This is a genomic window from Marivita hallyeonensis (genome assembly GCF_900129875.1).
GTDB classification, from domain to species: Bacteria; Pseudomonadota; Alphaproteobacteria; order Rhodobacterales; family Rhodobacteraceae; genus Marivita; species Marivita hallyeonensis.
In genome coordinates, this window is record NZ_FQXC01000006.1 from 55,087 (window position 1) to 108,472 (window position 53,386).

A 53,386-nucleotide genomic window follows, 5' to 3' on the forward strand; every position below is an offset into this window, starting at 1 on the left:
ACCTGTAAGAGATTGACCAAGAATGCCCGGAAAGGCGTCTGGCAAAAGCGTGATCACCTGCGCTTTCCAGATCTTGGCCAGCTCTGGCGTGTGCGTCATCAATTCGCGTGGTTTCAGCGTTGGCCGAATGGTTTTTCGACCGTGCGATTTGAGCGGTTTGGGTTTCGGATCGTCCATCGGCTGGCCTGTCATCTGTGACGGTGGCTCTACAGAAGCTGAATGGAAATGACCAGCTAGGCGACTTCTGTCTGAGCAACGCGGTCGCGCATGGCGAGCATGGCGTTCGGGCTGACGAAATGCTCGGCCATTTTACCGGCTTCCGCAGGTGTCGCCCGCACCAACCGTTCCACCAGCCAAAGCTCGCGGGCCTGATCGTCACTCAACTGCAGGATTTCAGACACGTTCCAGCGCGCCGTGATCTGGCCGAGGATCATATCGATCCGGTCTTCCCGGGTGACAAATCCCGGTCCCGGTTTCTTGATGCTGAGCCGCCCTTCGAGGTCAGCGCGGATCAGGCGGGGGTCCAAGGGTTGAGTCCGCAGGAAGTCCAACGCGCCTTGTGTCAGCAAGGAAGGGTAGCCCGTTTTCGGAACATCATATGTTGCAAGGGTTTCAGACACTTTGGGGTAAACGGCCATAGCGACCGCGGTCATGCTTAATGCCCCGGTGATGCCCAGCAACATGATGGCCAGAGAGACCGCGAATTCCTGCATGGTCAAAGAGACCACGCCCGGCGACAGCGCAGCCAAACTCAACAGTATGCGACGACCCAACTGTTTCAACGGATTTGCTCCCCCGAGCTGACAGGTCGGCGTATCGTGAATCAATGGCGATTCATTGCCGAAATTGTGGCAAAACATGGAACACTTCATGTCCTAAATGTGGCCATCAAGGCATTAGGCGTCGTGCCATTTTGCGAATGTTGCGCTTCGCCTCTCGGATATCGGCTTCTGGCAGACCGCTTCGGTTGAGCGCAAGGAACACGGCATCCACGCCAATATCCGGTTGTACATTCTCTGGCGGCAAAGCGCGCAGGTTCAGCCGCTCGGGCTCTGTGATATCCAGCAGGTCGAGGATCGGATCGAGTGGTCCAAAAGGTCCCTGTCCGATGTCTTCAAGCCGCTGTGAAGTTACTCTTGCAGGCGCAACATCTGTCGCGATCTCCGTGAGTATGTCGTCAAGGCCCACGGCGTCATCGAACTGCGATTGGTAGGCCTCAAAATCGAGTGTCAGACGCGTGCTGCGAAGATTTTGCCACCATGTGCTGCGCAACCAAGGTTTCCGTTCCCGCGTGGAAAAGTAAAACGTGACATCGGCCTCGTCGCCGAAAGAGGCGAACGCCGAAACAGAGATACAGCGCATGATCAGGCCAGCGCCATCGTAACAGGACAAACCGTGCCGCCCGGGCATGTGCCCCGACAGGTCTTCGGAGGCCATCAGGATGGGGCGTGGGTCCGACTCATCCAATCCCGCAAAGAAAGCTGCGGCCGCCTTTGCAACGCGCGCGAGCGTCTTTTCTCGCGGTTCGATTGAGAATGTTCGCGCGGCGGTCGTGAGTTCTTCGAAGTGCTCTTTAAGAAAGATCCGAACGTGAGGCTCCAGAGCCTTTGCGTTTTCTCGCAGCATCGACTGCACGCTTGTCGTGCCTGTCTTATGAAATCCCGCGTGAATGACGACTTTTGTCGTCACGAAAACAGACCTTCGGGCGGATCGGCGACGATCCGGCCCTGAGCGAGGTCAACCGTCGGGACGATCGCTTTGGTGAAGGGTAAGAGCACGGTCTGCTTCTGACCCGGCGCGCTCAGCTCCAAAAGGTCATCGGCCCCGTTATTGTGGACCGCCAGCACTTTACCCAATGGCGCGCCGCCGGTGTCGGTGACGGTCAGACCGATGAGGTCGGCGTGGTAAAATTCGTCATCCGGCAATGAGGGCAAGCGGTCGCGCGGAACGAAGAGCTGCGTTCCGCGCAGCGCGTCGGCGTCTTCCTTTGTTGCGATGCCTGACAACCGCGCCGCCAGACCATTCTTGATCTGGCGCGTGATTTTCACGGTGAAACTGCGTGCGCCGTCTTCGGTCTCTAGCGGCGCGTAATTCGCGATATCCTCGGGCACGGCCGTGAAGCTTTTCAGCCGCACCTCGCCGCGTACCCCGAAGGCACCGGCAATCGCTCCGACGCAGACTTTTTCACTCACCTTGGGTCGCTCCAGATCGCTTCACACGATGGGATAGACCAGAGTTGGGCCAAAGGGCAATTGCCGGAAGCTGGGATCAGCCGCCGATGCTGAAGACGCGCGTCACTCCAAACCGAACGCCCCACTGTTCGTCGTCGCCCTGCTCTACGATCGGGCTGTCGGCGGCGTCGTTCTGAAATTTCTCCCAGGTGACCGCGCCTTCGAGGCCCCAGACATCGTTGATCTGGTAGCGCGCGCCGAATTCGACGCCTGCTGAAACCAGTCCGCCGTCCAGCTCATACGTGGGCAGGGCGGCGCTTGCCTCATCAGCCGTGATGCCGAAATAGGTGTTGGAGTATTCCTCGTCCCCGAAGAACACGCGCGGGCCAAGCGACAGGCGCAGGCGATCCGTGGGCCTCATGACTGCATCAGCGCCAATTTCGCCGACCCAGCCTTCGTGACCGCCAAAGCCACGGCGGACCGCCGCGAAGGTGTTGAAATTCTCGGTGCCGTAGTTCAGCGACACGCCAAGCTCCACCGCCGGGTCGATGTCATCAAGTCCGGCCAACTCGTCGAAATCCCCCGAGTCGCGTTCGCCGACAAAGCGGAACGACCCGCCGACACCGAAGCCAAGATTTTCGGCCCAGGGATCCGGGTTGCCGAATTCGCGACCATTGCGGAGCGACAGATAGTTGAAGCGGAAGCCCACATCGGGGCCGACCTCGTAGTCTTCGGAACCAAAATATTCCGGGTCCATAGACACGCCGCCGCGCAGGGTGAACACAAACCGCGGTGCGGCCGGGGCGGGGGCCGGCGCGATCATGACTGCATCGTCTGCCATGTCCGTCGGTCCTGCAGCGAGGAGCGGGGCAGTAGCCGTGGCGATGAGAAGACTGGTGGTGGAAGCGATGCGCGCGATCATGACAAATGGGTCCCGAGGGTTGAGTTATCCTGATCCGCGACATGGTGCGGTGCAGGGCACGCGTCAAGTTCGCGGGCCGGGCGCAGGGTGTAGAGCGCTATCGAATTTTTCGGGAAGGCGCAGCTTGTGACAATAATCAGACAGTTTGCGCAAATGGACTGCAAGACCGGGAAGAGTGCGAACGGCCAAGTGGGCTGGCCGTTCGCAAGAGTGGGCGGTGATTATTCCGCTGTCGCTTCTTCTGCCGGAGCTTCTTCGGCAGGGGCTTCGGTGGCTTCTGCCGCCTTCGCAGCTTTTGCTTCAGCCCGCTCCTGAGCAGCTTTGCCCGGCACAGCTTTCTTCGGATTGTTGCGCTCTTTCTTCTCAACGACGCCGGCCGCTTCAAGGAAGCGCGACACGCGGTCGGTGACCTGAGCACCCTCACCCATCCAGTACTGGATGCGCTCGACGTCCATCTTCACGCGATCTTCGCTGTCTTTCGGAAGCAGTGGGTTGTAGGTACCCAGCTTTTCGATGAAGCGACCATCACGTGGCATGCGGCTGTCGGCAGCGACGATGCGATAGAACGGGCGCTTTTTGGAACCGCCACGGGCGAGACGAATTTTGATAGCCATTTTGTATTCTCCTAAGGGTCTGTTTGGACGGGCAGGGCCGTCACGATTGCTTTTGTTTGTGGTGTTGGATGACTTCCTGAATGATGAAATTCAGGAATTTCTTGGCGAACTCAGGGTCAAGGTCGGCCTGAGCCGCAAGCTCTTCGAGCCGCGCAATCTGGTTGGCTTCGCGCGCGGGGTCTGAGGGCGGGAGGTCGTGCTGGGCTTTGAGAACCCCCACGGCCTGTGTGTGTTTGAACCGTTCAGCCAGTGTGAACACGAGGATCGCATCCAGCCGGTCGATGCTTTCGCGGTGGCCTTTAAGAACCTCTGCGGCGCGGGTCGTTGCGTCGGTCATGCGCGGTATCCTTCGAGGTTGTGTAGGTAGACGGCTGAGCCGTCACTGTGGCTGGCTACATCCACTTCGCGATGCGCGCCAAGAGCGTTGGCAAGGGCGATGGACGCTGTGTTTTCGCGGTTGATATAGCTGACGATCCGATCAGCCAGCGCATGCTCGGCCGCCCATGACAGAGCGGCCTGCGCGGCCTCTTTACCGATACCCTGCCGCGGCACGTAGACATTCCATCCAATCTCAATGTCGTCATGCTGCGGTAAGTCGTGGAAACCGACACTGCCGACGACGTCGCCATCTTTTGTCACGGTCCACCAACCGAAGCCCTTCAGCGCCCAATGCCCCGCGTCAGAGGCAAACAATCGCCATGCGTCACTCTTGGGAATTGGGCCGCCAATCGTGGCCGAGGCGCCGGACGCGTAGAAGGCCGCGTAAGCATCGAAGTCAGACAGGATCGGTGCGCGCATGACCAAGCGTTCGGTTTCAAGGACGGGATAATCAGTCAATGGCCCATCCTTTCGGTTTGAAAAGAGGGTCCTGGTAATGCGCGATTTCCATGTCGATGCCGTGCGCCAACTGTGTGCCGCGCAGCGCGTCGGGCGATGGATGACGGTAGACCACGTCGCTGCCATCCACTGTAGGCGCATCGTGGTCTTTCTTCGCGCCAAGCCGCTCCGCCAGCCGAATGCTGTCTAGGTTTTTCGGGTCGAGATAGCTCACCGCACCCTCCCAGCCCTTGTCGTCGTAAAAATGCTTGCGCACCCGGTTGGTCGCTTCGAGCGCATAACCTTTGCCCGCCTGATCCGGCCAGATGATCCATGCGATCTCGCGCTCGGGCCATTTCGCCGGGAACCAGCCGCCCGCCATTCCGACGGTCTGGTTGCTGTCTTTCAGGTGAACCATCCACATGCCGAAGCCCCGGATTTCCCAATGGCCAATCTCGGCGGCGTAAAGCATCCACGTCTCGTAGGCGTTGAGCGGCCCACCCATGAACCGCGAACGATAAGAGGCGAATGTCGCCTTGAAATCGGGGTAGTCCTCTGGCTCGGGGCTGCGCAACCGCAGGCGTTTGGTTTCGAGAACAGGAATGTCGCGATGTCCCATTACGCGACCTCCTGCTTTGGGTGGCGATAGACAAGACACGGCGCATCAAACAGCGTGTCTTCGCGCTCAAATATGGCACCGATCCGTTCGGCAAGCTTGATCGACGGCGTGTTGTCAGGATGAATTTGCGAAATCAGACCGCTTTGACCATGTGTCTCAAACATCCAATCCCGCGCCGCAACGGCCGCTTCGGTCGCGTAACCATGGCCTTCGAAGCCGGGATTTAGGTTCCAGCCCAGTTCAGCCTCGGGCCACATGATGTGATTGACGATCCCGACGCGCCCCAAAAAGGCGCCGTCAGCGATACGCTCTACAGCGAAAAAGCCGTAGCCGCGCAGCAGCCAATGCCCAAGATTTCCCAAGAGTGCTTGCCACTGACGCCATGGATCCGGCTCAATGTCGCCGACAAATCGTGTTTGTTTGGACGTCATAAAGGCGGCAATGTCTGCAAAATCCCGCTCTTCAGGCAAGCGTAGGGTCAGACGATCCGTGGTGATGCGCGGTGTTTCAATCATGCCAACGCCTCCGGCCCCGGGTGGCGGTAGAGCATGTCTTCACCCATGGTCGGGTTCTCATAGGTCCGCTCGTACGTCGCGCCCATACGTTCGGCGAGGCGGATGGACCGGGTGTTGCCCGGCACGATGTTCGAGGTCAGCGTGGTGAAGCCGAGCTCTTCGTATGACCACTGCCGGACGCGGGTTGCGGCCTCATAGGCGATGCCTTTGCCTTCGAAGCCGTCGAAGACGACCCAGCCGACTTCCGGTTCCGGCCAGCCCTCGGGGTTCCAGATGCCGCTGATCCCGGCAGGTTTGCCTGTCGCTTTGTCCTGAATCGTGAAGTAGCCGTAGCCGTGCCAGTGCCAATGTCCGACGTTCAGCGTAAACCAGCGCCACGCGTCCGCGCGCTTGGTTTCGCCGCCAAAGCCTTTGGAACGCACAGGGTCCAAAAGGAACGCAATCATTGCCTCCGCGTCGGGCTTTTGCGGGCCGCGCAGGATCAAGCGCTCGGTTTCGAGTATGGGAGCATTGGTGAGGGTCATGCCGTCACCCTTTGCGGAAACACATAGATGTCGCGCTCGACACCATCGGGAAAACGAAGGCGGCGATCGAACGTGCCGCCAAGGCGTTCAGCGACGCGTCGGGAGGCGGTATTTTCGTCCCGGAAGAACGTTTGAACCTTTGGCCAATGTTTTTGTTCGTATGCCCAATCAATCGCGGCTTGCGCGGCTTCGGTTGCATAACCGTGTCCGCGCGTGTCCGGCATTAGCCACCAAGTCACTTCGTGGCCGGGCCACCCGTCCGTGTGATCGAGACCGACACCGCCAAGCACGGCATCCGCGCCATGTGTGCGAAGAAGCCAGATACCGAAGCCATTCCTGACCCAGTGATCCATGTCCCGCCGCAGGATCGCATCGACTTCCGCTTCGCTACGGCCGCCGCGATAATGGCCGACCGCCAAATCCGTTACCGCATAGAACGCATGATAGGCTGCGCGATCGCCGTCAGTCGGCGCGCGCATCACAAGACGTTTCGTGGTCAAGGTCGGAGGTGTCATGCGTATGCGTCCGGACTACTTCTTCTTGCCGAACCCGCTGAGACCCGGTGGCAGACCCATGCCGCCACCCATTCCGGGCAAGCCACCCTTACCGCCCATCGCCTTGGCGGCCTGTTCAAGCGCCTTCGGGTCCATCTGGCCCATCATCTCTTCAGGGCTGCCGCCCTTGCCGAACATGCCTTTCATGGCCTGTTTCAGCATGCCGCCTTTACCCATCTTGCCCATCTTCTTCATCATGTCGGACATCTGGCGCTGCATCTTCAGGAGCTTGTTGAGCTCGCTGACCTCCATGCCCGCGCCGGCAGCGATGCGTTTCTTGCGGCTGGCTTGCAGGATTTGCGGGTTGGCGCGTTCGCGTTTGGTCATCGACTGGATCAGCGCGATCTGCTGGCGCAGCATCTTGTCGTCGATCCCTGCGCCATCCATCTGTTTCTGCATTTTGGCGGCGCCCGGCATCATGGCGAGCATGCCCTCCATGCCGCCCATCTTCATCATCTGTTCAAGCTGCATCTTCAGGTCGTTCATGTTGAACTGACCCTTCTGGAAGCGCTTCATCATACGCTCGGCCTGTTCGACCTCGAGCGTTTGCTGCGCTTTTTCAACAAGGCTGACGATGTCACCCATGCCGAGGATACGGCCCGCAATCCGGTCAGGCTCGAACGTTTCAAGCGCGTCCATCTTTTCGCCAAGACCCACAAACCGGATCGGCTTGCCAGTCACCGCGCGCATGGACAGTGCCGCACCACCGCGCCCGTCGCCATCCATCCGGGTGAGGACCACGCCTGAGATGCCGATACGTTCGTCAAAATTCTCGGCGGTATGCACGGCATCCTGCCCGGTCAGGCCGTCGACCACGAGAAGCGTTTCGCGCGGATTGGACACGTCGCGCACGGCTTCGACCTGCGCCATCAGTTCTTCGTCGATCGAAAGTCGCCCGGCGGTGTCGAGCATGTAGACATCATATCCGCCAAGGCTCGCCTGCGTCTTCGCCCGCTTGGCGATTGCCACCGGGTCTTCGCCCTTGACGATAGGCAAGGTGTCGACACCGATCTGTACGCCAAGGATCTGCAATTGCTCCATCGCGGCGGGGCGGTTCACGTCAAGCGACGCCATCAACACCTTCTTGCCGTCCCGCTCTTTCAGACGCTTCGCGATCTTGGCGGTCGTGGTCGTCTTGCCGCCACCCTGCAAACCGACCATCAGGATTGGCGCAGGCGGGTTGTCGATCTTCAGTTTGCCGGGGTCTTCGTCACCGGTGAGGACATGCTTCAATTCGTCGTGGACGATCTTGACGACCTGCTGACCGGGGGTCACGGACTTGGTGACGGCTTGGCCGGTTGCCTTTTCTTGTACTGCTTTCACGAAATCACGCGCTACCGGCAGGGACACGTCGGCTTCCAGAAGGGCAACCCGCACTTCGCGCAGCGCGGTCTTGACGTCATCCTCGGACAGCGCACCCTGCTTGGTCAGCCGATCAAAGACGCCGCCAAGGCGTTCGGACAGATTTTCAAACATGGGCTTTCGCCTCCTTTACCGCTGGATGTGATCCCGATGTAGGGGCCAACGGCGCATAAACCAAACGTCAAACGCCCCCACGGGCGTAACACGCTGGTGGAGGGCGATCCCGGACTGCGTCCAAGGGACCGGAAAGTCAGACTTCCCGGAATTGATGGGCGTCTAGCCCGGCGACCACGTCGGAGTCAAGCGTCGCGCGCCGCCGATCCCTCTAGCCAATCGTTGATGGCAGTCTCGGCACGACGGGGTCCCTTCCCGTTCGTGTAGACAAGTGTGACGGGGTGCGTGCCTTCGTCCGGCCCTTCCGTGAAAACTAGCGCCACCCGTTCGGTGTGCGCACCGTTCTTGCTGCTGCGTGATACTTGCACCCGCGCACGTGACAGGTCGCTTAACGTAAAACGCGTTTCGGAGTATCCGAAGAATCCCCGCCGACGCAGACGGACGCTATCGGTCTGGCGGTCCAGAATGAGCTGTGTGCGTCGCACAAAAATTGCGAGAAAGAGGGTACCGCCGACCGCGCTAATCCCCATCATCGCAAGGCCCTCGAACAGGTCTTCCGACATGCGGGCCAGACCTGCTCCGACGAATACAAGGATGAACAGCGACAGGCCAATCGCGAGAAGCCACGGAGTGTTTTCCAGGACCAGCTGTTCGTCTGTTTTTCGTACGACCTTCATCGGCCGCGACCCTAGCCGCGCCCGATGAACCTGGTCCAGTGTTTTGACTGTTTACGCGGCAAGCGCTTCCAAGGCCGCGTCCGCTTTGGCATGCGACGCGTCGGCATCGACCATCAGCTGGTCTGCGGCGACGAATTGGACATCGGTGATGCCGATGAAGCTCATGATGTGTTTGAGGTAGCCACTGGCGAAGTCGATGTCAGATCCGACCTGCGTGCCGCCAGATGCGATTGCGATGATCGCGCGCTTGCCTTCAAGCAAACCTTTTGGGCCGTTCTCAGTGTATTGAAATGTGATCCCGGCGCGGGCGATTTGGTCGATCCATGCCTTTAGTGCGGCAGGAACAGAGAAATTGTAGATCGGTGTGGCAATGACCAGTGTGTCTGCTGCCTTGATCTCGTCGATCAGTGTGCTGGAGAGCGCCAGCTTTTCGCGCTGCTCGTCCGAACGATCCGCCTCCGGTGTCCAGTTTGCAGTCAGCCAATCCGCGTCGATGGCGGGCACGGCGACGGCAAGATCGCGGTGAATGACGGTGTCGGCGTCAAGCCGCTCGATGATGCGATCGGCAAGTTTACGGCTTTCTGAACCGACGTGGCGGGCGGATGCGTCAATGCGCAGAACGGTATGTGTCATGGTTTCTCCTAACGGGTTGCAAAAGCTTGCTGCGTCACAGAGATATGACTTGCGCCAGCGCACGAAATACTAAGTTATGCGCATACAGTGTGGTTTTTTGCACAGGAGTTTTTCCATGGAGCACTGGGATGAGGTCCGCACGGCCTATCAGGTGGCGCGGCAAGGCACAGTCAGTGGCGCGGCGGATGCGCTGGGCGTCCACCACGCAACGGTCATTCGCCACATCGATGCGCTTGAATCCCGTTTGGGTGTGAAACTGTTTCAGCGCCACGCACGCGGATACACACCGACGGAATCCGGGCAGGACCTCGCGCGCGTGGCACAAGCCACCGAAGACCAGCTGTCGCAGCTCGCAGGGCGGATCAAAGGACGCGGTGCGGATGTCAGTGGCGACTTGATGGTCACCTCGATCATCGAGATCTCGGATTTCATAGTGCCGATCCTTGCCCGTTTTCAGGAAGCACATTCCGACCTGACCGTCCGCTATCTGACCGATGCACGTGTGTTCCGGCTGGAATACGGCGAGGCGCATGTCGCGATCCGTGCCGGAGCAGCGCCCGAAGAACCGGATAATGTCGTCCAGCCGTTGATGAAGCTCGATATCGGGCTGTTTGCCTCGCAAGCGTATATCAAGCGGCACGGGTTGCCGAAGGACGAGAGTGACCTCGCCAACCACTGGTTTGTCGGCAGCGACAATGTGGACTCCCGCGCGCCGTTTCAGATGTGGTTGCGCCGCCATGTCCCGTATGACCGCGTCGTGTTCCGAACCACCGAAACCCAGAGCATGCTGCACGCGATCCGAGAAGGTGCCGGCATCGGGTTTGTCGCGCGGCACCGAGGCAAGGCTGACCCGAGCCTGACAGAGGTGATGCCACCGGTCGAGGAATGGTCGCCGCAGCTTTGGATTGTCACACATGTCGATCTGCATCGCACTGCGAAGGTGCAGGCCTTCGTGTCTCATTTGAAAGAGGCGGTGCGGGTCAGCGAGTTGGCCAAATCCTGACATGACCGAGGCGCATCGCGGTCACCTTGCCATGCTAACATTCTCGGCGCTCGTGGCCGGTTCGTTCTCGCTTGGTTCGATGGCCGCGCCTCATATCGCGCCGGAAGCGCTCAACGCGGTGCGCTTCGTGGTGGCGGCCTGTTTGATCTTCGCTCTGGCTATGGCCACAGGCGGACTGGACCGCGGCGCCTTCCAAGCTCCGTGGCGATACTTCGCGCTGGCGTTCTTCTTCTGCACTTATTTCGTGCTGATGTTTGAAGGCCTGAAAACCGGCGCACCGGTGTCGATGGCGGCGGTCTTCACGCTGACGCCTCTGATCGCAGCAGGGGTCGGATGGGTCCTCTTGCGACAAGTGCTCACGCCGCGTATGGCCCTCGCCTTGACCATCGGCGCAACGGGCGCGCTTTGGGTGATCTTCCGTGCCGACCTGTCCGCGTTTCTGGCGTTCAGTATCGGACGCGGTGAAATCATCTTTTTCTTCGGCTGCATCGCACATGCGATCTACACGCCACTTGTGCCGAAACTGAACAGGGGCGAGCGCCCTGCCGTGTTTACGTTCGGAACACTTCTAGCGGGCGCCGTGCTTCTTTTGATTGTCGGCACCCCCGCCCTAATCGACACGGATTGGCGCGGTTTGCCGTCGATTGTCTGGATCACCATTGCCTACACGTCGGTCTTCGCCAGCGCCGCGACGTTCCTTCTTCTTCAATTCGCAAGCCTGCGCATCCCGTCGGCCAAGGTTATGGCTTACACCTACCTGACGCCCAGTTGGGTGATCCTTTGGGAAATGGCACTTGGCAGACCCTTGCCGCCGTTCCTGATCCTGGTGGGCGTTCTCATGACGGTTTGCGCGTTGGCCCTTCTCCTGAAGGATGACAGCCAAGTGCGCGGACCGGCGATGTCAAAAGGGTAGGCGTTCCAAGGTGAACCCTTCGGCCTCCAGCAGTGCCAGCACGCCATCCGCTCCAGGCAGATGCGCTGCGCCAAAGGCGGCGACCACCGTTTCATGGGTTTGACTTGCGTCGACCAACACGGGGATCCATGCGCGATTACGGTCGACCAGAAGCTGCTCTTCCATAACACCGAAAATCGCTGCCGCCTCGTCCGGATCGATGGGGCTGTAGCGCTCGGCAAGAATGGTTGACACCGCCCATCCCTCTGCAGGCGCTTCGTCGAAATAACTGGCGAGCAGGGTTTCGAACAAATCCTCGCTCACCCCTGGCTCGACAAGCGCTGACAGCATCATGTCGATCTGCATCTCCTGTGGCTGCTCTGTGAACGCCGCGAATATCGTGGCCGCATCTTCGAGCGCAGCGCGTGGGATGCCGGCCGCGCGCGCGATGGCCTGCAACCGCGCATCCATGCCGCTGCCAGACATGGTTTCCAGGTCGACGCAGGGCGGAATGGCAAGCAGCATCGACACGTACCAGGGCTGGAACCGCGACGCGACGAAAGGCGGAATGCCGCGTGCCGAAAGGGCTTCCGACATCTGTTGCCATTGCTCTTCCGCCAGAAGCTCAGGCAGTGTCGTATCCATCAGCATCAGCATCAGGAAAGACGGATCAGACGCCAGTCGCGTCTGAAGAGCTTCTTCGTCCTCCTGCGTCATTTCCAGAAGAAGTAAGTCCGCACGTTCAACAACGCCGCGCAACCGTTCGACGGGGGCGTCGAGGCGCGGATCGGAAAGGTGCATCGTCCCGATCAGGTGAATGTCGCGCCCGTCTCGCGTGGCGCGCCAGTGGTTGCCGGCAGGAAAGGGAACGCCGTCAAGTTCCGCGGCCAGTTGGGCTCTTTCCTCATCCGTCAGCGTTGTCCGTAGATCCGTTCCATCGCATTCCGCCAAAGCGGGTTGGGCGAAACACAGGAGGCACAGCAAGGCAAGCAATCGGATCATCGTGGCGGCGCTCCTGTCGCAGATTGGGTCCGGTGGAAAGCTAGGCGCTGCGCTTGTCAGCGGCAAGGCTGTGGGACATTCATTGGGTATGCAACGTGAGGTCGAACTTTATCCGTACGTGAAAGCCTTTTTGGAGGGGCAAGGCTACATCGTGAAAGGTGAGGTGGGAGCCGCCGATCTGGTCGCCGTGCGCGGCGAAGACGACCCGGTGATTGTCGAGCTCAAGCTTCGCGCGAACCTTACACTTTACCATCAAGCCATTGCGCGATTGGCCGTGACCGATCTTGTCTATATCGCCATTGCCAAGCCGAAGGGGCGACAGGCGCGGCGCACCTTGCGCGAGAACACGTCGCTCTGCCGCCGCCTTGGTCTGGGTTTTATTACAGTCCGGCAGGACGGCGCAGTTGAGGTGCAGTGCGATCCGGGGCCGTACGCCCCGCGGAAAATGAAGGCATCCAAGAATAAACTGCTGCGCGAATTTCACCGTCTTCAGGGTGACCCGAACGACGGAGGTGCCACGCGGCACGGCATTGTCACCGCCTACAGGCAGGATGCGCTGCGCTGTGCCATGTACCTGGCCGAAAGCGGGGCTGAGAAAGGAGCGATTGTCGCCAAAGCGACCGGTGTGAAGACCGCCACAACCCTGATGCGCGACAATCACTATGGTTGGTTCGAGAAAGTGGAAACAGGCGTCTACACCCTGTCACCCAAAGGGCGACAGGGATTGGCCGATTGGGGAGACAGCCTCGGGTGACACCTATTCCACAATGAGCGTTTCCTCAGCGATGGCGTAGCGGTCCTGCTGTAGGAAATACCGAACGGTATAGGTGCCCGGCTCTGTCGGCGCGGTCAGGCGCGCCGGGTTGCCGTCGCGAGTGTAGGCATATCGCCGCCACTGCCCTCCGCCCCATGCCGCATCGGCAGGTCCGATCCCGATATAGTCATCGCGGTTGTCCGGGCCGGACCAACCGATTTCGATTTGCTGACCCGGAGCCACTGTCTGCGGCGCGATCAGGCGCGCGTCAGACTGTTTGACGGTCAGCGGGATTTCCAGCACCGCCGTCCGGTCTTGGCTGAGGAAATATGTGACAAGATAGTCGCCCGGTTCCGCCGGCACTGTGATGCGCGCCGGCGATCCATCCCGCGTGTAGGCAAAAGACTTCCACCGGTTTCCGCCACTTGCGTCAGCCTTGCCAATCCCCACGTAATCATCCGGATTGTCCGGCCCACTCCACGGGATTTCGATCAGTGAGCCGCCAAACGCCTCTGCCGGGGGCTGCATTGTGACTTCTGGCGCGACCAACGCAATTGGTATTTGCTTTAGTGGCGTGCGGCCTTCGCTCAGGAAATAGGTAATTAGATAGTCGCCGGTTTCGCCGGGCGCATTGATGCGCGCCGGATTGCCGTCCCGGGTGTAGGCGTAGGATTTCCAGGCATTTGCGCCACTCGCGCCAACATGGCCGATGCCGATGTAATCGTCCGGTGAGTCCGGTCCGGTCCAGGTGACCTCAATACGCGATCCAACCTCTGCTTGCGACGGCGCGCTCAACGTGACCTCGGCCGGTTTCAGAGTGATCGGCACCTGTGCCAAAGGCGTCCTGTCCTGCCGCATGAAGTAGGTGATGACGTAGTCTCCGGCCTCTCCTGGCATCTTGACTTCCGCCGGATTGCCATCACGCGTGTAGGCCCAGTTTTCCCACTGGTTCGCCCCGGTCGCATCAGGTTTGCCGATCCCGATGTAATCCTCAGGGTAGTCCGGCCCGACCCATCCGACCTCGATTGTGCTGCCAACCTGCGCCTCGGATGGGGCGACGAGGCGGGCCTCAGGTTCGGTAAGTGTGATCGGTACTTGCGCAAGCGGAGTGCGATCCTGCCGCTGGAAATACGTGATGACGTAGTCGCCAGCGGTGGCGGGCATAACGAGCTTGGTCGGAGAACCTTCACTTGTCCGCACCCAGTTCTCCCACTGGTTCGCACCGGTGGCGTCAACACGGCCAACCCCAATGTAATCCTCTTCGTAATTCGGCCCGGTCCAGCCGATTTCGATTTCGGACCCCGCCACCGCCTGCTGCGGCGCGATGATACTGGCGGTGACATCTGTCGCGGTAAAGGCAACGGTGGTGACCGGCGTGCGATCTTGACGCATGAAATAGGTGATTTCGTACGCGCCGGGCTCTGCCGGAACCAATAGTTTCGTGGGCTGATCGGCGCTCGCGGGGACCCAGTTCTCCCAGCGGTTCGCACCGTCCGCATCGACGCGTCCGATTCCGATGTAGTCGTCCGCGTAGAGCGGCCCGGTCCACCCGATCTCGATCTCTGATCCAGCAACGCCTTCGGGCGGTGCAGTGATGGTGGCTTCGGCAGGAGTGACCATGATCTCGACCGCGCCGAGACTCTCGCGTCCTTCACGTTTGAAATACTGGATCAGGTGCGGTCCGGCGACCGGAGGCACAAGAAGAGACACCGGGTTGCCAGACGCCGTGGACGCCCAGTTTTTCCATTGTGTCGCCCCGGTGGCATCGACGGGACCGATCCCGATATAGTCCTCCTCGAAATTCGGACCGTCCCAACCAACCTCAATCGTGCTGCCTGCAACCGCAGTGGAGGGCGCGATCAAGCGTGCGGTTTCCTTTGGTTCGGGGAAGGCCACCTCGACTGTCGCGCTGTCGCCGATGGCAATGAACTGCCGGTTCAGTTCGACCTCGAGAACAGGGCTGTAGACGATCAATGTGTACGATCCCTCTTCAAGCTCGATCGACAATGGATTTCCGTCCGTATCGGAAAGGACCGTCTCGGTGGCGGACGACACCTCCCAGATGACCGGATCGGGTACCAGTGTCTCCGTCCCCTCGAACACGGCGGTCAGGGTTGTCGGCACCAGTGCCGGCTCAGATTCGGGCTCTGGCTCGACCACGGCCACCTGCGTCAGCGCCTCGGTCAATTGGTCGGCCGTGTCTGCTGTCAGAAATTGGCCGCCGGTTTCGTCGGCAATGCATTGCATCTGCGCAAGCGCTTCCGGGTCCGATCCCACGTCGAAGCCGATGACATGCGCGGTGAAATCAATGCCCGCCTCTTCGAGCAGCCGCGCGGCGGCGCACGGATCCGGGTTGCACGTCTCGACGCCATCGCTGACGAGGATCACAGTCGCCTTGTCCTCTGTGTAGCGCAGCGCTTCGGCCGCAGCGATCACCGCATCCGTCATGGGGGTTTTGCCCAAGGGTTTGATCGCCTTCACCGCGTCAGTGATTTGACCAGCCGTGCCGGGCGCCGGGGCGACAACGGTTTCGATGTCGGTGCACACGCCGCGCTCGCGGTGGCCATAGACTGTCAGTCCAAGCCCTTGTTCGGCGGGGAAATCGGACAAGAGATTTCCGACCACCTCCTGAGCGATCGTGATCTTGGCGACCCCATCGACCTGTCCCCACATGGAGCCCGATCCATCCATCACCAGAACGGTGTTTGGCTGGTCTTGCGCCGCGGCGAGTGTAGCGAAGAGCGTAAATGAAGCAGCCAGTGTAAATCGCATCGGGTCGTCCTCAATCAAACGTGCAAATTTCCGATCAGAAAAACACGCCAGAGATGATCTGCACAGCCCTCTGTCGGTCGCACCCCTGGATTCTCTCAATGCGTTGATGACAGGGCTTGCACAATCCTTGGGCAAACGGCACAAATTTGATCAATAACGCTGCGCGATCTGGATTGGCTCGGGCCAATACGCTGCTTTGCGTTCCGTTCAAAAGACGGATGCAACAGGTTGACGCCGATAACACTGGGGAGACTCCGATGCTGAAACAAACCCTTGCGGCCGTTGCCGCGACCCTGAGCATGGCAAGCGCTGCGCTCGCTCAGGCCGAGGTGCCGTTCGCACTCGACTGGAAATTCGAAGGCCCTGCCGCACCGTATTTCGTGGCCATCGACAACGGCCATTTCGAAGCGGCGGGCCTCGATGTCGAAATCTCTGCTGGTCAGGGGTCGCTCGATGCGATTCCGAAAGTTGCGACCGGCGCGTTTCCAGTGGGCTTTGCCGACATCAATTCGCTGATCAAATTCCTTGACCAGAACCCGGGCGCACCAGTGACAGCGGTCATGATGGTCTATGACAAGCCGCCCTTTGCCATTGTGGGACGCAAATCGCTTGGTGTCGAAGCCCCGAAAGACCTTGAAGGCAAGGTGCTTGGCGCGCCGCCCCCTGATGGAGCCTGGGCGCAATTCCCGGCTTTTGCGATTGCCAATGATCTGGACGTCGATGCGATCACGGTCGAACCCGTAGGCTTCCCGACCCGCGAGCCAATGCTCGCCGAAGGCAATGTCGCGGCTGTGACCGGCTTTTCGTTCTCGTCCTTTCTCAACCTCGTTCGGCTAGGGGTGCCGGAAGAGGACATCTCGACCATCCTGATGGCCGATCACGGGCTCGCGCTTTATGGCAACGCTATAATCGCCAACACCAATTTTGCGCAGGACAACCCCGAGCTCATTACAGGCTTCCTGACCGCAGTAGCCGCGGGTTGGAAAGATGCTATTGCCGAACCAGCCGCGGCCATTGAAAGCCTGATCGAGCGCAACCCCGCAGCGGATGCCGCTTTGGAAGAGCGGCGCTTGCAACTGGCCATCGACGCGAACGTGGCCACGGACTACGTGATGGCGAATGGCATTGGCGGCATCGACGCCGACCGAATGGCAATGGCGCTTGAGCAGCTCGCGCAAACCTACGAGTTCCAGACCACGCCGGATGCAAGCCTCTACTTCACAGATGCATATCTGCCTGACGCAAGCGCACGGATGCTGAAGTAAACCCATTGGCCGATCGGACGCTCCGGTCGGCCTCTTTGAACTCGGGCAGAACACGTGTCGGACAATCTCATAGACATCAAGAACGTGCGCCACGCGTACCAGACCAAGAACGGACGCTTGCCGGTTCTCGACGGTCTGGAATTGTCTGTCCCAGAAGGAGGCTTCGCTGCCGTAGTGGGGCCGTCCGGCTGCGGAAAGTCCACACTGACCCGATTGATCGCAGGATTGATGAAGCCGGACGAAGGCGAGGTCTGGCTGCATGGAGAGCTGGTCAAAGGTCCGAAGTCGACTGTCGGGATGGCGTTTCAAAACCCCGTCTTGCTTGAATGGCGTACGATCCTTCAAAACGTCATGCTTCCCTTGGAAATTGTGCCAACGAAGCTGACCAAACGCCAGCAGGAAGAACGGGCACGCAGCCTTCTCGCTCTGGTTGGTCTGGAAGGGTTCGAAGAAAAACGCCCCTCGGAGCTGTCAGGCGGGATGCGCCAGCGCGCCTCGCTCTGCCGGTCCATCGTGCACAAGCCCGAGGTTCTGATCCTCGACGAACCGTTTGGTGCGCTGGATGCGTTCACGCGCGAAGATTTGTGGCAGACCATGCACAAGGTGAAATCAGAGGAGCCGTTTACCGGCGTTCTCATCACTCATGATCTGCGAGAGTCGATCTTTCTTGCCGATCAGGTGGTCGTGCTTTCGGGCCGCCCGGCAAAGACGCAATATGTCATGGACGTGCACCTCACCGGTGCGCGCGACATCGAACATCTCTATACGCCCGAATCCGCCGAAGCGCTGAACATTCTGCGGCACCAGATTCAGGTGGCCCAGGGCCGCGCGACCGAGGAGGCGGTAGAATGAGTTTTCGCCAGGTCCTCGTCCCCATTGCAGCCATCGTGATTTTCGGCCTGTTCTGGGAATTCCTTGTCTGGGTCAACGACTGGCCGAACTTTGTCATGGCCTCGCCGTCTGACCTCCCGCCCGCCTATGCGCGCTACTGGGAGTTGTTCATCGTCATGGGCTGGCAGACGTTGTGGCGCACGGTTGTCGGTTTGATCCTTGCGATCATCTTCGGTGTGCTGCTTGGCATGGTGATGGGGTTTTCCAAACTCATGCGCGACGCGCTTTATCCCCTTCTCGTGGGCTTCAACGCGATCCCGAAGGCCACCTTGGTGCCGATCATCGCATTGCTCTTCGTAGGCCAGCACAACTTCAACACGGTGATGATCGCCTTCCTGATCTCGTTCTTTCCGATTGCAGTGTCGGTGTCGATCGGCCTGAGCACGCTTGAGCCGGAATACCGAGACATCTTGCGGTCGCTGGGCGCATCTAAGACAACGATCTTCTGGAAGATCGCGCTGCCGAAAACTCTTCCAGAATTCTTTGGCGCGCTGAAAGTCGCGGTAACGCTGGCCTTTATTGGCACCAATCTGATGGAGATTGTCTCTCCGCACGGGCGTGGGCTTGGGGCGCTATTTGACTCCGGCAAGACGAACTCGGACTACCCGCTGATGTTTGCGGTTCTGATTGCGTTGGCGCTGATGGGCATTCTGCTCTACTACGTGGTGGTCGCACTCGAAAAGACTTTCGCGGGCTGGGCCGAACGGTCTCCGAGCTATTAAGCCAGCCAGGTATCTTCCTTCAAAAAATCTTGCGCTTACGTGTTGACTCACGGTTTTCAGATCCTTAGCTAAGCGCCGTTAGCACTCTAGCATAGTGAGTGACAACAGTCCTTCGGGGAGCGAGGGACTTAAGTGAAACCTTTGAGCAAGGAGACTCGAAGATGGCATTCAAACCGCTTCATGACCGCGTGCTGGTCCGTCGGATCGAAAGTGAAGACAAAACTGCTGGTGGCCTGATCATTCCAGATAGCGCCAAAGAAAAGCCCGCAGAAGGCGTGGTTGTCGCGTGTGGCGAAGGCGCACGCAAGGACAGCGGCGAGCTGATCGAGATGGCTGTCTCGGAAGGCGACAAGATCCTGTTCGGCAAGTGGTCGGGCACAGAAGTGACGATCGATGGCGAAGAACTCCTGATCATGAAGGAGTCGGACATCCTCGGCATCATCACAGACGCGGCAGCAGCAAAAGCTGCCTGAACGCCCGTTGTGATCGCCAACACCAACTCTGACTAATTTAGTGGAGAAACACTGATGTCTGCAAAAGACGTAAAATTCGATACAGAAGCGCGTTCGCGCATGCTGAAAGGTGTCAATATTCTTGCTGACGCCGTGAAAGTGACCCTCGGCCCGAAAGGCCGGAACGTGGTCCTCGACAAATCCTTCGGCGCACCGCGCATCACAAAGGACGGTGTGTCCGTTGCGAAGGAAATCGAACTGGAAGACAAGTTCGAAAACATGGGCGCGCAGATGGTGAAGGAAGTTGCTTCCCGCACCAATGACGAAGCCGGTGATGGTACAACAACTGCGACAGTTCTTGCTCAAGCCATCGTCAAAGAAGGCATGAAGTCGGTTGCCGCTGGCATGAACCCGATGGACCTCAAGCGCGGTATTGATCTGGCGACAACCAAAGTTGTCGAGGCCATCAAAGCCGCCGCGCGTGACGTGTCCGACAGTGCAGAAGTCGCACAGGTTGGCACAATCTCGGCCAACGGCGAAGCGGAAATCGGTCAGCAGATCGCAGACGCTATGCAGAAGGTCGGTAACGAGGGTGTGATCACCGTCGAAGAGAACAAAGGCCTCGAGACCGAGACCGACGTCGTCGAAGGTATGCAGTTCGACCGCGGCTACCTGAGCCCCTACTTCGTGACTAACGCCGACAAGATGACTGCAGAGCTCGACGACTGCATGATCCTCCTGCACGAGAAGAAGCTCTCCTCGCTGCAGCCGATGGTTCCGCTGCTCGAGTCTGTGATCCAGTCGCAGAAGCCGCTGCTGATCATCGCGGAAGACGTGGAAGGCGAAGCGCTGGCAACTCTCGTGGTCAACAAGCTGCGTGGCGGCCTCAAGATCGCAGCCGTGAAGGCACCGGGCTTCGGTGACCGTCGTAAGGCCATGCTGCAGGACATCGCGATCCTGACAGGCGGTCAGGTCATCTCCGAAGACCTCGGCATGAAGCTCGAGAATGTCACCATGGACATGCTCGGCTCGGCCAAGAAGATCCAGATCACCAAGGACGAGACAACCATCGTTGACGGTGCCGGCGAGAAGGCTGAGATCGAAGCGCGTGTCGCTCAGATCCGCACTCAGATCGAAGAAACCACCTCTGACTACGACCGCGAAAAGCTGCAGGAACGTGTTGCGAAACTTGCAGGCGGCGTCGCTGTCATCCGCGTTGGCGGCATGACCGAAGTCGAAGTGAAAGAGCGTAAGGACCGTGTCGATGACGCGCTGAACGCCACACGCGCTGCCGTACAAGAAGGCATCGTTGTGGGTGGCGGTGTTGCTCTGGTTCAGGCTGGCAAGACACTAGAAGGTCTGACCGGTGCGAACAACGACCAGAACGTCGGTATCACCATCGTGCGCAAGGCACTCGAAGCGCCTCTGCGTCAGATCGCAGAGAACTCTGGCGTTGACGGTTCTGTTGTCGCGGGCAAAATCCGCGAGAGCGACGATGCGACATTCGGCTTTAACGCTCAGACCGAAGAATATGGCGACATGTTCAAGTTCGGCGTGATTGATCCGGCCAAGGTTGTCCGCACGGCTCTGCAGGACGCGGCCTCGATTGCTGGTCTGTTGATCACAACCGAAGCCATGGTTGCCGACAAGCCGCAGAAAGAAGGCGCAGGCGCCGGCGGCGGTATGCCCGACATGGGCGGCATGGGCGGCATGATGTAATCAACGCCTTTGTGAGACTTAGCAAAAGCGCCTTCGGGCGCTTTTGTTTTTTCTGGATCTGACGCGCAAATTCAGAATTTTCTAACCGGTTGAAAGAATCTTCGTACGAAGATTCTTCGGTGCGCCCAGTAAATTTTGTTGTCGACCGAAACATCCCAATTGTGGCGTCACGCAGCTTTGGGTACCGAGGTGTATGCGCCTCGTCCTTCTCGCCAGTCTCACGATGATCGCTTTCGCATCGAATTCGATCCTGAATCGCGTGGGCATTACCAGCGGCGAAATGGACGCGGTGAGTTTTGGCATTCTCCGCCTCATCTCGGGCGCCGTCATGTTGGCTGCCTTGGTCATGCTGCGTTCGGGTCGGTTGAGTTTTGGTGGCGACCGGCGCTGGGCCGGTGTCAGTTCGCTCTTGGCCTACACCTTTTGTTTCTCCCTTGCCTACGAAAGCCTCGATGCTGGACTTGGCGCGCTGATCCTTTTTGGCATGGTTCAGATCACGATGTTCGGCGGGGCATTGGTCAGCGGTGAACGACCCGCGGCACAACGATGGTTCGGGGCCACATTGGCATTCGCGGGTCTCGTTTGGCTCCTCTGGCCGGGTCATGCCGCAGCTCCGAGCCTTGCCCACGCACTTTCCATGGCGGTCGCGGGGGCCGCATGGGGCGTGTATTCCCTGAACGGTCGCGGCGGGCGCGATCCCCTCGGTGCAACCGCAGCGAATTTTGTGATTGCAGCGGCGATTGTCAGCCTTTTCGGGCTCGGTCAGCTTGCGATGCCGGGGTCCGCAGGCATTCCGACTGTCACGGGGTTCGGTGTGGCAATAGCCGTCCTCTGCGGTGCGGTGACGTCCGGTTTGGGGTACGCGCTTTGGTATACAGTGCTGCCCAGCTTGCGCAGCACCACGGCAGCTGTGGCGCAGCTTACCGTGCCTGTGATCGCCATGGCGGCGGGTGCTGTGTTTCTGTCGGAAGCCGTTGGCTTTAGGCTCATCATTGCAGCGTGCATCGTCCTTGGCGGCGTGCTGTTGGCCGTAACGTCGCGACGCTAGCCCCTTCCAAGACGCACCTGCAAAGCGTATCTGCCATGCATGGTTCGCGATTTTCTCCTGGTTATGCTTGCCGCACTTGGTGTGGTCTCCGCCGCCCCGGCGCGGGCCGATTGCGTTGTGTTGCTGCACGGGTTGGCCCGGACTGACACCTCTTTCCTCGTGATGGAGCACGTCCTCGAAGCCAAAGGCTACCACGTTGAATCTCCCAGCTACCCTTCGACCACCGCGCGCATTCAAGCGTTGGTCGAAGACACTCTGCCGGCCGCCGTTGACCGCTGTGGCGACACACAGGTGCACTTTGTGACCCATTCAATGGGCGGCATCCTGCTGCGGGTCTGGTTGCAGGAGAACCGCCCGCACCAGCTTGGGCGCGTTGTCATGCTCGCACCGCCGAACCAGGGCAGCGAACTGGTTGACGAACTGGGCGGGCTCGAGTTCTTCGACTGGCTCAACGGGCCGGCGGGCCAGCAGCTTGGAACAGACCCCGATGATGTGCCCCGATCCCTGCCACCGGTTGATTTTGAACTGGGGATCATCGCGGGCACTCGGTCACTCAATCCGTTCTTCTCGGCGATCATTCCGGGCGATGACGACGGCAAAGTCTCGGTCGCTTCCACACGGGTAGAGGGCATGGCCGCCCATTTGACGTTGCCTGTGACACACACTTTCATCATGCAGGCGCCATCGGTGATCGCTCAGGTCGATCTGTTTCTGCGGACGGGTCGGTTCGACGCAGAACTTGACTGGACGCAAAGTATCAACTCTGAAGAGCTTGCCTGCATGTTCGGCATCTGTCCGGAACTGATTGATGACAATTGATTGCACCTTCTTCGGTGCACGCGTGCTTGGGCCCGAAGGATGGAGCGACCCGCCTCTGTCCATTTCCGATGGCCTCGTGCAGGCTTCAAGTGGTGGGCGCATTGTCGATTTGACCGGCTACCTCGTGCTTCCGGGTGTTGTAGATGCCCATGGCGATGGTTTTGAACGGCATATGGCCCCGCGTCGCGGTGCGCTGCGAGAGGCGGATCACGGTATGACCGCCTGCGCGGCAGAACTGGCCGCCAACGGGATCACGACAGCGGTTCTGGCCCAGTTCTTCAGTTGGGAAGGTGGCATGCGGGGGCCGGAGTTTGCCGAGCATGTGTTTGGCGTGGTCTCGAAGGTGCGCCCGACTGTGGCCGTTGACCTGCAACTGCAGCTGCGGCTTGAAACCCATCTGCTGGACGAATTCCCCCGCGCAGAGGCAGCGGTTGACCGTTTTGGCATCCGCTACGTGGTGTTCAACGATCACTTGCCGCACCAACGGCTGTCGGAGGGGCGCAAGCCACCCCGGCTGACCGGTCAGGCGCTCAAGAGTGGGCGCAGTCCCGAGGCACATCTGGCTTTGATGCAGGACTTGCACGCCCGAAGCGCCGAAGTCCCGGCGGCATTGGATGACCTCGCAGGCAGGCTTGCGGCAAAAGGCGTTGTCATGGGGAGCCATGACGACAGCACGCCAGACGACCGCGCCATTTGGGCGAAGCGCGGCGCGCAGGTCAGTGAGTTTCCTGAAACCTTGGAAGCCGCGACCGCAGCAAGAGCCGACGGCGCACATATCGTCCTCGGCGCGCCAAATGTCGTGCGCGGAGCCAGCCATGCCGGCAACATTGCGGCCGCCGAACTGGTTCGCGCAGGGCTGTGCGATGCCTTGGCCTCGGATTATCATTACCCATCCCCGATCCGCGCCGCGTTCCGGCTGGAAGAGCTGGGTCTGTGTGATCTCGCGACTGCATGGCGCATGGTGTCCCGCGGGCCTGCGCGACTTCTTGGGCTGACCGATCGGGGCGATCTTACCCCGGGTCAACGAGCAGACCTGATCGTCCTCGACCCTGAAACACGCCGGGTGATGGCGACACTTGCCGCAGGAAAGGTTGCCTATCTTGCAAGCCCGGCGGCAGAGCGGTTCTTCGCGAACTGAGGGGCGAGACCAAAAGACGTCCCGGGAAATCGGAAAAGGGAAGTACCCTAGACGCGCTTGATGTGGTTGACGTGTCCCATCTTGCGCCCGGGCTTGGTTTCCGCCTTGCCATAAAGATGAAGCGCCGTATCCGCGTCAGTGGCAAGCGCGGACACCCGATCCATGTCACTGCCGATCAGGTTCTCCATTACGACATCCGCATAGCGCTGTCCGTCCCCCAAAGGCCATCCTGTGACTGCGCGAATGTGCTGTTCGAACTGGTCTACCGTGCATCCGTTCTGCGTCCAGTGTCCGGAATTGTGCACACGCGGCGCGATCTCGTTCACGATGAGGCCTTGTGCGGTTACGAAAAGCTCGACTCCCAGAACCCCGACATAGTTAAGGGCGTTCAGCACCTGCGCCGCAATCAGAACGGCGTCTGATCTCTGGCTGGCCGTCAGCCGGGCAGGAACGGTCGTCGTACGGAGAATACCTTCGGAATGTACGTTCTCGCCGGGATCAAAGGCCGCCACCGCACCATCCAGACTGCGCGCGGCAATCACGGAGACCTCGTGCGAAAACTCGACAAACCCCTCAAGGATCGAGGGTGCGCCCTGCATATCGGCGAGGGCCGCAGCTGCGTCCTCGGGTGCCATAATCCGCGCCTGACCCTTGCCGTCATATCCGAACCGTCTGGTCTTCAATATTGACGGGGTGCCGATGTCGTGCAACGCGGCCTCGAGGCTTTCGGCGTCCGTGATATCGGCGAAGGGCGCGGTTTTCAGACCAAGGTTTTGCAGAAACGTCTTCTCGGTCAGGCGATCCTGCGACACGCGAAGGGCTTCGCGGCCCGGGTGGATCGGCGCCAGGTCCTGCAGAATATCAAGCGCTGTCGTCGGGATATTCTCGAATTCATAGGTGATGACGTCGACGGACTGCCCGAAGGTGCGCAATGCGGCCTCGTCGTCATAGGCTGCGGTTGTCACCCGATGCGCGACTTGCCCGGCAGGAGGTTCTGCGCCGGGCTCATAGATGTGACACCGAAATCCCAGCCTGCTGGCCGCGACGGACAGCATCCGACCAAGTTGTCCGCCACCGATGATGCCGATCGTCGATCCAAGGGGAAGAGGTGTTGGCATTGTGCTATCCGTCGTCTGAAGGCACGTCTGGGATCGAGGCTGAGAGGTCTGATCTCCACTGATCCAAACGCCCCGCGAGGTCTGCATCCTGAAGCGCAAGAATTCCGGCAGCCATCAAGCCCGCATTTGCGGCGCCTGCCGCGCCGATCGCCATCGTCGCCACGGGGAAGCCGCGCGGCATCTGCAGGATCGAATAAAGGCTGTCCACGCCAGAGAGTGCCTTGGTCTGGACGGGAACACCGATCACGGGAACACGCGTCTTTGATGCCATCATCCCCGGCAGATGCGCCGCACCTCCGGCCCCCGCGATGATCACTTGAAGGCCGCGCTCTACCGCAGATTTTCCGTAGTCCCACAACCGGTCCGGTGTGCGATGCGCCGACACGATCCGGGTTTCGAAAGGAACGCCCAGGGCGTCAAGGACATCCGCCGCTTCCTTCATGGTCGGCCAGTCGGACTGACTGCCCATGATGATCCCAATTTTTATTGTGTCTGCCACAGCATGCGCACTCGTTCAGGTCTAGGAGCGCGCACTATAGCCAGATCGGATCCGGGGGCAACTCAGGCAATGATGTCGGGCAGCAAACGATCTTCGATCAGGGCGATTTTGTCCTTCAGAAGAAGCTTTTTCTTCTTCAGACGCTGCAAGGTCAGTTGATCTGCCGTCCCGGTTTGCTGCATGGCGCGAATGGCCTCGTCAAGATCGCGATGCTCGCGACGAAACACTTCGAGTTCGACCCGCAGCACGTCGTCCGTCTTCATCGAAAGATCCGTTGGCGCATTCATCGGTGTTTTGTCCCCGTGATCCGGCTAAGCAGCTGAGAGGTAGAGAATAACCGCAAACGTCGATTCCGCAAAGCCCTTGCGTCGGGCGGGCAGGCTCCCCATATTTCACTCAAGGCGGTTGCCATAATGGGGCCGCACAACACACAGTCGCTTTCCGCAAAGGGCGTGTCGATGACGAAACTGACCTTGGGTTCCTACCCTCATCTCTTGGGCTTTGAGCAGCTTGAACGTTTGCTAGAGCGCACCGCGAAGTCGGGGAATGACGGGTATCCTCCGTTCAATATCGAACAGACTTCGGACGGATCATACCGCATTACCCTCGCTGTCGCAGGGTTCCGTGAACAGGACCTGAGTATCACGGTCGAGGATCGCCAACTCGTGATCCGGGGTCGGCAAAAAGACGACAGCGCTGATCGGATATTCCTGCACCGCGGCATCGCGGCGCGGCAGTTCCAGCGCAGTTTCGTTCTCGCAGACGGCGTCGAAGTTGGAGAAGCGATCATGGAAAACGGATTGTTGCATGTCGACCTGACGCTGATGCGTCCGGAGACCGTGGTTCAGACAATCCAGATCAAAAAGGGGTAGGACATGAATACACCGTTTGATTTCAAAGACGCTGACCAGTCGAACCTGGTTTACGTGCGGCCTGTCGCAGTGGCGGATCTTCCTGCCGACGTACAAGACGAGGTCGGCAATCAAGAGACGATCTACGCCGTCCACCGCGCAGACGGCGAACGACTGGCTTTGGTGAAGAACCGTAAGCTCGCGTTTATGCTCGCGCGCCAGAATGATCTGTCGCCGGTCACCGTCCACTAAACCTTGTCAGGGAACAGCTTTAAGCGCTGATCCCTGGCGTGGACACTGCACAGGTCCCGCGGAGGTCGCAAAGCGCACGGGCACCGTTTCGCTTTCGACACCGCGGGCTCCTTTAATCACTTCGAAATGCAAATGCGGGCCTGTCGAACGGCCCGTATTTCCAGAATACCCCAGCAGCTGGCCGCGCCGCACAGTGTCGCCCAGCTGCACGGCGATACCGTTTTGGCGCAGGTGGAAGTATTGCGCCAAGGTTCGATCGCCATGCGCCACGATCACGTAGTTTCCATCGTTCTCATAGGATCGTGACGGGCCGCCCCGGTTCGAATCCTCTTTGACGGCCACAACCCGCCCCTCCCGTGTCGCGAGGATAGGAGTGCCAACAGGCATATCGAAGTCCATGGCGTATTTTTGCGGGCCGATATGAGAGAAGCGTCCGTTGCAGCTTTGACCAACCGGGAAGGATTGATCCGATCCATAGGGCAGGCGGTAGCGATAGCTGTCATCGTGCCGGGCGGTGATGTCTCCTCTGCTCCAAGAAAAGGTGTACCGATAGCTCCAGCCACCTTGTGAGGCCGTGGTCAGAGTGAACAATTGCACCTTTTCGCGCCCCTGCAGCACAAACGGCCCGGAACCGCCGCCCGCCAGACGCAAGTTCTGAAGGTTCATTTCGACGTCTACCGTCACCGGCAACAGGGCGTGGCGGTTCTCGGCGATAAACGTGATCTGCGCGTCATTGGTCACGGTTTCGATACAAACCATTCCAAAGTCTTCGTCACAGGTGACATCGGCCGTGGCTTGGTTTGCGGGAAGCGCCCACGCAACCAGAGTAGCAAACACGATCAGCCAAATCGTTTTCATGTCAGGTTCCCGCCCAACCCATCGCGCCCGCATCTTCCTCGCGCGATGGCACCTTGGGGATTCCCGGCCAGATACCAAACCTGTCGGACACGGCATCAAGACATGCCGTATTCGCCTCGGCCCGGGTCAATCCGTTGATGGTGCTGCTCTGCAGTTCGGGGCCGTTCGTTTGCAACGGATGAAACATAGACCGCGCCGCAGCGGCCTCTTTGACTTCGATACCATGCGCGGCCATCCAGCCGGACAGCCAGATATCATCGACGGAATAGGCCTCATCGGGCATGTCAAGAATACTGGCCTGCAGCAGATCGCGGTCCAGCAACACTCCGCCAAAGCCCTGTGCGATCTTGTCAAACGGCGCTTGTGCTGCGCGCTTCAGTCGGGTCACTGGAAAGGTCGAACCGGCAAAGACCGTTTTTGTCGTGCTCCACTCCGACAAGAGCGTTTCGGCCCATTGGGGTTCATAAACCCAATCATCGTCGCAATACAGGATCGTGGTCGCTTCGGGATCGTCCAGGCAGCCAAAGAGCTTGGTGGCAGGTCCAAAGTCCCGACTGCACCGGCGCAGAACAATACCAACCGGAAGGTCGGGAACGAACACCGGCCCGGGGAAGCGCATGTACGCCTCCGGGATCGAGACAACGACCCGCGCAGGAGTGCTCTGTTTCATCAGATGCTCCACCACAACGCACAGTGTGTCGAACCGAGGCGGGATGGAAGTCAAAGAGATCGTCAGCATGGTGCCGGAAGCATCGCACAAGCCTTCGCCAAGAAGAAGCACTCGCGTGGCGTGGCGCCCTTCTTGGCAGATTTCTGCATTCGGACGGATCCGGCTGCGACCGGTCGCTAATCTGCGGCGATGAGGCCCAAGGACTCGAGTTTCAGAATGACCTGATGCGCGCAGTTATCGACATCGACATTCTCGGTCTCAACTCGCAGTTCAGGGTCCTCAGGCACATCATATGGATCCGAGATCCCAGTGAATTCCTTGATCTTGCCCTCCCGCGCGAGTTTGTAGAGCCCCTTGCGGTCACGCCGTTCGCACTCTTCGATGCTCGTCGCAACATGCACTTCAATAAAGGCTCCGAATTGCTCGATGTCTTCCCGTACGGCGCGTCGCGTTGTGGCGTAGGGCGCAATCGGTGCGCAGATGGCAATGCCGCCGTTCTTCGTGATCTCGGAAGCGACATAGCCGATGCGACGGATGTTCAGGTCGCGGTGTTCTTTCGAAAAACCCAGTTCCGATGACAGGTTTTTCCGCACGATATCACCATCAAGCAGAGTCACTGGACGGCCGCCCATTTCCATAAGCTTGACCATAAGGGCATTGGCGATCGTCGACTTTCCAGAGCCCGAGAACCCGGTGAAGAACACAGTGAAGCCCTGCTGCGAGCGTGGCGGGCGGGTCTTGCGCAACTCGGCCACCACTTCCGGGAAGCTGAACCACTCGGGAATATCCAGGCCTTCGGACAAACGACGACGCAGTTCCGTGCCGGAGATATTCAGGATCGTGACGTCATCCTTATCCGCGATCTCGTCCATCGGTTCGTATTGCGCGCGCTCCTGCACAAAGACCATGTGCTTGAAATCGACCATCTCGATGCCGATTTCTTCCTGATGTTCACGGAAAAGATCCTGCGCGTCATATGGACCGTAGAAGTCTTCGCCCTTGGAGTTCTTGCCCGGTCCTGCATGGTCCCGGCCGACGATGAAATGGGTACAGCCGTGATTCTTGCGAATGAGGCCGTGCCACACGGCCTCGCGCGGGCCGGCCATCCGCATGGCAAGGTTTAGAAGGCTCATCGTCGTTGTTGATTGCGGGTACTTGTCGAGTACCGCCTCATAGCAGCGCACGCGGGTGAAGTGGTCGACGTCGCCGGGTTTCGTCATGCCGACGACGGGGTGGATTAGCAGGTTGGCCTGGCTTTCCTTTGCTGCGCGGAATGTCAGTTCCTGATGCGCGCGGTGAAGCGGATTGCGTGTCTGGAAGGCGACCACCTTCCGCCACCCCAGCTTCCTGAAATAGGCGCGCAATTCATTGGGAGTATCGCGGCGCCCCCGGAAATCGTAATGCACCGGTTGCTGGATGCCTGTCACTGGCCCACCAAGGTACGCCTTACCCGCGACATTGTGCAGATAGTTCACGGCGGGGTGTGCTTGGTCATTCGCGCCGAAGACCTTCTCGGCTTCATGCGCCTTGTCGGGTGTCCAACGGTCCGTGACGGTCATGGTGCCCAGAATGACACCCTCTTGATCGCGCAGGGCGATATCCTGTCCAATCTCGATGCCTTCAGCAAAGGTTTCAGACACATCCAGAGTGATGGGCATCGGCCAGAGCGTCCCGTCAGCAAGTCGCATGTTGTCGACCACGCTGATGTAATCCGCTTCGCTCAGGAAGCCTTTGAGCGGGTTGAAACCGCCATTCATCAAGAGCTCAAGATCGCAAATCTGGCGCGGTGTCAGGTCGTGACTGATTAGGTCTGCAGCTTCCTGTTTGAGCTTTGTCGCGCTCTCATACGAGACGTAGAGTTCCGGGATCGGGGCAAGGTTCTGGGGATACATCTAACTGCTCACTGTCCAATTTTCCGCGCTGGTTACGCCCGTAAAAGGACAGAAGTCCAGCGATACGGGTGCGCAGCAGGTCAATTCAGGAAAATGTGCGGAGTTTTTGCCAAATCCCGCGACGCTGTACCAAATCCGGTTGGACGGCGGGGCAAATTTCGCCTGCTCTAGCGGATCACGCGCACGTTTACTCGGCCGCCGGTGCCTCCGCGCCGTAGCCGAGCGGTTCGGACACGTCTTTGCCCGCGTCGTCACCTTGTTCTGCAAGGAAACGCTCTGCCTCCAGCGCCGCCATGCAACCCATGCCCGCGGACGTAACCGCTTGGCGATAGATGTGATCCGTCAGATCGCCAGCAGCAAAAACACCGGGGATGGAGGTTGCGGTGCTGTCAGGTTTGGTCACGACGTAGCCACCCATATGCGTCTCCAGTTTGTCCTTCACCAATTCGTTCGCTGGTGCGTGACCGATGGCAATGAACACACCCTTGCACGGTATGTCGGTGATCTCTCCGGTTTTGACGTGTTTTACCCGGACGCCTTCGACCCCTTTGGGCATGTCTGAGCCATACACTTCGTCCAGTTGGTGGAACCAAAGCGTTTCAATCTTCGGGTTCTTGAACAAGCGATCTTGCAGGATCTTCTCGGCACGCAACTCGTCGCGGCGGTGGATCAACGTAACCTTGGACGCGAAATTGGTCAGGAAGAGCGCTTCTTCCACGGCCGTATTCCCACCGCCCACCACAACAATTTCCTGTCCGCGATAGAAAAAGCCATCACAGGTCGCGCAGGCGGAAACACCAAATCCCTTGAACGCATCCTCAGTAGGCAACCCGAGCCACTTGGCACGGGCGCCGGTGGCAAGGATGATGGCATCCGCGGTGTAAATCGTGCCGCTGTCGGAGTGTGCTTTGAACGGACGATTGTCGAGGTCGAGCGACGTGATCACGTCTCCGATGATCTCACACCCCATGGCGCGGGCATGCGCCTCCATCCGCACCATGAGGTCCGGCCCCTGCACCTCAGTGTCACCGGGCCAGTTTTCGACCTCGGTCGTCGTGGTCAGCTGGCCCCCCGGCTCCATGCCTTGGATCAGAATGGGTTCCAGCATCGCGCGGCTTGCATAGACACCAGCGGTGTATCCGGCCGGGCCAGACCCGATGATCAGGACCTTCGTGTGGCGTGTGTCGGACATGGGGGCAGCCTCGCGTCGCAGATGTTTGGTATGTTAGGGAAACCATATATGCCCGCGCAGTCGTGTTCGCAAACCATTGCCGCCGCAGACCGCGTCATCCTGCCGCAGAGAACCGACTGTTAATATTCTTGCGCATTATTGAAATAATATTGCGTATGCGCACCGCTAGGTTATAATAACACGAAATAGCAGGGGTGCTAAGGATGCCGTCTCATCGTCTGGATCCAATTGATCGTAAAATCCTGTCCGAGCTTCAGGCCGACGGGCGGATGACCAATGTGGAACTCGCCCGCCGGGTGGGTATTTCGGCACCACCCTGCCTGCGACGGGTGCGGACATTGGAAGAGCAGGGTTTCATCCGAGGATACCATGCGGAAGTGGACCCGCGCGAACTGGGCTTCGAGGTTCAGGTCTTTGCCATGGTTGGACTGCAAAGCCAGGCCGAGGCGGACCTCCGCGCGTTCGAGGACCGATGCCGCAGCTGGCCGCTGGTTCGGGAATGCCACATGCTCAACGGCGAGGTCGACTTCATCCTGAAATGCGTCGCGCCGGATCTCAGCACGTTTCAAACCTTTCTGACGGGCGAATTGCTTACTTCGCCGAATGTCGGAAGTGTCAAAACCTCTCTGGTCATCCGGGGCGCGAAAGACGAACCCGGTGTTCCGTTCGATATTCTTGAAGAACGTCTGACTGAAGCAGGCTGATCAGGCGACGCGCAGCGTTTCGATCACGTCTCGTGTGGTGCGCGGGAAGGCAAGGTCGCCGAAGCCTTCAAGCTCTCTTAGGTGGCGGAACATGGATTGCATCATGTCGCGGACCGATGTGCCGAGTTCGGCCTCGGTCACACGTCCGGGGTGGTAACTTTCCAGTTCGTGACCGTTCGCTTTGACGATGCCATGTCGGCGCAATGCAAAGTGGTATAGCTGCACCGATCCTGGCGGCGTGATTTTCAGAATGCGGTCGCCGTCCACGTAATCCGAAGCGGGCGCAAGGACCGCATCGCAATTCAGCAAATCGTTGAACCGATCCTGCCGAATGACCAACCGGGCAGCGGGCCCCAGAAGAAGGTCACTCTGGTCGAACCCGTGTCCGGGCAAACGGAGCAAATGTGTGAGAGACGTGTCGTGACCGGGGAAATCCGGCGTGTATGGCGTACTTCCGATCCACATCACCGGTTCCGGACCGCGATGTGTTTCGACAAGATCACCCGGTATGAGGTCTTCTACCGCAATGGGACCCATGACCGTCGTGATGAGAGTGCCCCGCGCAAAGGCCGCAGCACAGGCCTCGAACGTCGGGATTGCGGGGACGGAATACGTGGCTTCGGAAATGGACTGGTTTGAGAGAAGTGCAGCAGACTCGATGGTGCGCGTGAGAGACGTATCGCGCAAAGCCTGCCCGTCGAACGTGGCAATGTTGTCGCCGGAGACCGCATAGGCGTTGAAATCGTCCTCAGAGGATCGAATGGTCGGGGTCGGAGCCATGTGATCACCTTTCGGTTAGGTCACATCCGAGTTGGCCCCCACCAACAACACCAGAAGGACGGTGCGATTTCGTTAGGCAATATCTGGCCGATCCGTTCTTGATTCGTCAAAAAACAATGAAAATTGGCCGCGAAATCGCGGCCAATCGGGGAAATGATGAAAAACTGTCGCGGGATGCCAAACAGTGACGTCACATTCTGTTTGGATTGTGACGAACCGTGTGAGGCAGATTCGCTTTATGCGCGCTTGCGGTCGGGAACGTTTGCCGCCTCGGCTTTGATGCGGGCAAACATGGCCCGACGAGCCGCGCCACGCTGAAACGGTAGGATGGGAAGCTCTTCTTTCGAGGCTGCGACGACGGATGCGACGAATTTTGCGCTGCGCGACATGGGACTGCTCCGATGTGTTGGTTTTGTTGTTTCGTTAATGACAATTGACCCCGGCATTGGGGCGCGTTTGTGACCAAACGTGGACAATCCCGGTGTATTGTCGTGATTGATTTTGGGCAGTCAGGTTTATGCGGCACGGGCGTCGAGACGTCCGGGCGTGCGCGAAACGTCCATCAGCCGCTCAGGATTGTCGCGCTGCGACTTTCGTCCAAATCATCCGACCAAGCAAAACCGCGGCACAGAAATCCGCTGCTAGAATGCCCCACAGAATCCAACCCGACACGCTCGACGCTTTCGTAAGTTCGAGGACCGTTCCGGCCATTCCGCCCAGCATGCACACAAGGGCAAGCCATGCGACCCAATCAAGCCCGCGCCGCAATCCGAAGAAGAACGCGGTGTAGAGCGCCGCTGGAAACAGGAGAAACAGACCGACGGTTGTGAAGCCGGACAGAAAGCTCCCGATCACGTGCAGCACAGCGCTCAAAAGAAGGAAGTATCCAGCCGTCATCTTGTTCTCATCCCGTCCAGACCCTTTGGCGTGTGCGACGAGTTTCAATTTGGGCCAGCGGGCGGAAAAGGACAGGGTCTGCGTTCTAACAGAGCGCTTTACAACCGAATGACAGATATCAGGCGTCCGTAATCTGCCTCTTTGGCATGCGTAGACCGTCGATATGAAAAGAATCTGTCCGCATCTTCGTAAGTGCAATGCCGTGTCCATTCGGCAGTGACGCCAGTTGCACGCAGCTTGTGCAGGCCAAACGCCGGCAGATCGAAATGAAACCGATCTTCCGACCCGTTGGCGAAGAAACGCGCGTTCTGCGGATCATCGGCCAGAAACTCGTCAAGGAACTCTGGCCCGACCTCGTAGGACCTCTGACTGATGCTGGGACCGATCACCGCCGCGATGCGCTCGCGATTTGACCCCAGCGCTTCCATCGCCTCGACGGTTGCTTCCAGGACTCCGTCCAACGTCCCGCGCCACCCGGCATGCGCCGCACCGACCACACCAGCCTCTGCATCGGCAAGCAGAACTGGCTGGCAATCCGCTGTCAGAATGGCCAGCGCAACGCCCGGCGTGTTCGACACCATCGCGTCGGCTTTGGGGCGCGGATCGCTCACCGGCCCATCGACGATCTGCACGTCCGCGGAATGAGTCTGGTGCACCGTAATCAGGTGTTCGACTGGCACATCCATGGCATCTGCCACACGCGCACGGTTGATGGCGACGATCTCCGATTGGTCGGACGACCCCGTTCCACAGTTCAAACCCGCGAACACACCCGAAGATGCACCTCCGCGACGGGTGAAAAACCCGTGCCGGAAGGGGCTCAAGCTGTCGGATGTGATGATCTCAAGCGTCATGGCTCTCCAGTCCGGGGAGGGGTGAATCGTCACGTGCGTGAATACCGAGTACTTTGAATAGAGTTCCCATTTCGTCGGGATGGGTCAACCGCCGATGTGCGGCAACATGGTCAGTCAGCGCCGCGTCCCGCAACCCGGCGGCAAGGCTCTGCGCCCGCTGCGTGATGCCGAGGCGTTCAAGAAAGACACCTTGAGGCGTCATCTCGGTCACGCCACAGCCATTGGCCTTCGCAGCCTCTGCCAGCGGTTCGAAATCGACATGCGCAGTCAGGTCCGCCTGTCCCGGCTCAGCGAGCGGATCGACGGGTTTATGCGCGCGCACCGCCTGAAACGTGTCACCGACGGATCGCCACCCGCCATAGTCGACGATCAGGGCTGCTCCGCCGTTTTTTGCGATGCGCGCGGCGACAGCGTCAACCACCGCGGTGCCGTGTGCACAGGCTTCGACGATGCCACCTTCCTCGGTGTCGTCGAGGCGATGGTCGAGCATCTCTATCGGGGCCGGGGCGCTCAGGCCGAGGGTCAGGCCACCTGTGTCGGACAGTCCCACCATCACCTCGCGCCATCCCTTTGGATCACGTTGAAACTGCCGTATCGGCAAGGCGTCGAAGAATTCGTTCGCCACAAGGAACATGGGCAGATCGGTCGGCACGTCTTCGATGGTATTGTGCCAGACTGGTTTGAAAGGGCCTAGCACATCGCTTTGCAGCGCTCTTAACCTTGGTGATGCTTCGACCAGATGCAGCCGGGCCGCTGCGTGAAATCCGGGCACGCGGGCCGTCGCGCGCAGCAGGTCCACCATCAGGGTCCCGCGCCCTGGGCCCAGTTCAGCGAGGACGAATTCGTCTGGCGACCCGCGCTCCAGCCACGCTTGGGCGAGGCTCAAACCGATCAGCTCTCCGAACATCTGACTGATCTCCGGCGCGGTCGTGAAATCACCGTCGGCCCCAAACGCGTCCTGCGTTGTGTAGTAGCCATGCTCCGGATGCAGAAGGCACGCGGTCATGTATTGTGCCAAAGTTAGCGGCCCCGTCATACTGATCTGCCGCCGAAGGATATCCGCCAGCGCCGTCATGCGCGGCGCGCGGTCGCCCAGAGATAGGCTCCGATAAGGATCATCGGGATCGACAGGAGCTGACCCATGGTCAACCCATACCCACCGATCTGCCAGGCTAGGCCAAGAGGGTTACCGTCCGAGACGAACTGCGCATCAGGTTGGCGCACGAACTCGACCAGAAACCGGGCGAATCCATACCCACCGATGAACAGGCCGACGATGCGACCCGGCGCTTTGAGAGCGCCGCGCCGAAAGGCCAACCAAAGCAACGCCGCGCCCAGTAGCAGCCCCTCCAGCAGCGCTTCGTAAAGCTGCGATGGATGCCGCGCGCAGATTTCCACCAACGCCTGTCCGCAATCCTGCGCCGCCACTCCGGGGAACCGCACTCCCCACGGTAGATCGGTCGGGCGGCCCCATAGTTCTGCATTGATGAAATTTGCGACGCGTCCAAGGAACAGGCCGACCGGCGTCGCCAGAGCCATCATGTCGGCTGCCGGTCGCAAGGGAATGCCTGAGCGCAGGCAATAGATCAGTGCTGCGATCACGACGCCAAGGAATCCGCCGTGAAACGACATGCCACCCTGCCAGATCGCAAGGATTTCGCCGGGGTTCTGCAGGTAGTAACCTGGTTGATAAAACAGCACGAACCCAAGTCGTCCGCCCAGGATGATCCCGAGGATCACCCAGGTCAGCAGTTCTTCGACCTGTTCTGGTCGCATCGGCGGCGTATCGTTTGCCCAAAGTGCAGGCTTCTTCACCGCCACGACCGCAATGCGCCACCCGATCAGGATGCCCGCGATGTAGGCCAACGCGTACCAGCGCAGCGCAAATTCAATGCCGAAGAGCGAAATCGAAAAGATCTCGGGCGAGATGTTGGGGAAGGGTAGACCGGTCGACATGCGCGCAAATGCTCATCGCTCCTGGGGGAAGTCAACCTTGTGCCGACGCCCCCGGCAGCCCATATAAATGGCAAGGATCATTCGGAGAAGACCATGCAAACGCGAAACAAAGTGTTCGAGGACATCTCGCAACTGATGACCAACGCCATGGGCGTGGCGCAGGGTGCCAAGGAAGAGGCAGAGACGGCGATGAAGTCCATGATGGATCGCTGGCTTGCCGACCGCGACTTTGTCACCCGCGAAGAATTTGATGCCGTTCGTGCGATGGCTCAGAAGGCACGCGAAGAGAACGAAGCGCTGAAGGCGCGCCTCGATGCGATGGAAGCATCGAAGAAGTAAGCGTCAGCTTCGGGGCCGAATGATCGCTTCGGCCTCGATCTCGACCTTGTAGTCGCCGATCAGCCGGCCGATCTGAAACAAGGTATTGGCCGGTTTGATGTCGCTGAACACACGGCCATGCGCTTTAGAGACCGCCAGTACATCGTCGGCGTCTGCCAGAAAGACTCTGGTGCGCACTACGTCCTCTATTGACGCACCTAGGGCTGTCAAAGCCGCGCCGATCTTGTCCAGAATATACGTCGTCTGAGCGCCAGCGTCATTCGGTGCCACGGGCCGGTCCAAACCGTGTGTCGCGGTGGTTCCCGACACGAGCACGCGGTCCCCAACGCGATGCGCACGGCAATAGCCCGCGATGTCTTCCCACTCGCTTCCCGATAACACGCGTGTCTCGCCAGAACGTCCCGGCACGTGTTCGACCGTCACCGCGCTGGGCATCGTATCGAGGTGATGGCTCAGGTCGCCGCTTGCCGTCAGAAACGGAGGCTTGCGGTACTCGTCGCCACAATCGCCGGGCAGGGGTGTCGTCACCTCGAAAGCCGCTTTCAGACGCGCGTGATCCTCGGCATCCAGTTCAAATTGGAACAGCTTGAGATTGTCGTCGCTGTGTTGCGCCTCTCCAAGCCGCGCGCCGATGATGACGCCAGCGACCGCCTCGTTTTCCAGCACCCAGCGTGTCGCGACATTGGCAATGGACACGCCATGTTTGGCCGACACATCCGCCGCCGCCTGCAGTACCGTCTGGTAAGCGTCCCAACCCCCCGCCGTATCGATGAAGCGTTTGTACTTCATCTTGCTCCAGTCGGTGATTTCGGTTGGCTCGGGTTTCCCCAGCCAACGCTCTGATAGGAATCCACCCTGCAAAGTGCCGTAGCAGAGAAGCTTGACACCCCACTGTGCGCAAACTTCCGAAAGCGGCCCCGTGGCGCGACGGTCGAGGAGGGAACACGGCACCTGATTGCTCACAATTGGCACACCGTCTGCCAAAGCCACATGTAAATGCGCCGCGTCGAAATTGGTGAGCCCGATCTCTCCGATCATGCCTTCTTCGCGCAGCTTCGCCATCTCGTGCAGCGCATCCAACCAAGCAGGATGCTCGAAGCTCCACCAGTGGAATTGTAACAGATCGACCCGCTCGACACCCAACCGATCCAGCCGCTCCTGCACGCCCGCACGCACCACATCGGTGGTCATGGGTCCTGGCACAGGGCACCATTTCGTGCACACCGTAGCCTGTGTGCCGCGTGCCAGAAGCGCCCCGGCGATGCGTTCAGCCGACCCGTAATGATCCGCCATGTCGAACGTATTGAAACCGGCCTCGGTATAGGCCGCCAGATGATCCGCCCCGGTCTCCGGGTCGATCACATCCCCGTCTTTTTCGATATCGGCCACTTGCCATAGCCCCACCAAGGCACGGCGAATGGTCAGTTGCTTGCTCAGGGCGATGGTGTCGGGTTCGGTCACATGCGGTCCTTTCGCTTGTCGGACAATGAGTTGCCGCCCCGAACGGGTTTGACAACCCTGAAAGAACCGCCCAACGATAGGCGCAACAGGGAACAACTGCGCGGAACTGCGCAACGGGGAATGATGAGCGCGGCGCAGGACGCGGATGATTTCTGGCTTTACGATCTGCGTGTCGAAACCGTGGTCGGCGACCGGCAATCGGTATGCCGCCATGTCGAGGGCGAAAGTTTCCGCGTCGAAGGGGAGCTTCTGATCTTCGATCCGCAGCAAAAGGTTTCGATGTATGCGCTCGCAGCCTTGCTGCCTCTGCTGCCCGCCAAGCAACGTCCCACGTCCGACAATGACTGGATGTCCACCGATGCAGAAATCGCCTGTCCCGATCCGCATTGTGGTGGGCGGTTCCGCGTGACCCGCGTGGGAAAGCGCACGTTCCGTCATGCCGAGACCACAGGTCTGCCCGATCAGCGCGACACGCCCTATTGGAAGGACGCGGAATGACGGTAGAGACGATTGACCTCCGCCCCGGCCACACGATCAGTCGCGTCATCCGCGGCGGGTGGCAGCTGGCGGGCGATCATGGTCCTGTAGACCGCGCGCAGGCGATCCGGGACATGGAAGCGTTTGTCGATGCGGGGCTTTTCACCTTCGATTGTGCGGACATCTATACCGGTGTCGAAGAGATGATTGGCGAGTTCATCGCCGACCTGCGCGCGCGGCGCGGGGCATCGGTGGCGGATCGGGTGTGCGTGCATACGAAACTGGTGCCGGACCTGACCCGGCTGGCCGAACTGCGCCCGGATGAGGTCAAAGCCATCGTGGATCGGTCCTTGCAGCGGTTGCAAATCGACCAGTTGGACCTCGTGCAGTTCTTCTGGTGGGACCTGTCGCTCGGGAATGCTGTCGAAAGCCTCGCGGTGCTCAAGGATTTGCAGCAACAGGGCAAGATCAGGACGCTCGGCACGACGAATTGGGACCGGCAGAAGATGCAGCCGTTTGTCGACGCCGGATTCGATCTCGCTTCGGCGCAGGTGCAGTACTCCGTGCTGGATCGCCGGCCTCAGAATGGCCTGACTGAGTGGGCGGCGCAGAACGACATGCAATTGATCTGCTACGGCACGCTGGCGGGCGGGTTCCTCACCGAGAAATGGCTGGGCGAGCCGGACCCGGGCTTCGAGTTCGAGAACCGCAGCCTGATCAAGTACCGCCTGATCATCGACGAATTTGGGGATTGGGATCACTTTCAGACCCTCCTGCGCGCGTTGAAAGCCATCGGCGACAAACACCGCGTGTCGCCGTCGGCCGTCGCAACGCGCTGGGTGCTCGACCAATCGCATGTCGCTGCCGCAATCGTCGGCGCGCGCTACGCCCGGCATTTGCCTCAGACGCTTCAAACCTTTGGCTTCAAACTCATGCCCGACGACTACGCGATCATTCAGGCGGTATTGGATAAGGCCAACGGGCCGAACGGTGATGTCTATTCGCTCGAAGGGGACCGGACGAGCCGCCACGGGCGGATCATGAAGTACAATCTCAACACCAATCCGAACGACTCGGTGCACGGGTCGCATGGCTGAGCCGATCCTGAGCATTCGCAACGTGACGCGCGATTTTGGAGAGTTCCGCGCGGTGGATGACGTGTCCATCGACATTCAAACAGGCACCATCACCGGGCTGATCGGCCCCAACGGCGCGGGAAAGACGACGCTGTTCAATGTGCTGACCGGGATGCTGCCGCCGACCAGCGGGACGGTACATCTGGACGGTCAGGATGTGACGCGTTTCCGGCCCGACGCGCTTTTCGCGATGGGCCTCGGCCGCACGTTTCAAATCCCCCGTCCCTTCGCCAAGATGAGTGTTCTGGAAAATGTCATGCTGGCCCCCTTGGCGCAGTCGGGGGAACGGCTTTGGGGGCCGTTTTTCCAGTCGGGGAAAATGCGCGATCAGGAGGCTGCGATCCGCAGGCGCGCGATGGAGGTTCTGGATTTCGTGACCCTGGCACCGCTCGCCGACAACGCGGCGGGTCAGATTTCAGGCGGGCAGATGAAACTTCTGGAACTGGCGCGTATTCTGATGGGCGACCCGAAGCTGATCCTGCTCGACGAACCGGCGGCAGGGGTAAATCCGACGCTGACCAAAACGCTGATCGAGAAGATCGAAGAGCTGAACCGTGACGGCAAGACTTTTGTCATTATCGAGCACGACATGGATTTCGTCATGCAGCACTGCGACCCGGTGATCGCGCTGGCCGAGGGTCGTAAGGTGTTCGAAGGCAGGGCGGAAGAGGCGCAGAGCAACACCGTCTTGCTCGACGCGTATCTCGGGGCGCAGGTCGAATGACCGCGTTGGTCGCGCGGAACGTCGTTGCTGGCTACGTGCCGGACCTGCCGATTCTGAAGGGCGTGTCGGTCACGGCGGAGACCGCCAAGGTCACGGTCATCATCGGACCGAACGGCGCGGGCAAGTCGACTCTGATCAAGGCGATGGCCGGGCTGGTCCCGGTGTCCGGCGGGTCTGTCCACCTGAACGGGACCGAGATCACCAATCCGCGCCCGGACCGGATGGGCGCTCTGGGCGTGGCCTATGTTCCGCAGTCGGACAACATTTTCCGCTCGCTCACGATCCGTCAGAACCTTGATCTCGTCCTGCGCAACGCAGGGGCCGAAGCGGCAGACCGGCGAGAATCATTGTTCACCCAGTTCCCGGCTTTGGCCGACAAGCAATCTGAGCGCGCAGGGGCCTTGTCCGGCGGACAGCGCCAGTTCCTTGCCGTGGCGATGGCGCTGGCGATCAACCCGTCGGTGATCCTCATGGACGAACCGTCTGCAGGTCTGTCGCCCAAGGCGGCGCAGGAGGTGCTGGAATACGCGAAGTCCCTGACCGAAGAGGGCGTAACGATCCTGCTGGTCGAGCAGAACGTCAAACAGGCGCTCCGGCTGGCCGATCACTGCTACATCCTCGCCGACGGGCGCAATCAGGTCGAGGGACCGGCGCACGAGTTGCTCAACGATCCGGTGGTTGGGCAAATCTACCTCGGTGGCAAGCGGGTGGCACCCGCATGATCCAGAATATCGTCGATGGGTTTCTGGTGGGGTCGATCCTGTCGCTTGGCGCGATTGGGCTCACGATGGCGATGCACATGCTGCGCTTTGCGAATTTCTCGCATGCCGAACTCTTGTCGGTTGGAGCCTATGCCGCGCTGGTCTTCGACGCGTTGTTCTCGGCTTTGCTTCCCGTGATCGACGCCGCCATTGGGCCATTGAGCCTCACGTGGGCACTGACCCTTGCAACCTTGGTTTCGATGGTGATCACCGGTCTGTCGGCCATACTGATCGACAAACTGGTGTTCAAACGGGTGCGCGCCAAAGGCGGGGAGCTGTCGATGGTGTTCGCCTCTTTTGGCGTCGCGATGATCATCCGCAACATCCTCGGGCTCATTTTCGGACTGGACCCTGTGCTTTACAGTCAGGAGATCGTCTTCGCCATTGTCGTCAGCCGCGAACCGTTCTTGCTGGTCAAGCCGGATCAGGTGTTCACGCTGATTGCGGCGTTGGTCATTATGTTCATCTTGCACCTTGTCCTGTCGCGCACGACCTTCGGGTATTCCCTGCGCGCGGTGGCTGAGAATCCGACGCTTGCGCAGGTCTCTGGCATCAACCTCAATCGCATGATCGTGTTGATCTGGCTCATCGGCGGGGGGCTCGCTGCGGCGGCAGGGGTGTTCTACGGCCTGACAAACCAGATCAATCCAGTGCTGGGGCGCGACCTTGTGCTGCCAATCTTTGCCGCAACCATCGTCGGTGGCATTGGCAGCATCTACGGCGCGGTTCTGGGAGGGTTTCTGGTCGGGCTCGCGTCCAACCTCGCTCTGGTGATCCTGCCCTCCGGCTATAGCCCGGCGGTACCGTTCCTCATCATCCTGGCCGTCCTCGTCATCCGACCACACGGCCTTTTCGGGGAGGAGCGCGCATGATCGGGGTGCTGTCGTACCTGATCTTCTTCGCCACGGTCGCGTCGATCCTGTCGATTGCGGTACTCGGGCTGAACCTGCAATGGGGCAACACTGGCCTTTTCAACGGCGGCGTCGTGGCCTTTTTCGGGGCGGGGGCTTACGGCACGCTGATCCTGGGAGGCATCCCGCAAGACGGTCTCATTGGTGGGTTCCAACTGCCCTATCTGATCGCGCTGTTCGGCGGCATGGTGATAGCAGGCATTGTCGCTTGGGTGGTCGGTCTGCTGACGCTGAGGCTTAGGCACGATTACCTCGCGATTGCCACTTTCGGTGTCGCCGTGGCCTTCGAGAACCTGGTCCGCAACGCCGCGATCCTCGGCGGCGCGCAGGGAATACGCGGGTTCGAAAGGCCCTTGCGTGACCTGTTCGAAAGCGCACTTGCCTACAACGCGGCGTTCTTCGTGTTCGTGCTGACCCTGCTGATCCTGACCTATCTCTTTCTGGAGCGACTGATTGCATCGCCCTTCGGCCGGCTGCTCCGGGCGATCCGTGAAGACGAGACCGCAGCGCAGTCCTTGGGCAAATCGCCCTCGCGCGTCCGGTTGACCGCGTTTATCGCCGGCTCGGTTATCATGGGCCTTGCAGGTGGACTCTATGCCACCTTCTATGCCTTCATCAGTCCGCAAGACGTGCTGCCGATCCTGACATTCCAGATCTGGGCGATGCTGATCGTGGGCGGCGCGGGCAACAACAAGGGCGCGGTGATGGGCACGTTCCTGATCTGGGCCGCCTGGACCGCGAGCGGTTGGGCGCTGTCGCGCTTTGCGCCGCTCGAGGTGCAGCTTTACACCGGGTCGATTCAGTTCGTGCTGATCGGCTTTGTGATTGTGGGAATGCTCATGTGGAGACCACAGGGGCTGTTCCCGGAAAAACTGGTCGTGTCGCAATCGGCAGCGGCCAAACGATAAGAACAGGGAGACTGTGAAGATGAACGGATTGAAGACATCGGCGCTGGCCATCGGGGTCGCGCTCGGCTGCGCCAGCTTCGGGACAGAGGCCGCGGCGCAGGACTGCACCACGAAAATTGGGGCGGTGCTGCCAACTTCGGTTGATTGGGGTAAGCCCATCGCGGCCACAGCGCAATACGCGGTGGATATCGCCAACGAGACTGGGGGTGTTGCGGGTTGCCAGATCGAGATGGTGCTGCGTGATACGCAGGTCGACCCGAAGGTGGGCGTCGACGCCGCGAAAGCTCTGGTTGATTTGGACGGAGTGCAATTGCTGTTGGGCGCGGTCTCCTCGGGCGTCTCCATGCCCATCCTCACCTCGGTCACCGTGCCTGCGGGCGTGATGCAGATGTCGTGCTGCTCGTCCTCGACCGCCTTCACGCGACTGGCCGAAGAGGGCAAAACAAATGGCCTGTTCTTCCGCACCTTCGCCACATCCGGTGTTCAGGCCGCAGTGGGCGCGATGGTGGCGCGTGACGCGGGCTACGAGTCGATCGCGGTCTTCTACAAGAACGATGACTGGGGTCAGGACATCGGCGGCTTGATCGCCAAGGACTTCGAAGCGCTGGGCATAGAGGTCACGGCACAGATCGCCATCAATGATGCACAGGCCTCTTACCGTGCGGAAGTCACCGAAGCGCTCAAGGGCAATCCCCAGGCGATCTATATGGCGCTTTACCCGGACGAGGGCACTCAGGTCGTGCGTGAGTGGATCTCGCTCGGCGGGACGCAGAACATGATCGCGGCCAACGCTTTGAAATCGGATGAGTTCAAGGAAAATGTCGGGATGGAATTCCTCGGGTCGTTCATTGGCACGGACACCGCATCGCCACGCACAGACTCCGCATCGGCCTTCGTTGACGCCTACACCGCGCGATTTGACGGCCCGCCAAGCGGCCCGGGTCTGCCCAATAGCTTTGACGCGACGATGATTGCGCTCTTGGCCATGCATGCGGCGGGCGAAGGCGCCACCGGCACCGATATTGCGGCCAAGGTGGGGGCCATCACCGATCCGAACGGTACACCGGTGACAGCGGATGCGACGGGCTTCGCGCAGGCGAAAGAGGTGCTCGATGGTGGTGGCACCGTGTCGTACCAAGGAGCGACGGGCAACGTGCAGTTCGACGCCAATGGCGACGTGTCCGCCCCTGCCGTGACCTGGGTCTTTGGTGCAGATGGCATCGAAGAGCAGAAATACATCTCGCTGACAGAAGTGAACGACTTCATGAATTCGCTTCAGTAACCCGATTTCGAATTGGCTTCGCCAATCCGATCAGCGGCGCGTCCTGTAAGGACGCGCCGTTTTTCATGGGGGCGCTGCCCCCAAACCCCCGAGGTATTTTTGAAACAGAGAAGACGAAAGCTGCACGTTTCTTGAGCGGCTTGTCCGGGACGGAAACAGCGGGATTTTGGCGCGTCTTGGCACCACTCTGCCGCATTCCATGACAGATCGACGAAATCCCGTGACAAATCCAGAATTTGTGGCACTATTCGCCCTCACCACATCTGGTGGACTTCTCCACAACTAATTGCGGTTATCCCCGAATTATCGCTTTACCCAAAGCGCGCGGTCCTGCAGCATATGTTGTAGGGGATGAGACAATGTCCGCAGCCCCTTGAGCAGGCACCGAGGGATTGAGGTCACAAGACCCCCCTTCGACAGGCAGAAGGAGACGGCGGTATGGCCCTGTCCGAGCAGTATCTTGAAGAAGACATTCACCCCATCGACATAGTTGAGCACATTGCCGAGCATCACGATTGGGATTTTGACCGCATCGCGGAAGATCAGATTGCAATGGCCGTCGAAGGCCAGTGGCGAACCTATTCCATCACGCTCGCATGGTCGCCCTACGACGAAACGCTTCGGTTGATCTGCACCTTCGATATGGAGCCGCCCGCAGAGCGGATGCCCGCGCTCTACGAAAGTCTGAACAGCGTAAATGACCAGTGTTGGGCCGGGGCCTTTACCTACTGGCAGGAGGCCAAGCTGATGGTCTATCGCTACGGTCTCGTGCTGGCCGGTGGCAATGTCGCCAGCGCGGACCAGATCGACACGATGATCAACTGCGCTGTCATGAGTGCGGAGCGGTACTATCCCGCTTTCCAACTGGTGGTGTGGGGCAATCGTGCGCCGAAAGACGCGCTTCAGGTCGCCATTGCAGAGGCTTACGGGCGCGCGTAACACTGACCCCCAACGCAAAAAGTTGGGGGGCGTATGCAGAATTCCGAAGTGGCTGAGCGCGGTCTGGTCCTGCTGGGCTGCGGAAAGATGGGATCGGCGATGCTTGAAGGCTGGTTGGCCGCAGGGCTGCCAGCGTCTTCGGTTTGGGTCATTGACCCGAACCCGTCAGATTGGGTGCAGGCACAGGGGGTTCATCTCAACGCCGATTTGCCAGAGAATCCGTCGATGGTGCTGGTCGCCGTAAAGCCGCAGATCATGCGGGACGCACTTCCGTCACTTGCGCCACTGGGGAACGGGACCACGACCTTCCTGTCTGTTGCCGCCGGCATCACCATCGCCACCTTCGAGGACATGCTGGGAGCCGACACCCCGGTGATCCGGTCGATCCCGAACACGCCTGCCGCCGTGAAGCAGGGCATCACTGCGCTCATTGGGAACAGCAAGGTCAGTGAAGACCAAATGCAGATGGCCGAGACGCTTCTTGCGGCTATCGGTCAGACCGTGCGGCTCGAGACCGAGGACCAGATGGACGCGGTCACGGGCCTGTCCGGATCAGGTCCGGCCTATGTGTTCCACATGATCGAATGCCTCGCGACCGCCGGGCAGGCCCAAGGCTTGGCACCGGTTCTGGCGATGACACTCGCCAAGGCCACGGTCGCCGGCTCAGGCGCTCTGGCGATGCAGGCCGAGGAGACCCCCGCGCAATTGCGGGTGAATGTCACCAGTCCCAACGGGACGACGCAAGCGGGTCTGGAAGTGCTGATGGATGAAGAGACCGGACTTCCACCATTGATGGCAAAAACCGTGGATGCGGCCACGAGGCGGTCAAGGGAACTGGCCAATGGCTGACATCAGTTTCGACGATTTCATGAAAGTCGACATCCGTGTCGGCACGGTGGTCAGATCGGAACCGTTCCCGGAAGCCCACAAACCGGCGTTGAAGCTTTGGGTCGACTACGGTGGAGAGATCGGGGTGAAGAAGTCGTCTGCCCAGATCACGGTGCACTATGACCCCGAGACATTGGTGGGCAAAAAGGTGATGGGTGTGGTCAATTTTCCGCCGCGCCAGATCGGCCCGTTCATGTCCGAGGCGCTGGTGCTTGGATTTCATGACGCCACGGACGCGATTGTGCTGGCTGTGCCGGACGGGGACGTCCCGAATGGAGCGCGCTTGTGCTGAAGCTTCTGATCACGAGAAACCTGCCGGATCGCGTCATTGCGAAGGCACGGGAGTACTTCGACGTCACCTATCGTGACAGGCCTCAGGTGATGACACCCGATGAGATGAGACACAGCTTGCAGGACCACGACGTCGTTCTGCCGACGCTCGGTGATCTCTATAGGGCGGAGATTTTTGATGCCGTACCCAACCCGCGCTGCAAGCTGCTGGCGAATTTCGGTGTTGGATACAACCACATTGATGTGAATGCGGCCCGCGCGGCCGGGATCGCGGTGACAAACACGCCCGGCGCGGTGACCGATGCGACGGCCGATATAGCGATTATGCTGATGCTGATGACGTGCCGCCGCGCCGGAGAAGGCGAACGGCTGGTCCGGGCCGGGGCGTGGGAGGGATGGCACCCGACCCAGCTTCTTGGTCTTCACCTGTCGGGAAAGACGCTCGGTGTCGTGGGCATGGGCCGTATAGGCCAGGCGATTGCCCACAGGGCACATTACGGTTTCGGCATGACAATCAAATATTATAACCGGTCGCAAAAGAAGATCGACGTTCCGTCGGAGCAGGTCGGTTTGCTCACCGATCTTGCGTCGCAAGTTGATGTGATGGTCACGGCTGTGCCGGGTGGCGCCGAGACGAAGCATTTGATCAATGCCGAAATCTTCGACGCGATGCAGTCTCACGCGCATTTCGTGAACATCGCGCGCGGAGACGTGGTGAAAGAAACTGATCTGATCGACGCTCTACAAACCGGGAAGATCGCTGGTGCGGGATTGGACGTCTACGAGTTTGAACCCAAGGTGCCTGATGCCCTGATCCGGATGGAAAACGTGACACTGCTGCCCCATCTGGGAACAGCAGCATTAGAAGTTCGAGAGAGCATGGGCATGATGGCCGTGGACAACGCGATTGCCTTTGCAAGAGGTAACGCGCTTCCGAACCCGGTTTAGACCTCTTTCGCGCCAAGCTTTGGCATCGGAGCATAGTCTGACGGCTTGCGGTCCGGCGACCAATCACGGTCGCGCGCCTTGATGCGTCGGGAGATCAGATACGCAACGGGCCAAGCCGCGACCCATCCGGTGATGGCGGCGCCGCCGATGACCCACCAGTTATAAAATCCAAGCGTGAACGCGGTGACAACAAGCGTCCCGGTGATAAATGCGCCGCTCAAAAGCGACAGGATCAAAGACAAGCGGTCCATCTGTGGCCTCCTTTTGGACGAAACGCGGGGTCGGACCGGAGAGTTCCGAAAACGTGCGCAGCGTTCCACTTGACCCTCGGCGGCGCTTGCAGTCTGGTCTCGGCGTCAGAAGGAAGCCCGCCATGATCCAGCCCGCCATCACCGGAAGCGGTGTGTTCACACCGGACAACATCATCACCAATGACGAATTGGTGGCGGCGTTCAATGCGTATGCGGATCGCGTGAATGCCGAAAACGCCAACGCTATTGCCGTGGGCGAGATGGAGGCGGTGCCGCATTCCAGTTCAGAGTTTATCGTGTCCGCTTCGGGGATCGAGCAGCGCTACGTGATGGACAAGGAGGGCGTGCTTGACCCGGCGCGCATGTTCCCTCGTCTAGACCCGCGACCCGATGATGCGCCGTCAATCATGGCCGAGATGGCCGTCGATGCGATCACGAAGGCTTTGGCGCAGGCCGGGCGAGACGCATCCGAAGTCGATCTGGTGATCTGCGCGGCGTCTAATCACGAAAGGGCTTATCCCGCGATTGCCGTCGAGATCCAGTCACTCATCGGGGCCGGAGGATTTGCCTTCGACATGAATGTGGCCTGTTCTTCGGCCACATTCGGCATTCAGGCGGCGGCGGACATGGTGCGGTCAGGTTCCGTGCGGTGCGCCGTGGTGGTCAACCCGGAGATCTGTTCTGCGCATCTCGAATGGCGTGACCGGGATTGCCACTTCATTTTCGGAGACGTCGCAACGGCGGTGGTGATCGAACCTGACGCAAACGCCAAGGGTGCGCATTTCACCATCCACGGCACGCGCTGCGCCACCGAGTTTTCAAACAACATCCGTAACAACAACGGTTTCTTGCGCCGCACGCGCGATCAAATGGAAGATCGCCGTGACATGCAATTCATGCAGAACGGGCGGAAGGTATTCAAAGAAGTGCTTCCGATGGTGTCGGCGCATATTCTTGGGCATTTGTCGGACGAGGGGTGGGACGCAGATAGCCTGAAGCGCCTCTGGTTGCATCAGGCGAACAACACGATGAACGATTTCATCGGCAAAAAGGTATTGGGCCGGACGCCCGAACCGGGCGAGCAACCGAATATCCTTCAGGATTATGCCAACACGTCTTCCGCCGGATCGATCATCGCATTCTCCAAATACTCGGACGACATGAAACCGGGTGATCGGGGCGTGATCTGTTCCTTTGGCGCGGGGTACTCGGTCGGATCTGTCTTGATTGAACGCACCGGATAACGCCCGCAGTGTTCACCTGACGCGGTCGAATTCCGCGAGCAGGCGCGACAGGAACACATCCTCCGACAGACTTTCGGGCAGTCCGGTGTGTGCAGACAGATCAATCTGCCGTGGCTCTCCAAGATCGCTCAGGAAAGCGTTCAATGCGCCAATGGCCCCGTCTGTCGGCGGCTCCATCAGCATAAGCGCATGGGCCAGAACGGCATACCGCGTCTTGTCCGTCTTGCAAGGACGGAACCGCATGGCAGTCCCTGCGAATTTCAGCCCGTTCCATTGCACATTATGCGCCCCGTCGCAAAAGGCTCCGGGTTGCCAGCCACGCGTTGCACCGTCCCCCAAGGCATTCTCGATAGGGCGGCACAGACGGTCATATTCCCTGTCAAGATCGAACTTCTCTTTTGAAGGGCGGGCATAGACATGGGTGACATTGACGATACCCGGACCTTGCGGTGTCACATCGCCGCCTGTGCTGCGCAACGCGACGGGCCAGCCGTTTTCAGTCAACGATTGTGCCACAGCACCATAGGCCGGAAGTCGCGATAGCTTGCGCGGTGCGATCAGGCATTGCGGCGACCGCCACAGCCAAACGACCCGTTTGTCCGGGTTTTCCGACACGTCCGCCAACAGTGTTGCTTCCCGCGCCATTGCCGCATCGGCGTCCAAAAATTCGACTTCAGGCGACGTCATGCGCCCACGGCAGCGCGCCAGTGCTTGCGACAAAGGCTGACATAGGTCTCGTTCCCTCCGATTTGCACCTGCGCACCTTCGGTCAGCACGTTGCCCTCACCGTCCTGCCGCACGACCATCGTTGCCTTGCGTCCGCAATGGCAAATCGTGCGCACCTCGCGCAGCGAATCCGCGAGCGCAAGCAGGGTTGCAGAACCGGGAAAAAGCTCGCCCCGGAAGTCCACTCGCAATCCATAAGCCATGACGGGCACACCCAGATCATCCGCAACCCGCGCAAGTTGCCAGACCTGATCGGGTGTCAGGAACTGTGCCTCGTCTACAAAGATGCAGGCAAGATCCCTCTCGGTGAGAACGCCCGCGATCCGCGCAAACAGATCATCGTTTGGTGAAAACGTGTCTGCTTCGCGCGCAAATCCGATGCGCGAACCGATCTTCCCCGCACCGGCGCGGTCATCGAACGAGGCGATCATCCGGTACACCTGCATCCCGCGCTCTTCATAGTTATGCGCGGCCTGCAAGAGCAGCGTCGACTTCCCTGCGTTCATCGTCGAGTAGTTGAAGTAGAGCTTTGCCATGCCAGCGGTTTGCCGCAAGCCAACTGCGCGCGCAAGGGCAGGCAAAAGGGGGATGCGCAGTCGCCGTAATCCGTGAGTGGTGACTTGCATGGCTCACCGTAAATGCCATGCGGTTGCGACAGGTGCGCATCCCAGGTTCGGGCCAAGCCCGTGTGCCTTCACGCCCGACAATTTCGGGTCTGGTGCCGGTGTGCCATTGCGCTACGATGAAGGGCAGGGGAAAGAAGCCGCGACGTTCCCACTTGCGGGAACACATGAAGGGTAAAGGTGATGCCAACGTTTGGTCCGTATCTAAAGAAACACACGGAATTGCTGGTCAAGGACGTCGGCATCGAAAAGGCCTGCAAGTTGACGGGCAAGTCGAAAGCGACCCTGGGCCGGTACTATGCCGATCATGAAGAACACGCGGAACGCTTCATGCCCGTCGATGCGGTGGCGGCTCTGGAACAGGAATCCAGCTATCCGCATGTCACGTCGGCCCTGGCCGAACTTGGTGGCATCACGCTCAGCTTCGATGAACGCCGCGGCAATGTCGACAAGAAGGGCGGCGTCAATTCCGATGTCGTCGCACTGAGCCAGCGGTTTGCGATGCTGATGGCGGAATACCACCAATCCATCGAAGACGGCGTCATCAGCGCCAACGAAGCCCGGCGCCTGCTGCGCGAAACATTGGCACTCCAGCAGGTGCTGGTCGATATGAAGCTGCATCTGGAAGATGAAACAGTTTGAAGGTGTCATCTCGGATCGCGGTTCGAAATACGCGGTCAGCGGCGGCCCCGCAGCGGATCGCGACGCCGTGGCGGCATTTCTGAAAGAGCTGAAGCGCGGCAAGAAATATGCCAAGGCCACTCACAACACCTGGGCGGTGGTGTTCTCGGACGGCACGCCTCTCAAGAATGACGACGGCGAGGGCGGCGCAGGCCAGATCATCTTGCAAATGCTCGAACGCGAAGGTCTGACCGACCACGTGATCGTCGTCACACGCTGGTACGGCGGCAAGCACTTGGGTGGCGACCGGTTTCGCCACGTGCAGGACTGCGTGCGGCATTATCTGGATCACACCTGAGGAGACCACGCGTGGAGTTTTTCAGACGGCTCAAGCTGCGCATCATCTGGTCCTGGGAGGGCTGCGTGTCCACCTGGCGGACCGAACCCAGCTTTCGCAGCTGGGTCTGGGCCAACCTTGTGTCCGCCATCCTCGCATTCGCTCTGCCTCTGTCGCCCGTGGAACGGGCCCTGATCCTTGCCTTGGGGATTCTGGTTCTGGCGGCTGAGCTGCTCAACACCGCCCTTGAGGACGCCATCGACTACATTTCGACCGATCAACACCCGCTCGCCAAACGCGCCAAGGATGCCGGCAGCGCAGGCGTCGCCGTGACCTCGATCGCCGCCGGCGTGGCCTGGGTGATTATCCTGATTGGCTGACGCGCCGTGCCTTGCGGCGCAGATGCCAGCGATAGATGACGGGCGCAAGGACATGGTCATACACCACTGACGCCACCTGCGTGATCCCCGGCAACCCCACCACCCGCGCCAACCAGCGATAGCGCGGCATTTCGCGCCAAAGAACCAGAAACGCGGGAATGCCGCTGCTCAGATCACCATCGCGCAGCACGTAGAGTCGCCGCGCCGCCGTGTCCTCGTCAATCCCCCAGGCGGCACGTGCCGGTCCGTTCAGATCGTCGAACTGAATCGGAAGATCGTGCTTTTGCGCGTAAGCCGCGTAGTGGTTGATCTCGAACGAACAGACGGGACAGTCGTCGTTGAAAAGGACTCTGGTGTGAGATGTTTGGGCCATGTCGCTGAAGTATTATCGAGATGCCGATTGGCAAGGTTCAGCCTGTCGCAGGTCCGAACTTGGACGACGGGCGACGTACCTTTATCTTTGAACCGTGCATCAAGATTCGCGAGTGCATATGCTTTCCAGAATTTTGGTTGTCACTGCTCTTTACGCTACGCCGGTTGCGGCCGAACCGCTGTTCCCAAACTCCGTAGTGTCAAACAGCATCGACTTTATCCGCGGCGACGATCCTTCTGCCTTTCACTGCCTTGCCTACACCGGCGTGATCCGCGCCGAGATGCCGGACAAACGCAGCGATGTGCTTTTTGTAGATGACGTCTTCGCTTATCTCGCGCGCTTCCGAGACGGAACAGACGTCCCGATCTGGATACACCCAGATATCGGGTCCGAGGCAGCCGCGCGCGACATTGCCCGGCCTGCCGTCGAGGCGCTGGGCAAACTACCGACGGCGATGCGCGGTCGCTTGAATCATGTGGTCATTCATTCAGGCAACGAGACGGCCTTTGCAGAAGACGAGGGGCGGTTTTTCGTGCTATATTCCGAAAACATCAAAACGCGCTTGCGCGACAATGACCTTGAAGAAACCGTGTTCCACGAAAGCGTGCACGCCACCTTGGATGTGCCGTTTCTGCGCGACGCTGCGTGGTTGGCAGCGCAGGCGGCAGACGGGGCGTTTATCACGGAATATGCCGCGCGTCATCCCGCCAAGGAGGACTTCGCCGAATCCGCACTGTTTGCGTGGGCACTCTTGCAGCATCCGGGCCGCTTGCCGCTGAGTTTCGAAACACGTGTCCGTACGATCATGCCCAACCGGTTGGCGTTCTTCGAGACGCTGCTTAACGATGGTCCGGTGTTCACGAGGACCGATCTGCGCCCCGACTGCTGATCGCGCGGCACGTTTCCGTCGACGGAAAGGACCTGAAGCGTCGATGCATCAGGCGCGCACCCCCCAGAGGTCGTATTCGCCCGCCTCGTCGACCTCGACCGACACGATGTCGCCAACGGACAAACCATCCGTGCCTTCGTCGATGAACAGATTCCCGTCGATCTCGGGCGCGTCCGCCTTTGTGCGGCAGGTAGCTACCCCGTCTTCGTCGATCTCATCGATGATGACATGCATCCGTTGCCCGACCTTTCCCGCCAACTTTGCTTCGGAGATCTCTTGCGCCTTTGCCATGAAGCGGTCCCAGCGGTCCTGCTTCACGTCCTCCGGCACGTGATCCGGCAACGCATTCGACCGCG

General features: G+C 59.8%; 68 protein-coding genes (2 of these 68 running past the window's edge). 32 read left to right on the plus strand and 36 right to left on the minus strand.

Annotated features, from left to right (window positions below):
- The 15 genes from trmD to BUA42_RS18105 form a co-directional block, all read right to left on the minus strand.
- Positions 1-177, minus strand: partial view of a tRNA (guanosine(37)-N1)-methyltransferase TrmD gene (trmD, locus tag BUA42_RS18035; RefSeq protein ID WP_072779739.1) — the 5' portion only. The gene continues 648 nt to the left of window position 1, outside the view; 177 of the gene's 825 nt are visible here — the first part of the coding sequence; its start codon is at positions 175-177; its stop codon lies beyond the left edge, outside the window.
- Positions 178-233: 56 nt separating this feature from the next.
- Positions 234-782: a hypothetical protein gene (locus BUA42_RS18040; RefSeq protein WP_178346928.1), complete on the minus strand. Its 549-nt coding sequence runs from the start codon at positions 780-782 to the stop codon at positions 234-236.
- A 106-nt stretch (positions 783-888) separates the two neighbouring features.
- Positions 889-1,689: a hypothetical protein gene (locus BUA42_RS18045; protein ID WP_245819062.1), complete on the minus strand. Its 801-nt coding sequence runs from the start codon at positions 1,687-1,689 to the stop codon at positions 889-891.
- Positions 1,686-2,192, minus strand: a complete 507-nt coding sequence (gene rimM, locus BUA42_RS18050; RefSeq protein ID WP_072779741.1) for a ribosome maturation factor RimM — start codon at positions 2,190-2,192, stop codon at positions 1,686-1,688. The genes BUA42_RS18045 and rimM overlap by 4 nt, the downstream gene beginning before the upstream one ends.
- A 76-nt stretch (positions 2,193-2,268) precedes the next feature.
- The gene (locus BUA42_RS18055) at positions 2,269-3,012 is read right to left on the minus strand and encodes a MipA/OmpV family protein (RefSeq protein ID WP_245819063.1); all 744 of its coding nucleotides are present in this window, start codon (positions 3,010-3,012) and stop codon (positions 2,269-2,271) included.
- A 302-nt stretch (positions 3,013-3,314) separates the two neighbouring features.
- The gene (gene rpsP / locus BUA42_RS18060; protein WP_072779743.1) at positions 3,315-3,707 is read right to left on the minus strand and encodes a 30S ribosomal protein S16; all 393 of its coding nucleotides are present in this window, start codon (positions 3,705-3,707) and stop codon (positions 3,315-3,317) included.
- 40 nt (positions 3,708-3,747) lie between these two features.
- Positions 3,748-4,044 carry a chorismate mutase gene (locus BUA42_RS18065; RefSeq protein WP_072779744.1) on the minus strand — a complete coding sequence of 99 codons (297 nt, stop codon included), beginning with the start codon at positions 4,042-4,044 and terminating at the stop codon, positions 3,748-3,750.
- Positions 4,041-4,544 (minus strand): GNAT family N-acetyltransferase, encoded by a 504-nt coding sequence (locus BUA42_RS18070; RefSeq protein WP_084066291.1) that lies wholly within the window; start codon positions 4,542-4,544, stop codon positions 4,041-4,043. The genes BUA42_RS18065 and BUA42_RS18070 overlap by 4 nt, the downstream gene beginning before the upstream one ends.
- Positions 4,537-5,142, minus strand: coding sequence for a GNAT family N-acetyltransferase (locus BUA42_RS18075; RefSeq protein WP_072779745.1), 606 nt, complete (start codon positions 5,140-5,142; stop codon positions 4,537-4,539). Before BUA42_RS18075 ends, BUA42_RS18070 begins: the two co-directional genes overlap by 8 nt.
- The gene (locus BUA42_RS18080) at positions 5,142-5,657 is read right to left on the minus strand and encodes a GNAT family N-acetyltransferase (protein WP_072779746.1); all 516 of its coding nucleotides are present in this window, start codon (positions 5,655-5,657) and stop codon (positions 5,142-5,144) included. The genes BUA42_RS18075 and BUA42_RS18080 overlap by 1 nt, the downstream gene beginning before the upstream one ends.
- A complete protein-coding gene (locus tag BUA42_RS18085; protein ID WP_072779747.1) occupies positions 5,654-6,181 on the minus strand; it encodes a GNAT family N-acetyltransferase in 528 nt (175 codons plus the stop codon). Before BUA42_RS18085 ends, BUA42_RS18080 begins: the two co-directional genes overlap by 4 nt.
- On the minus strand, positions 6,178-6,696 hold the full coding sequence (locus BUA42_RS18090; protein ID WP_072779748.1) for a GNAT family N-acetyltransferase: 519 nt from the start codon (positions 6,694-6,696) through the stop codon (positions 6,178-6,180). The genes BUA42_RS18085 and BUA42_RS18090 overlap by 4 nt, the downstream gene beginning before the upstream one ends.
- Before the next feature lie 15 nt (positions 6,697-6,711).
- On the minus strand, positions 6,712-8,211 hold the full coding sequence (gene ffh / locus BUA42_RS18095) for a signal recognition particle protein (protein ID WP_072779749.1): 1,500 nt from the start codon (positions 8,209-8,211) through the stop codon (positions 6,712-6,714).
- A 185-nt stretch (positions 8,212-8,396) separates the two neighbouring features.
- Complete coding sequence (locus BUA42_RS18100) at positions 8,397-8,888, minus strand: hypothetical protein (protein WP_072779750.1); 492 nt, start codon at positions 8,886-8,888, stop codon at positions 8,397-8,399.
- 51 nt (positions 8,889-8,939) lie between these two features.
- A complete protein-coding gene (locus BUA42_RS18105) occupies positions 8,940-9,521 on the minus strand; it encodes an FMN-dependent NADH-azoreductase (RefSeq protein WP_072779751.1) in 582 nt (193 codons plus the stop codon).
- 115 nt (positions 9,522-9,636) lie between these two features.
- Here BUA42_RS18105 and BUA42_RS18110 point away from each other — a divergent pair, with 115 nt between their 5' ends.
- On the plus strand, positions 9,637-10,524 hold the full coding sequence (locus BUA42_RS18110; RefSeq protein ID WP_072779752.1) for a LysR family transcriptional regulator: 888 nt from the start codon (positions 9,637-9,639) through the stop codon (positions 10,522-10,524).
- 1 nt (position 10,525) lies between these two features.
- Complete coding sequence (locus BUA42_RS18115; protein WP_072779753.1) at positions 10,526-11,437, plus strand: DMT family transporter; 912 nt, start codon at positions 10,526-10,528, stop codon at positions 11,435-11,437.
- Here BUA42_RS18115 and BUA42_RS18120 read toward each other — a convergent pair.
- Positions 11,426-12,418, minus strand: a complete 993-nt coding sequence (locus tag BUA42_RS18120; RefSeq protein ID WP_072779754.1) for a TraB/GumN family protein — start codon at positions 12,416-12,418, stop codon at positions 11,426-11,428. The genes BUA42_RS18115 and BUA42_RS18120 overlap by 12 nt on opposite strands.
- Before the next feature lie 88 nt (positions 12,419-12,506).
- Here BUA42_RS18120 and BUA42_RS18125 point away from each other — a divergent pair, with 88 nt between their 5' ends.
- Complete coding sequence (locus BUA42_RS18125; protein WP_072779824.1) at positions 12,507-13,172, plus strand: DUF2161 domain-containing phosphodiesterase; 666 nt, start codon at positions 12,507-12,509, stop codon at positions 13,170-13,172.
- A gap of 3 nt (positions 13,173-13,175) precedes the next feature.
- Here BUA42_RS18125 and BUA42_RS18130 read toward each other — a convergent pair whose 3' ends face one another.
- Positions 13,176-15,944 (minus strand): VWA domain-containing protein, encoded by a 2,769-nt coding sequence (locus tag BUA42_RS18130; protein WP_143152743.1) that lies wholly within the window; start codon positions 15,942-15,944, stop codon positions 13,176-13,178.
- A 257-nt stretch (positions 15,945-16,201) separates the two neighbouring features.
- Between BUA42_RS18130 and BUA42_RS18135 the strand changes: the two genes are divergently transcribed.
- The 8 genes from BUA42_RS18135 to BUA42_RS18170 all read left to right on the plus strand — a co-directional run bounded on the left by BUA42_RS18135 (position 16,202) and on the right by BUA42_RS18170 (position 23,998).
- Positions 16,202-17,209, plus strand: a complete 1,008-nt coding sequence (locus BUA42_RS18135) for an ABC transporter substrate-binding protein (protein ID WP_072779756.1) — start codon at positions 16,202-16,204, stop codon at positions 17,207-17,209.
- A gap of 54 nt (positions 17,210-17,263) precedes the next feature.
- Positions 17,264-18,061 carry an ABC transporter ATP-binding protein gene (locus BUA42_RS18140; RefSeq protein ID WP_072779757.1) on the plus strand — a complete coding sequence of 266 codons (798 nt, stop codon included), beginning with the start codon at positions 17,264-17,266 and terminating at the stop codon, positions 18,059-18,061.
- On the plus strand, positions 18,058-18,822 hold the full coding sequence (locus BUA42_RS18145; protein ID WP_072779758.1) for an ABC transporter permease: 765 nt from the start codon (positions 18,058-18,060) through the stop codon (positions 18,820-18,822). The genes BUA42_RS18140 and BUA42_RS18145 overlap by 4 nt, the downstream gene beginning before the upstream one ends.
- A gap of 161 nt (positions 18,823-18,983) precedes the next feature.
- Positions 18,984-19,295: a co-chaperone GroES gene (locus BUA42_RS18150; RefSeq protein WP_072779759.1), complete on the plus strand. Its 312-nt coding sequence runs from the start codon at positions 18,984-18,986 to the stop codon at positions 19,293-19,295.
- Between the two features lie 54 nt (positions 19,296-19,349).
- Positions 19,350-20,993, plus strand: coding sequence for a chaperonin GroEL (gene groL / locus BUA42_RS18155; protein ID WP_072779760.1), 1,644 nt, complete (start codon positions 19,350-19,352; stop codon positions 20,991-20,993).
- A gap of 193 nt (positions 20,994-21,186) precedes the next feature.
- Complete coding sequence (locus BUA42_RS18160; RefSeq protein WP_072779761.1) at positions 21,187-22,041, plus strand: DMT family transporter; 855 nt, start codon at positions 21,187-21,189, stop codon at positions 22,039-22,041.
- Between the two features lie 39 nt (positions 22,042-22,080).
- A complete protein-coding gene (locus tag BUA42_RS18165) occupies positions 22,081-22,860 on the plus strand; it encodes an esterase/lipase family protein (RefSeq protein ID WP_084066293.1) in 780 nt (259 codons plus the stop codon).
- Positions 22,850-23,998 carry an alpha-D-ribose 1-methylphosphonate 5-triphosphate diphosphatase gene (locus BUA42_RS18170; RefSeq protein WP_072779762.1) on the plus strand — a complete coding sequence of 383 codons (1,149 nt, stop codon included), beginning with the start codon at positions 22,850-22,852 and terminating at the stop codon, positions 23,996-23,998. The genes BUA42_RS18165 and BUA42_RS18170 overlap by 11 nt, the downstream gene beginning before the upstream one ends.
- A 47-nt stretch (positions 23,999-24,045) precedes the next feature.
- Here BUA42_RS18170 and BUA42_RS18175 read toward each other — a convergent pair whose 3' ends face one another.
- The 3 genes from BUA42_RS18175 to BUA42_RS18185 form a co-directional block, all read right to left on the minus strand.
- Entirely contained in the window at positions 24,046-25,116 is a 1,071-nt protein-coding gene (locus BUA42_RS18175) for a 5-(carboxyamino)imidazole ribonucleotide synthase (protein ID WP_072779763.1), read from the minus strand.
- Positions 25,117-25,120: 4 nt separating this feature from the next.
- A complete protein-coding gene (gene purE, locus BUA42_RS18180) occupies positions 25,121-25,615 on the minus strand; it encodes a 5-(carboxyamino)imidazole ribonucleotide mutase (RefSeq protein ID WP_281249793.1) in 495 nt (164 codons plus the stop codon).
- A 62-nt stretch (positions 25,616-25,677) separates the two neighbouring features.
- Positions 25,678-25,902, minus strand: coding sequence for a YdcH family protein (locus BUA42_RS18185; protein ID WP_072779765.1), 225 nt, complete (start codon positions 25,900-25,902; stop codon positions 25,678-25,680).
- Positions 25,903-26,073: 171 nt separating this feature from the next.
- On the opposite strand from BUA42_RS18185, the gene BUA42_RS18190 reads away from it, so the two are divergent.
- Together BUA42_RS18190 and BUA42_RS18195 are read left to right on the plus strand one after the other, a co-directional pair.
- Positions 26,074-26,487: an Hsp20 family protein gene (locus tag BUA42_RS18190; RefSeq protein ID WP_072779826.1), complete on the plus strand. Its 414-nt coding sequence runs from the start codon at positions 26,074-26,076 to the stop codon at positions 26,485-26,487.
- A gap of 3 nt (positions 26,488-26,490) precedes the next feature.
- Positions 26,491-26,718, plus strand: coding sequence for a DUF1150 family protein (locus tag BUA42_RS18195; protein ID WP_072779766.1), 228 nt, complete (start codon positions 26,491-26,493; stop codon positions 26,716-26,718).
- Between the two features lie 6 nt (positions 26,719-26,724).
- Here BUA42_RS18195 and BUA42_RS18200 read toward each other — a convergent pair whose 3' ends face one another.
- The 4 genes from BUA42_RS18200 to trxB form a co-directional block, all read right to left on the minus strand.
- Complete coding sequence (locus BUA42_RS18200) at positions 26,725-27,576, minus strand: M23 family metallopeptidase (protein ID WP_072779767.1); 852 nt, start codon at positions 27,574-27,576, stop codon at positions 26,725-26,727.
- A 1-nt stretch (position 27,577) separates the two neighbouring features.
- Positions 27,578-28,246 (minus strand): hypothetical protein, encoded by a 669-nt coding sequence (locus BUA42_RS18205; RefSeq protein WP_143152744.1) that lies wholly within the window; start codon positions 28,244-28,246, stop codon positions 27,578-27,580.
- A gap of 176 nt (positions 28,247-28,422) precedes the next feature.
- Positions 28,423-30,138 (minus strand): bifunctional sulfate adenylyltransferase/adenylylsulfate kinase, encoded by a 1,716-nt coding sequence (locus BUA42_RS18210; protein WP_072779769.1) that lies wholly within the window; start codon positions 30,136-30,138, stop codon positions 28,423-28,425.
- Positions 30,139-30,325: 187 nt separating this feature from the next.
- On the minus strand, positions 30,326-31,330 hold the full coding sequence (gene trxB / locus BUA42_RS18215; protein WP_072779770.1) for a thioredoxin-disulfide reductase: 1,005 nt from the start codon (positions 31,328-31,330) through the stop codon (positions 30,326-30,328).
- 203 nt (positions 31,331-31,533) lie between these two features.
- Between trxB and BUA42_RS18220 the strand changes: the two genes are divergently transcribed.
- Positions 31,534-32,034 (plus strand): Lrp/AsnC family transcriptional regulator, encoded by a 501-nt coding sequence (locus tag BUA42_RS18220; protein ID WP_072779771.1) that lies wholly within the window; start codon positions 31,534-31,536, stop codon positions 32,032-32,034.
- Here BUA42_RS18220 and BUA42_RS18225 read toward each other — a convergent pair whose 3' ends face one another.
- The 6 genes from BUA42_RS18225 to lgt form a co-directional block, all read right to left on the minus strand.
- Positions 32,035-32,814, minus strand: coding sequence for a Hint domain-containing protein (locus BUA42_RS18225; protein WP_084066295.1), 780 nt, complete (start codon positions 32,812-32,814; stop codon positions 32,035-32,037). It lies immediately after the preceding gene.
- A gap of 236 nt (positions 32,815-33,050) precedes the next feature.
- Positions 33,051-33,203 carry a hypothetical protein gene (locus BUA42_RS21240; protein WP_178346929.1) on the minus strand — a complete coding sequence of 51 codons (153 nt, stop codon included), beginning with the start codon at positions 33,201-33,203 and terminating at the stop codon, positions 33,051-33,053.
- A 181-nt stretch (positions 33,204-33,384) separates the two neighbouring features.
- Positions 33,385-33,711, minus strand: coding sequence for a hypothetical protein (locus tag BUA42_RS18230; RefSeq protein ID WP_072779772.1), 327 nt, complete (start codon positions 33,709-33,711; stop codon positions 33,385-33,387).
- A gap of 98 nt (positions 33,712-33,809) precedes the next feature.
- The gene (gene pgeF / locus BUA42_RS18235; RefSeq protein ID WP_072779773.1) at positions 33,810-34,565 is read right to left on the minus strand and encodes a peptidoglycan editing factor PgeF; all 756 of its coding nucleotides are present in this window, start codon (positions 34,563-34,565) and stop codon (positions 33,810-33,812) included.
- Positions 34,555-35,640 carry a class I SAM-dependent methyltransferase gene (locus BUA42_RS18240; protein ID WP_072779774.1) on the minus strand — a complete coding sequence of 362 codons (1,086 nt, stop codon included), beginning with the start codon at positions 35,638-35,640 and terminating at the stop codon, positions 34,555-34,557. Before BUA42_RS18240 ends, pgeF begins: the two co-directional genes overlap by 11 nt.
- Positions 35,637-36,521 carry a prolipoprotein diacylglyceryl transferase gene (lgt, locus tag BUA42_RS18245; RefSeq protein WP_072779775.1) on the minus strand — a complete coding sequence of 295 codons (885 nt, stop codon included), beginning with the start codon at positions 36,519-36,521 and terminating at the stop codon, positions 35,637-35,639. The genes BUA42_RS18240 and lgt overlap by 4 nt, the downstream gene beginning before the upstream one ends.
- Positions 36,522-36,614: 93 nt before the next feature.
- On the opposite strand from lgt, the gene BUA42_RS18250 reads away from it, so the two are divergent.
- Positions 36,615-36,860: an accessory factor UbiK family protein gene (locus BUA42_RS18250; protein WP_072779776.1), complete on the plus strand. Its 246-nt coding sequence runs from the start codon at positions 36,615-36,617 to the stop codon at positions 36,858-36,860.
- Between the two features lie 3 nt (positions 36,861-36,863).
- On the opposite strand, the gene BUA42_RS18255 is transcribed toward BUA42_RS18250, so the two are convergent.
- On the minus strand, positions 36,864-38,321 hold the full coding sequence (locus BUA42_RS18255; protein ID WP_072779777.1) for an aldo/keto reductase: 1,458 nt from the start codon (positions 38,319-38,321) through the stop codon (positions 36,864-36,866).
- 123 nt (positions 38,322-38,444) lie between these two features.
- Here BUA42_RS18255 and BUA42_RS18260 point away from each other — a divergent pair, with 123 nt between their 5' ends.
- The 11 genes from BUA42_RS18260 to BUA42_RS18310 all read left to right on the plus strand — a co-directional run bounded on the left by BUA42_RS18260 (position 38,445) and on the right by BUA42_RS18310 (position 47,586).
- Positions 38,445-38,819, plus strand: a complete 375-nt coding sequence (locus BUA42_RS18260; protein WP_072779828.1) for a TIGR04076 family protein — start codon at positions 38,445-38,447, stop codon at positions 38,817-38,819.
- The gene (locus BUA42_RS18265; protein ID WP_072779778.1) at positions 38,816-39,895 is read left to right on the plus strand and encodes an aldo/keto reductase; all 1,080 of its coding nucleotides are present in this window, start codon (positions 38,816-38,818) and stop codon (positions 39,893-39,895) included. Before BUA42_RS18260 ends, BUA42_RS18265 begins: the two co-directional genes overlap by 4 nt.
- Positions 39,888-40,658, plus strand: a complete 771-nt coding sequence (locus BUA42_RS18270; protein ID WP_143152745.1) for an ABC transporter ATP-binding protein — start codon at positions 39,888-39,890, stop codon at positions 40,656-40,658. Before BUA42_RS18265 ends, BUA42_RS18270 begins: the two co-directional genes overlap by 8 nt.
- Positions 40,655-41,380, plus strand: coding sequence for an ABC transporter ATP-binding protein (locus BUA42_RS18275; protein ID WP_072779779.1), 726 nt, complete (start codon positions 40,655-40,657; stop codon positions 41,378-41,380). Before BUA42_RS18270 ends, BUA42_RS18275 begins: the two co-directional genes overlap by 4 nt.
- A complete protein-coding gene (locus BUA42_RS18280; RefSeq protein ID WP_072779780.1) occupies positions 41,377-42,291 on the plus strand; it encodes a branched-chain amino acid ABC transporter permease in 915 nt (304 codons plus the stop codon). The genes BUA42_RS18275 and BUA42_RS18280 overlap by 4 nt, the downstream gene beginning before the upstream one ends.
- On the plus strand, positions 42,288-43,238 hold the full coding sequence (locus tag BUA42_RS18285; protein ID WP_072779781.1) for a branched-chain amino acid ABC transporter permease: 951 nt from the start codon (positions 42,288-42,290) through the stop codon (positions 43,236-43,238). The genes BUA42_RS18280 and BUA42_RS18285 overlap by 4 nt, the downstream gene beginning before the upstream one ends.
- A 19-nt stretch (positions 43,239-43,257) precedes the next feature.
- A complete protein-coding gene (locus BUA42_RS18290; protein ID WP_072779782.1) occupies positions 43,258-44,520 on the plus strand; it encodes an ABC transporter substrate-binding protein in 1,263 nt (420 codons plus the stop codon).
- A gap of 438 nt (positions 44,521-44,958) precedes the next feature.
- Positions 44,959-45,459: a type III secretion system chaperone family protein gene (locus BUA42_RS18295; RefSeq protein WP_072779783.1), complete on the plus strand. Its 501-nt coding sequence runs from the start codon at positions 44,959-44,961 to the stop codon at positions 45,457-45,459.
- Positions 45,460-45,492: 33 nt separating this feature from the next.
- A complete protein-coding gene (gene proC / locus BUA42_RS18300; RefSeq protein WP_072779784.1) occupies positions 45,493-46,308 on the plus strand; it encodes a pyrroline-5-carboxylate reductase in 816 nt (271 codons plus the stop codon).
- Positions 46,301-46,639, plus strand: coding sequence for a tRNA-binding protein (locus BUA42_RS18305; RefSeq protein ID WP_072779785.1), 339 nt, complete (start codon positions 46,301-46,303; stop codon positions 46,637-46,639). The genes proC and BUA42_RS18305 overlap by 8 nt, the downstream gene beginning before the upstream one ends.
- Positions 46,633-47,586, plus strand: coding sequence for a 2-hydroxyacid dehydrogenase (locus tag BUA42_RS18310; protein ID WP_072779786.1), 954 nt, complete (start codon positions 46,633-46,635; stop codon positions 47,584-47,586). The genes BUA42_RS18305 and BUA42_RS18310 overlap by 7 nt, the downstream gene beginning before the upstream one ends.
- On the opposite strand, the gene BUA42_RS18315 is transcribed toward BUA42_RS18310, so the two are convergent.
- Positions 47,583-47,837: a hypothetical protein gene (locus tag BUA42_RS18315; RefSeq protein WP_072779787.1), complete on the minus strand. Its 255-nt coding sequence runs from the start codon at positions 47,835-47,837 to the stop codon at positions 47,583-47,585. The genes BUA42_RS18310 and BUA42_RS18315 overlap by 4 nt on opposite strands.
- A gap of 122 nt (positions 47,838-47,959) precedes the next feature.
- Between BUA42_RS18315 and BUA42_RS18320 the strand changes: the two genes are divergently transcribed.
- A complete protein-coding gene (locus tag BUA42_RS18320) occupies positions 47,960-49,081 on the plus strand; it encodes a beta-ketoacyl-ACP synthase III (protein WP_072779788.1) in 1,122 nt (373 codons plus the stop codon).
- Between the two features lie 12 nt (positions 49,082-49,093).
- Here BUA42_RS18320 and BUA42_RS18325 read toward each other — a convergent pair whose 3' ends face one another.
- Together BUA42_RS18325 and BUA42_RS18330 are read right to left on the minus strand one after the other, a co-directional pair.
- Entirely contained in the window at positions 49,094-49,768 is a 675-nt protein-coding gene (locus BUA42_RS18325; protein WP_072779789.1) for a lipoyl protein ligase domain-containing protein, read from the minus strand.
- A complete protein-coding gene (locus BUA42_RS18330; protein WP_072779790.1) occupies positions 49,765-50,343 on the minus strand; it encodes a thymidine kinase in 579 nt (192 codons plus the stop codon). The genes BUA42_RS18325 and BUA42_RS18330 overlap by 4 nt, the downstream gene beginning before the upstream one ends.
- Positions 50,344-50,431: 88 nt before the next feature.
- Between BUA42_RS18330 and BUA42_RS21245 the strand changes: the two genes are divergently transcribed.
- Genes BUA42_RS21245 through BUA42_RS18345 form a run of 4 tightly spaced genes read left to right on the plus strand, consistent with a single transcriptional unit; the run spans position 50,432 to position 51,768 of the window.
- Positions 50,432-50,608: a hypothetical protein gene (locus tag BUA42_RS21245; protein WP_178346930.1), complete on the plus strand. Its 177-nt coding sequence runs from the start codon at positions 50,432-50,434 to the stop codon at positions 50,606-50,608.
- Between the two features lie 5 nt (positions 50,609-50,613).
- A complete protein-coding gene (locus tag BUA42_RS18335) occupies positions 50,614-51,072 on the plus strand; it encodes a phage regulatory CII family protein (protein ID WP_072779791.1) in 459 nt (152 codons plus the stop codon).
- Positions 51,059-51,409 (plus strand): YigZ family protein, encoded by a 351-nt coding sequence (locus BUA42_RS18340; RefSeq protein WP_072779792.1) that lies wholly within the window; start codon positions 51,059-51,061, stop codon positions 51,407-51,409. Before BUA42_RS18335 ends, BUA42_RS18340 begins: the two co-directional genes overlap by 14 nt.
- A gap of 11 nt (positions 51,410-51,420) precedes the next feature.
- Positions 51,421-51,768, plus strand: a complete 348-nt coding sequence (locus BUA42_RS18345; protein ID WP_072779793.1) for a diacylglycerol kinase — start codon at positions 51,421-51,423, stop codon at positions 51,766-51,768.
- Here BUA42_RS18345 and BUA42_RS18350 read toward each other — a convergent pair.
- Positions 51,752-52,141 (minus strand): thiol-disulfide oxidoreductase DCC family protein, encoded by a 390-nt coding sequence (locus BUA42_RS18350; protein ID WP_072779794.1) that lies wholly within the window; start codon positions 52,139-52,141, stop codon positions 51,752-51,754. The genes BUA42_RS18345 and BUA42_RS18350 overlap by 17 nt on opposite strands.
- Before the next feature lie 196 nt (positions 52,142-52,337).
- On the opposite strand from BUA42_RS18350, the gene BUA42_RS18355 reads away from it, so the two are divergent.
- Positions 52,338-53,030 carry a hypothetical protein gene (locus tag BUA42_RS18355; protein WP_072779795.1) on the plus strand — a complete coding sequence of 231 codons (693 nt, stop codon included), beginning with the start codon at positions 52,338-52,340 and terminating at the stop codon, positions 53,028-53,030.
- Positions 53,031-53,078: 48 nt separating this feature from the next.
- On the opposite strand, the gene rimO is transcribed toward BUA42_RS18355, so the two are convergent.
- On the minus strand, positions 53,079-53,386 hold the 3' portion of the coding sequence (gene rimO, locus BUA42_RS18360) for a 30S ribosomal protein S12 methylthiotransferase RimO (RefSeq protein WP_178346931.1). Its footprint extends 1,066 nt past the window's final position; only the last 308 of its 1,374 coding nucleotides appear in the window; its start codon lies beyond the right edge, outside the window — the gene reads right to left on this strand; it ends in the stop codon at positions 53,079-53,081.

Bases quoted from the DNA above. Each gene is read 5' to 3' on its own strand.
- BUA42_RS18055 (WP_245819063.1), bottom strand. From the start codon at position 3,012: ATGGCAGACGATGCAGTCATGATCGCGCCGGCCCCCGCCCCGGCCGCA.
- rpsP (WP_072779743.1), bottom strand. From the start codon at position 3,707: ATGGCTATCAAAATTCGTCTCGCCCGTGGCGGTTCCAAAAAGCGCCCG.
- BUA42_RS18065 (WP_072779744.1), bottom strand. From the start codon at position 4,044: ATGACCGACGCAACGACCCGCGCCGCAGAGGTTCTTAAAGGCCACCGC.
- BUA42_RS18075 (WP_072779745.1), bottom strand. From the start codon at position 5,142: ATGGGACATCGCGACATTCCTGTTCTCGAAACCAAACGCCTGCGGTTG.
- BUA42_RS18080 (WP_072779746.1), bottom strand. From the start codon at position 5,657: ATGATTGAAACACCGCGCATCACCACGGATCGTCTGACCCTACGCTTG.
- BUA42_RS18085 (WP_072779747.1), bottom strand. From the start codon at position 6,181: ATGACCCTCACCAATGCTCCCATACTCGAAACCGAGCGCTTGATCCTG.
- BUA42_RS18090 (WP_072779748.1), bottom strand. From the start codon at position 6,696: ATGACACCTCCGACCTTGACCACGAAACGTCTTGTGATGCGCGCGCCG.
- ffh (WP_072779749.1), bottom strand. From the start codon at position 8,211: ATGTTTGAAAATCTGTCCGAACGCCTTGGCGGCGTCTTTGATCGGCTG.
- BUA42_RS18100 (WP_072779750.1), bottom strand. From the start codon at position 8,888: ATGAAGGTCGTACGAAAAACAGACGAACAGCTGGTCCTGGAAAACACT.
- BUA42_RS18105 (WP_072779751.1), bottom strand. From the start codon at position 9,521: ATGACACATACCGTTCTGCGCATTGACGCATCCGCCCGCCACGTCGGT.
- BUA42_RS18110 (WP_072779752.1), top strand. From the start codon at position 9,637: ATGGAGCACTGGGATGAGGTCCGCACGGCCTATCAGGTGGCGCGGCAA.
- BUA42_RS18115 (WP_072779753.1), top strand. From the start codon at position 10,526: ATGACCGAGGCGCATCGCGGTCACCTTGCCATGCTAACATTCTCGGCG.
- BUA42_RS18120 (WP_072779754.1), bottom strand. From the start codon at position 12,418: ATGATCCGATTGCTTGCCTTGCTGTGCCTCCTGTGTTTCGCCCAACCC.
- BUA42_RS18125 (WP_072779824.1), top strand. From the start codon at position 12,507: ATGCAACGTGAGGTCGAACTTTATCCGTACGTGAAAGCCTTTTTGGAG.
- BUA42_RS18130 (WP_143152743.1), bottom strand. From the start codon at position 15,944: ATGCGATTTACACTGGCTGCTTCATTTACGCTCTTCGCTACACTCGCC.
- BUA42_RS18135 (WP_072779756.1), top strand. From the start codon at position 16,202: ATGCTGAAACAAACCCTTGCGGCCGTTGCCGCGACCCTGAGCATGGCA.
- BUA42_RS18145 (WP_072779758.1), top strand. From the start codon at position 18,058: ATGAGTTTTCGCCAGGTCCTCGTCCCCATTGCAGCCATCGTGATTTTC.
- BUA42_RS18150 (WP_072779759.1), top strand. From the start codon at position 18,984: ATGGCATTCAAACCGCTTCATGACCGCGTGCTGGTCCGTCGGATCGAA.
- groL (WP_072779760.1), top strand. From the start codon at position 19,350: ATGTCTGCAAAAGACGTAAAATTCGATACAGAAGCGCGTTCGCGCATG.
- BUA42_RS18160 (WP_072779761.1), top strand. From the start codon at position 21,187: ATGCGCCTCGTCCTTCTCGCCAGTCTCACGATGATCGCTTTCGCATCG.
- BUA42_RS18165 (WP_084066293.1), top strand. From the start codon at position 22,081: ATGGTTCGCGATTTTCTCCTGGTTATGCTTGCCGCACTTGGTGTGGTC.
- BUA42_RS18170 (WP_072779762.1), top strand. From the start codon at position 22,850: ATGACAATTGATTGCACCTTCTTCGGTGCACGCGTGCTTGGGCCCGAA.
- BUA42_RS18175 (WP_072779763.1), bottom strand. From the start codon at position 25,116: ATGCCAACACCTCTTCCCCTTGGATCGACGATCGGCATCATCGGTGGC.
- BUA42_RS18185 (WP_072779765.1), bottom strand. From the start codon at position 25,902: ATGAATGCGCCAACGGATCTTTCGATGAAGACGGACGACGTGCTGCGG.
- BUA42_RS18190 (WP_072779826.1), top strand. From the start codon at position 26,074: ATGACGAAACTGACCTTGGGTTCCTACCCTCATCTCTTGGGCTTTGAG.
- BUA42_RS18195 (WP_072779766.1), top strand. From the start codon at position 26,491: ATGAATACACCGTTTGATTTCAAAGACGCTGACCAGTCGAACCTGGTT.
- BUA42_RS18200 (WP_072779767.1), bottom strand. From the start codon at position 27,576: ATGAAAACGATTTGGCTGATCGTGTTTGCTACTCTGGTTGCGTGGGCG.
- BUA42_RS18205 (WP_143152744.1), bottom strand. From the start codon at position 28,246: ATGAAACAGAGCACTCCTGCGCGGGTCGTTGTCTCGATCCCGGAGGCG.
- BUA42_RS18210 (WP_072779769.1), bottom strand. From the start codon at position 30,138: ATGTATCCCCAGAACCTTGCCCCGATCCCGGAACTCTACGTCTCGTAT.
- trxB (WP_072779770.1), bottom strand. From the start codon at position 31,330: ATGTCCGACACACGCCACACGAAGGTCCTGATCATCGGGTCTGGCCCG.
- BUA42_RS18220 (WP_072779771.1), top strand. From the start codon at position 31,534: ATGCCGTCTCATCGTCTGGATCCAATTGATCGTAAAATCCTGTCCGAG.
- BUA42_RS18225 (WP_084066295.1), bottom strand. From the start codon at position 32,814: ATGGCTCCGACCCCGACCATTCGATCCTCTGAGGACGATTTCAACGCC.
- BUA42_RS21240 (WP_178346929.1), bottom strand. From the start codon at position 33,203: ATGTCGCGCAGCGCAAAATTCGTCGCATCCGTCGTCGCAGCCTCGAAA.
- BUA42_RS18230 (WP_072779772.1), bottom strand. From the start codon at position 33,711: ATGACGGCTGGATACTTCCTTCTTTTGAGCGCTGTGCTGCACGTGATC.
- pgeF (WP_072779773.1), bottom strand. From the start codon at position 34,565: ATGACGCTTGAGATCATCACATCCGACAGCTTGAGCCCCTTCCGGCAC.
- BUA42_RS18240 (WP_072779774.1), bottom strand. From the start codon at position 35,640: ATGACGGCGCTGGCGGATATCCTTCGGCGGCAGATCAGTATGACGGGG.
- lgt (WP_072779775.1), bottom strand. From the start codon at position 36,521: ATGTCGACCGGTCTACCCTTCCCCAACATCTCGCCCGAGATCTTTTCG.
- BUA42_RS18250 (WP_072779776.1), top strand. From the start codon at position 36,615: ATGCAAACGCGAAACAAAGTGTTCGAGGACATCTCGCAACTGATGACC.
- BUA42_RS18260 (WP_072779828.1), top strand. From the start codon at position 38,445: ATGAGCGCGGCGCAGGACGCGGATGATTTCTGGCTTTACGATCTGCGT.
- BUA42_RS18265 (WP_072779778.1), top strand. From the start codon at position 38,816: ATGACGGTAGAGACGATTGACCTCCGCCCCGGCCACACGATCAGTCGC.
- BUA42_RS18270 (WP_143152745.1), top strand. From the start codon at position 39,888: ATGGCTGAGCCGATCCTGAGCATTCGCAACGTGACGCGCGATTTTGGA.
- BUA42_RS18275 (WP_072779779.1), top strand. From the start codon at position 40,655: ATGACCGCGTTGGTCGCGCGGAACGTCGTTGCTGGCTACGTGCCGGAC.
- BUA42_RS18280 (WP_072779780.1), top strand. From the start codon at position 41,377: ATGATCCAGAATATCGTCGATGGGTTTCTGGTGGGGTCGATCCTGTCG.
- BUA42_RS18285 (WP_072779781.1), top strand. From the start codon at position 42,288: ATGATCGGGGTGCTGTCGTACCTGATCTTCTTCGCCACGGTCGCGTCG.
- BUA42_RS18290 (WP_072779782.1), top strand. From the start codon at position 43,258: ATGAACGGATTGAAGACATCGGCGCTGGCCATCGGGGTCGCGCTCGGC.
- BUA42_RS18295 (WP_072779783.1), top strand. From the start codon at position 44,959: ATGGCCCTGTCCGAGCAGTATCTTGAAGAAGACATTCACCCCATCGAC.
- proC (WP_072779784.1), top strand. From the start codon at position 45,493: ATGCAGAATTCCGAAGTGGCTGAGCGCGGTCTGGTCCTGCTGGGCTGC.
- BUA42_RS18305 (WP_072779785.1), top strand. From the start codon at position 46,301: ATGGCTGACATCAGTTTCGACGATTTCATGAAAGTCGACATCCGTGTC.
- BUA42_RS18315 (WP_072779787.1), bottom strand. From the start codon at position 47,837: ATGGACCGCTTGTCTTTGATCCTGTCGCTTTTGAGCGGCGCATTTATC.
- BUA42_RS18320 (WP_072779788.1), top strand. From the start codon at position 47,960: ATGATCCAGCCCGCCATCACCGGAAGCGGTGTGTTCACACCGGACAAC.
- BUA42_RS18325 (WP_072779789.1), bottom strand. From the start codon at position 49,768: ATGACGTCGCCTGAAGTCGAATTTTTGGACGCCGATGCGGCAATGGCG.
- BUA42_RS18330 (WP_072779790.1), bottom strand. From the start codon at position 50,343: ATGGCAAAGCTCTACTTCAACTACTCGACGATGAACGCAGGGAAGTCG.
- BUA42_RS21245 (WP_178346930.1), top strand. From the start codon at position 50,432: ATGGCTCACCGTAAATGCCATGCGGTTGCGACAGGTGCGCATCCCAGG.
- BUA42_RS18335 (WP_072779791.1), top strand. From the start codon at position 50,614: ATGCCAACGTTTGGTCCGTATCTAAAGAAACACACGGAATTGCTGGTC.
- BUA42_RS18340 (WP_072779792.1), top strand. From the start codon at position 51,059: ATGAAACAGTTTGAAGGTGTCATCTCGGATCGCGGTTCGAAATACGCG.
- BUA42_RS18350 (WP_072779794.1), bottom strand. From the start codon at position 52,141: ATGGCCCAAACATCTCACACCAGAGTCCTTTTCAACGACGACTGTCCC.